This window comes from Proteus sp. G2609 (assembly GCF_963896135.1).
Lineage (GTDB): Bacteria > Pseudomonadota > Gammaproteobacteria > Enterobacterales > Enterobacteriaceae > Proteus > Proteus mirabilis.
The window spans coordinates 1-57,671 of record NZ_CAWQNB010000042.1; the positions used below are offsets into that span (position 1 = coordinate 1).

The following is a 57,671-nucleotide window of genomic DNA, read 5'->3' on the forward strand; positions in this document are numbered from 1 at the left end:
TTGAGGACTTAAAGGTCAGTAACATGTCTAAATCGGCAAAAGGTACGACAGAACGGCATGGACGGAACGTAAAAGCTAAATCTGGTTTAAACCGCTCAATACTGGAGCAGGGCTGGTATGAAATGCGCCGTCAGCTTGAGTACAAGCAGCTCTGGCGAGGAGGTCAGGTACTGGCAATACCTCCTGCCTACACCAGTCAGAAGTGCGCTTGCTGTGGTCATACAGCAAAGGAAAACCGCCAGTCACAAAGTCAATTCGAGTGCCTTGAATGTGGATATACAGCGAATGCTGATATCAACGGGGCACGTAACATTTTAGCGGCAGGACATGCCGTGCTTGCCTGTGGAGGGAGGGTGCAGTCAGACCGCCCGTCGAAGCAGGAACCCGCCGAGGTGATTCAGACATCAGTCTGAACGCAGTAGGGCTCCACGTCCTTTAGGGCGTGGAGGATGTCAAATGGCACAGCCAAATAGATAAGTTTGATTAGGGCGTTGGTAGTGGCCAACCACCTAATTTTTTCCAGCGGTTAACTAATTCACAAAACAGTAATGATGTACGATTGGTATCGTATAAAGCCCCATGAGCGAGTTTACTATCAAAGGGGATACCTGCAGTAATACAGGCTTTCGCTAAAATAGTTTGTCCTAGTACTAAACCACTTAAAGCCGCAGTATCAAAAGTAGCAAAAGGGTGGAAAGGGTTACGCTTTAAACCTGCTCGCTCAGCTGCCGCCATAACAAAGCTATGATCAAAATTAGCATTATGAGCCACAATGATCGCACGGTTACAGTTGGCGTCTTTCATTCCTTTACGTACCATTTTAAAAATGGCGTGTAACGCTTCATATTCGCTGACAGCACCACGAAGAGGATTTGTAGGATCAATTCCGGTAAATTCTAACGCCGCTGGCTCTAAATTTGCGCCCTCAAAGGGGTCGACATGAAAATGCAATGTATTATCAGGTTTTAACCAACCTTGCTCATCCATTTTTAAAGTGATAGCAGCAATTTCAAGTAAGCCATCTGTTTTGGCATTAAATCCACCCGTTTCAACATCAATAACGACTGGATAGTAACCTCGAAAGCGGTTACATAATTCATTAGGGTTTATTTTATCAGGCATTAAACTGTACTTATCCGATGAAAATAGCACATCAGAAATTAATAATAATCAGGAACCAGAAAAGCAATACACGCCTTTCTGGTTTTACTAATATTTAGTTACCCAGTGCTTGACTGGCACTTTTGTTTTCGATTAATTCAATTTTATATCCATCAGGATCTTCTACAAAGGCGATAATTGTTGTACCACCTTTAACAGGGCCTGCTTCACGGGTAACGTTACCCCCCGCTTGACGGATAGCTTCACAAGTTGCAGCTACATCATCAACCCCTAATGCGACATGGCCAAATGCAGTCCCCATTTCGTAGCTAGTCACACCCCAGTTATAGGTTAATTCAATAACAGCACCGCTACTTTCATCACCATAGCCAACAAAAGCCAACGAGTATTTATATTCCTCATTCTCACTGGTGCGTAGAAGTTGCATACCTAAAACTTTGGTATAAAAATCGATAGAGCGTTGTAAATCGCCTACACGGATCATGGTATGAAGTACTCGCATATAAACCTCTCGTGTTTGTTAAATATGACACCCGACAGTATAAACTGATGGTGTTGTACTATAACGCGTTACAGCCCTATAGTTCAATTTACGCTTTACTCATCAGTATTGTAGTAAATGGGCAGATAATATCTCTTTTTACTATACTCTATAGTAACAAATAATTGGGGAGAATAATCAATGCAAGAACAATTAGAATTCTTCGATATCCCAAGCCCTTGCATTGGTCGATGTGAATCTAATTTACAAGGGTATTGCATTGGTTGTTACCGTAGTCGTCAAGAACGCTTTAGTTGGTCAACGATGAGTCAACAAGAAAAACGAAATGTATTGAGACTTTGTCGACAACGATATTTAAGAGCTCAACAAAAAACAGTGTCTGAAACAGAAAAAGAGAATGAACAGCTGGATTTATTTTAAATTTATTATTTATTTTTAAATTTTAAAATAAAACTAACGTTTTAATATAATTTAATTAGTTTATTGATTGTATTTAGTTAGTTCATTTTATTTAATTTTTAAGGTAAATAATATTCATTGTAAATATTTGTTTTGTTAATGGTTTTTAATTCCGTGAATTGTAAGGTTTTTTTGTTTTCTCGGCTTTTCTTGTGAAATAATAATGATTATTATGTAAAAAAATATAGATTAGTTTTTATAACAAGGTTATTCTTTATAGAGATTCATTCGTGGCGATAAATATACATAATTGGATCTTAAAAATAATTTCCTATCTAATAAATAGGATTCTAATATTATAAAAATAAGATAAAGAGGTCGGCTCATCAATCAATAAATAATGTAATTTACAAAATAGTGTTTTTAATGAACATATCTAAACTTTGTAAAAGCTGAAAGAAAAGCGAATTTAAGGAGGGATAAGTGGAATCAACATTAGGAGCTGATTTAGCGCGTTTAGTTCGATTATGGCGTGCCTTAATTGATCACCGACTCAAGCCATTAAAATTGACCCAAACTCATTGGGTAACGTTGTATAATATTAGTCAACTGCCTCCAGAACAATCTCAAATCCAATTGGCTAAAGCAATTGGTATTGAACAACCATCATTAGTGAGAACTCTCGATCAGTTAGAAGAAAAAAAACTGATTTGTAGACATACTTGTTCAAGTGATCGCAGAGCAAAGCGTATAACGTTAACAAAAGAATCAGAACCTTTTATTTCAGAAGTTTATGCAGTTATTGAGAAGACACGTCAAGAAATATTAAGTGGTATAAAGAAGGAAGAAATAGACAACTTGATTTATCTTATTAAAAAGCTAGAGAAAAATATAATTAGATTACATGACTAATTAAATTGGGCTAATTTACAGCAATTTTATTTCTAATGGTTTTATTTGTAATAATTCTATTTATTATTTAATTTCAAAGGGTTTATTATAATTCTACTAGAGGGTAGATAAGATGATTTTATCTAGGAAGTCTATTATTGTTCTTATAATAAAAGCGTTATCAATTAATAATTGATGATAAAAGGCGAATGATTTTTATCATTAATTAAAGGTAGATAATGCAATGTTTGAATTAATTAATAAGTTATAAAACTGGTTATTATAAGTAAAATAATTTCTATTAATAAAACAGGCAACTAGAATGGTTGCCTGTTTTGCTTATCACACATCTCAAGTAAATAAACTTAGCGTGGAGAAACGGTGAGATTATTACCGTTACCAATCACAGCAACACGTTGACCTTGTCTATAGGCAGTATTGTCTGCTTTTTGTACGACAACTACGGTTTTACCGCTATCTAAACGTACTTCCAATTGCACACCCTTGGTTGTATTTAAAGCACCTTGTGCTTGTTGTCCAGCCATACCACCAGCAATAGCACCCGCTGCGGTTGCTAGGTTACGGCCTGTACCACCACCAATTGTATTACCTAATAAACCACCTAATACGGCACCACCGATAGCACCAAGAACATTTTCATCACTACCGGCTTGAATATTTACTGCACGTACTGAAACAATGGTGCCATAAGTTACGTTTTGTGCTTGTTTAGCTTGACTTGCTGTATAAGTATCACCTGATAAAGAGCTTGTATTTACACAACCAGCCAGCGTTGTCACAGCAAAAAGACCAACAAGTAAATGCTTAAACATAATTACTCCTAATGGAAATCTGATAATAATTTTTCAGATTATATCAATTTAATTTAATATCAGTTATAGCTTATTTTTTGCATATGTCGACACTGATTTTAATCGTATACCTCTTACTATATAGTAAAGAGCGCAAGTAAACACTGAAGAGATTTCCGAAAAAAAGAATATAACATTATATGTTAAAAAGTTGCATCATCTTGATTATAAGGAAAAGGGCATGAAAGCAGGGCGATACATTGGTGTGATGTCTGGTACAAGTTTAGATGGTGTTGATGTGGTGTTGGCCGCCATTAGTAATAAACTGGTTGCTCAACAAGCCAACCATTTTTTACCTTATCCTCAAACCTTGCGTCAACGCATTTTAGCCGTTTGCCAAGGCCAACCTGTGACGTTGCATGAGTTAGGCTTATTAGATGCGCAACTGGGTGAACTCTATGCAAAAGCTATTATGGAATTATTAGCGAAAGCGCGATTAAGTGCTGCTGATATCACGGCGATAGGATGTCATGGTCAAACAATTTGGCATGAGCCAGAAAGTGATATCCCGTTTACCATGCAAATTGGTGATAACAATAGAGTGGCTGCCTTGACAGGAATAACCACTGTCGGGGATTTTCGTCGTCGTGATATGGCATATGGTGGGCAAGGTGCACCATTGGTTCCTGCATTTCATCTTGCAGTATTAGGCCATCCTACAGAAAAACGCATTGTGTTAAATATTGGTGGTATTGCCAATATTTCGCTGCTATTACCTGGCGTTGCAGTGAAAGGATATGACACAGGCCCTGGCAATATGCTGTTAGACAGTTGGAACTGGGTTCATAATCAGACAGCCTATGATGATAATGGGCAATGGGCAGCAACTGGAAATGTGAATACTCAATTATTACAGGAAATGCTGGCAGATCCCTATTTTTCTCGTTCAGCGCCAAAAAGTACGGGACGAGAATATTTTAATACCCAATGGTTACATTATCATTTGGCTAAAGTACCCAATGTATTTCCAGAGGATGTACAGGCAACTTTAGTAGAGCTAACCGCTATCAGTATTGCACAGCAAGTACAACTCAATGGTGGATGTGAGCGTTTATTGGTGTGTGGTGGCGGGGCAAAAAACGGTCAAATTATGCATCGTCTTGCCAGCTTATTACCCGGTACAGAAGTCTCGTTAACGGACAAATATGGTCTTAGTGGCGATGATATGGAAGCATTAGCTTTTGCGTGGTTGGCCGCACGAACAATGGCAAATGAACCCGGCAATTTACCTTCTGTTACAGGGGCATCACGAGAAACAATTTTAGGGGCGATTTATCCTACAAATCCTCGATAAGCGTGATATGCTGAGCACAGTATCTCAAAAGAGAGAGTGAAAAATGACAGATCTGGATTTTATTGATGTTGCTGATCTTCGACGTGAATATATGAAAGGTGGATTACGCCGTCATGAATTAACCGAACAGCCATTAGTTTTATTTGAAAAATGGCTTAAGCAAGCTTGTGAAGCTCGCTTAAGTGATCCTACTGCAATGTGTGTGGCAACCGTTGATGAAAATGGACAACCTTATCAACGTATTGTGCTGTTAAAGCACTTTGATGAGAAAGGTTTAGTTTTTTATACCAACTTAGGTAGCCGTAAAGCGAGTCATTTAGAACATAACCAAAGAGTCAGTTTACTCTTCCCTTGGTATCCTTTAGAGCGACAAGTCTGTTTTTTAGGGAAAGCTGAGAAACTTTCAGCATTTGAAGTCGTAAAATATTTCCATAGTCGTCCTAAAGATAGCCAAATAGCGGCTTGGGCATCAAAACAATCTTCTCGCATTTCTGCCCGAGGGGTGCTTGAAAGTAAGTTTTTGGAGTTAAAACAAAAATTTCAACATGGAGAAGTACCTCTACCCAGTTTCTGGGGAGGATATCGTGTCACTTTTGACTCTGTTGAATTTTGGCAAGGTAGAGAAAATCGTCTACACGATCGCTTTATATACCAAAAATCACCAGAAGGATGGTCTATTGAACGTTTAGCACCTTAATTGGGCTAATAAATTTGTATCAAAAAGGCTTTTTCTACTGGTACTTAATGTAGTGGCGCTTTATGCTATACCACTTGTGTTTCACTTATATTTTAAATAGACAAAAAACAATAAACCGATGGAGTCATTGATGTCTAGCAAGAACCTAATCACACAATTGCAGGAGCGTGGGCTTATCGCTCAGGTCACGGATGAGGCAGCTTTAGTGGAGCGTTTGGAGCAAGGTCCTATCGCTCTCTATTGTGGCTTCGATCCTACCGCTGATAGCCTGCACTTGGGGCATTTGGTTCCTTTGCTGTGTTTAAAACGATTCCAACTAGCCGGGCATAAGCCTGTGGCGTTGGTGGGTGGTGCAACGGGTCTTATTGGTGATCCTAGTTTTAAAGCCACCGAGCGCAAACTGAATACCCAAGATACTGTTCACGAGTGGGTAGAAAAAATTCGTAAACAAGTGTCACCTTTCTTAGATTTCGACCGTGGTGAAAACAGTGCGGAATTAGCAAACAACTATGACTGGTTTGGTCAAATGGATGTGCTAACCTTCCTGCGTGATATCGGTAAACACTTCTCTGTGAACCAAATGATCAACAAAGAAGCGGTTAAACAGCGTTTAAACCGTGACGATGTGGGGATCTCTTTTACTGAATTCGCTTATAATCTGTTACAAGCTTATGACTTTGCGTCATTAAACAAAAACCTCGGTGTCGAGTTACAAATTGGTGGCTCAGATCAGTGGGGTAACATTACTTCGGGTATTGATCTAACTCGCCGTTTCAACCAAAAACAAGTATTTGGTATGACAGTACCTTTAATTACCAAATCTGATGGTACTAAATTTGGTAAAACAGAAGGTGGTGCTGTTTGGTTAGATCCGAAGAAAACGAGCCCATATAAATTCTACCAATTCTGGATCAATACCGCGGATGCGGATGTGTATCGCTTCTTAAAATTCTTCACTTTTATGAGCATTGAGGAGATTAATGCACTGGAAGAGGAAGATAAAAACAGCGGTCAAGCACCTCGCGCCCAACGTGTGTTAGCAGAACAAGTTACACGTTTAGTTCATGGTGAAGAAGGTTTAACTGCCGCTAAACGTATTACCGATAGCCTATTTTCAGGAGCTATTGCAGATTTAACGCAAGCTGATCTTGAACAATTAGCGCAAGATGGTATGCCAACTATTGAGTTAGAAAAAGGCAATGATTTACAACAAGCACTGGTCAATGCAGAATTAGTTCCTTCTCGTGGTCAAGCTCGTACAATGATTGGCTCTAACGCAGTATCTATTAATGGCGAAAAACAGGATAATCCTGAATACGTCTTTGAAGAAAAAGATTTCTTATTTGGTCATTATTCCATTTTACGTCGCGGTAAAAAACATTACTGCCTTGTTATCTGGAAATAATTGACAACAAAAGGGCAACAGTAGGTTGCCCTTTTTTGATAACAATAAATAAATGTGTATACCTCGCCTATGATAATAAAGCTTGGGTGTTGTGTGTATTCACAATAATCGGTTTATGTCATGAAAAATATACTCTCTATTCAATCTCATGTAGTTTTTGGTCACGCAGGTAATAGCGCTGCTGAATTTCCAATGCGCCGTATGGGGGTAAATGTTTGGCCTTTAAATACGGTTCAATTTTCCAACCACACACAATATCCAGAAAAATGGACGGGTTGTGTGATGTCGGCAGAGCATATCACTGAGATCGTTGATGGTATCGCTGCTATTGGTAAATTAGCACAGTGTGATGCGGTATTAAGTGGTTATCTTGGCTCGGCAGAGCAAGGCCGACGCATTGTTGATATTGTAAAAAAAGTCAAACAAGCTAATCCTAACGCATGGTACTTTTGTGATCCGGTTATGGGACATCCTGAAAAAGGTTGTATTGTGCCTCCAGAAGTTTCTGGCGTACTTTGTGAAGATGCCTTGCCCATCAGTGATATTATTGCACCCAACTTATTAGAACTTGAAACATTAGCTGGTGGAGCAACGCTGCATAATGTTGACCAATGTGTAAAAGCGGCCCGTCAATTATGCCAGCAAGGGCCTAAAATTGTATTAGTAAAACATTTATCACGAGCAGGCTTTCGTCATGATCGCTTTGAAATGTTACTGGTGACTGCAGATCACAGTTGGCACGTGAGCCGACCGCTGGTTGATTTTGGTGAACGTCAGCCTGTTGGTGTCGGGGATCTAACCAGTGGTTTAATGCTGGTGGATTTACTAAAAGGTGTTGAGCTAAAAACGGCATTAGAGCATGTTGCTGCTGCTGTTTATGAAGTGATGTTAAAAACTAAAGAGATGAATGAGTACGAGTTACAACTCGTCGCCGCTCAAGATCAAATGGTGCACCCAACCCATAACTTCTGTGCAACGCAGTTAGATTAATCATATTGTTAATATAAAGCGGAAGTCATTAATTTCCGCTTTTTATGTTTATTAATAAGACTTGCCTTTATAGCAACTTACTCTTTTATTAATCCTTCCGTGACTAGTGCACTATGCACATTAGGACGTTGTGCAATACGTGCTAGATAGTCTTGTAAATGGCTTAAGTCGGTTAAATCTAGCGCCACATGAGGTGCCCATTGACTTAACGTAAACAGATACGCATCCGCCACAGTAAAGTGATCACCACAAACACATTTTTGTTTGCTTAGTACATCATTAATATAAACAAATTTACTTTTTAGTTTGTTTTTTACCACAGGGAGATAACTTTCAGGCGTATCAGATGAAAATAGAGGGCCATAGCCTTTATGAACTTCACTGGCAAGAAAGTTTAGCCACTCAATTTGATGATAACGTTCTAATGCTTTTGGTGGGGCAATAAGATTTCTATCTGGCTTCAGATCGGCAAGATACTGCACAATAGCAACACCCTCCGTTAAAATATCACCATTATCTAATTGAAGAACCGGAACTTGCCCTTTAGGGTTGATGGCAAGAAAATCTTTCCCTGACTCTGTTTTTTTGGTGCGTAAATCAATGCGCTCAATAGAAAAGTCGAGACCCGTTTCACGTAGAACGATATGAGGAGAAAGCGAGCAACTACCCGGCGTGTAGTACAATTTCATCTTAAATAACTCCCTATCAATGAGTGGTGATACCCGTGAAGATAAGAAATACCCTCACTAATATTAGATAATAAGGCGTTATAAGAATTTAGCAAACGCAAATCTGGCAAATAAAATAGGCTTTTGTAAATCTGTGAACAGTACAACTTATTCGTGAAAAAAGAAAACCTCGAAGAATTTCGAGGTTTTCAGAAAGAATGTAATGAAATAAAGGGAAATTATTTCAACTCTAATTCATTCATTGCTGCAATGCTAAAACCACCGTCTACGTGAATGATTTCACCGGTGATCCCGCCAGATAAGTCAGAGCATAAGAAAGCTGCAGTATTACCCACATCTTCAGTAGTGACTGTGCGACGTAAAGGGGTGACAGATTCGCAATGGCTTAACATTTTACGGAAATCTTTGATACCAGATGCTGCTAAGGTACGAATTGGACCTGCAGAGATACCGTTAACACGAATACCTTCAGGACCCATAGCATTTGCCATATAACGTACGTTTGCTTCTAGAGAAGCTTTAGCTAACCCCATAACATTATAGTTAGGAATTGCACGCTCAGCACCGAGGTAAGTCAGCGTTAATAATGCAGAGTTTGGATTTAACATTGCACGGCTTGCTTTTGCCATTGCAACAAAGCTATATGCACTGATGTCATGGGCAATTTTAAAGCCTTCACGAGTGACAGCGTTAACATAGTCGCCATCTAATTGGTCAGCAGGTGCGAAACCGATAGAGTGAACAAAACCATCATATTTAGGCCAAACTTTTGCTAGCTCTGCATACATTGCGTCAATGCTTTCATCTTTTGACACATCACACTCTAATACGATGTTAGAATTTAATGAGGCTGCAAACTCTTCAACGCGAGGTTTGAGTTTTTCATTCTGATAAGTAAAAGCCAGTTCAGCGCCTTGATCGTGCATGGCTTTGGCAATACCATAAGCAATTGATAATTTGCTCGCAACACCAGTAATCAGAATGCGTTTGCCGGTCATAAAGCCCATAGCTGTATCCTTGTTTGTTCGTAAATTGCGATAATAACATCATGCAGAATTTTATTTATCTGTTAGGTTATCACGCTTATTGTTAATAAATCGTGGCTGATTCTACCACGACATTTGTAAATTTGTTTAATTTCCCTTGCACCTCCGAGGAGTTGAAGGAAAAGGGTGAAATAATAAACAATTAATATGATGTTAATGCTGTTTAATATTAAGGTAAATCTTGTCGCCAAGCTTCTGCCGTAAGTGCTTCCCCAAAATGACTAGCCACTAATCGACGTGTCACTTCATGTAAAGGTGATGCTAATACCTCAGCGGTGTTACCACGCTCGACCACTTCGCCATTATCCATCACCATGACTTTATCACTAATATGCTTAGTCATTCCTAAATTTTGTGTCACATAGATATAGGCAATTTCATGTGTCTCTTGTAGCTCTAACATCAAATTAATAATTTGTGAACGTAAAGACATATCTAAAGAGGCAATAGCTTCATCCGCTATAATCACCTGTGGCTGTAAAATAAGAGCACGAGCTAAGGCGATCCGCTGGCGTTGTCCTGAGGCAAACATATGTGGATAGTAATTAGCATGTTCTGGTAATAGTCCCACTTGCCGCAAAGTTTGATAAATGCGTTTTTCTCGCTCTATGCCACTAAGTTCGGTATTAAGTCGTAATGGTAAGTCTAATGTTTGCCCGATACGCTGACGTGGATTGAGTGAGTTTGTGGGATCTTGAAATATCATCCGAATGCGTTGACTACGATAAGAGTAATCGCCAAAACTTAATTGATGACCGTTTATAAAAATATCACCACCCGTTGGCTCTGTAACGCCGGATAACATTCTAGCTAATGTTGATTTACCTGAACCATTAGCGCCAATAATCGCCAGTGTTTGCTTCGGTTCAAGAGTGAAACTCACCGGTTTTACCGCTTTCAACTGCTGGCGATGGAATAATCCTGTACGGTAACGAAATGTTTTTGATAAGTTTTTGACTTCAAGTAATTTATCGAACATCTGTCGTCTCCACATTTAATGGGAAATGACAAGCCACCGCATGATTTTTAAATGCACGTAATCGAGGTGCTTCAATACATTGACGTTGTGCATAAGGACAACGAGGGCCTAAACGGCACCCAACAGGTAGGTGCTCTAAAGAGGGGATCGCACCGGGTAGCGTATTTAAACGGCTTTTATGAGGCAAAGAGTTAGTAAAATCAGGAATAGAGCGGATAAGAGCTTGTGTATAAGGATGATAGGGGGTAACCAATAGTTCTTCAGGTATGGCGGTTTCCACTGTCTGACCACAATACATGACCGTAATTTTACTGGCTAATTTACTCATCCACTGCAAATCATGGCTAATTAATAAAATAGTCATATTATTATTTTGATTTAAACGGGTGAGTAAACGAAATATTTGTGTTTGCGTTGCCGGCTCCATCGCATTAGTTGGTTCATCGGCAATCAGTAAACGGGGTTGGTTAGCAATGGCAATGGCTATCATCACTTTTTGGCATTCACCCTCGGTTAACTCATAAGGATAGCTACGCATGATATCTTTATGATCTTTAATACCAACCCGATGAAGTAACTCAATTGCACGGCGTTTTCGCCAATGAAAACGTTGCCACCAGTGGCCTTTAAATGTCCAACCAGGGATCGCTTGAATAAGCTGGTGTTCAATTTTGGTCGCCGGATCAAGACAAGATTGAGGCTCTTGGAAAATCATCGACACATTATGACCAATCACCCGACGACGTGCTCTTGGTGATAATTTAAGTAAATCAATATCATCGAACCGAAAGCGATCCGCAGTCACTTTAATATTATCTTTAGTCACGCCACAAATTGCCTTAGCGATCAAACTTTTTCCGGAGCCAGATTCACCGACTAAACCTCTCACTTCTCCCTCACTGAGGGTAATGGAAACGCGATCTACCGCTTTTACCGGGCCATCGGGTGTCATAAACTCAATAGTTAGGTTGCGTATGTCTAATAACGGCATTATTCCACCCCCTCATTAATGGCACGTTGTAAGCCATCCCCTAATAAATTGACAAGTAATACACTGATCATAATGGTGGCTCCGGGGATAAGGACTGTCCAAGGTGCAGCATAGATTAACTCTAGGGAATCGCCGAGCATCGCCCCCCATTCAGGTGAAGGTAATTGAGCGCCTAAATTCAGAAACCCTAATGCCGTGATATCTAATATTGCGATAGAAAAAGCCCGAGTTAATTCAGAAACCAATACTGGGGTAATATTCGGCAATACGGTATACCATAAAATAGAGATATTTGATGCACCATCAAGACGTGAGGCAATAACGTACTCTTTATTTAATTCATCATTTACCGCTGAATAGATCATTCTCACTAAGCGGGGGAGTAGTGCTAGCCAAATTGCTATCATGGCGTGCTCTAAACTTGCCCCTACAAAAGCGACCACAATAATGGCTAATAAGAGTGATGGAATGGATAACAGTGTATCTAAAATATGATTTAACACTGCGGATTTTAGGCCGTGGGTCATTCCTGCAAGGCAACCCATAATTAACCCCATAAGTGTCGCCGCAAAGGTGACAATAAAAGCGCCACCAAAGGTCATACTCGTACCAATTAAAATACGGCTAAAGACATCGCGCCCTAAATCATCAGTACCAAAAAAGAAGGTGACATTACCGTTTTGATACCAAGAAGGCGGTGTTAATTGATGACCGAAGAATTGTTGGTCGAGTGCATAAGGCGCAATATAAGGACCAACAATACTTAATATTAACAGGAAGATAACACCATAAAAGCCCACCATGGAGAGAATATCTTTAGAAAAACATTGCCAAATCACCGCAGCTGGTGATGGTGTTTTTTTCTCTTTATAAAACTGGCTATCTAAAGGCATATCCCACCTTGTGTTTCATTGGATTACTCATCGCACCGACAATATCTGATAACACATTGACGATGATAACCATTGAACCAACAACCATAACACCGGCTGAAATAGCCGAATAGTCTTGTTGGCGAATGGCCGTTACTAGCCAACGGCCTAATCCTGGCCAGTTAAAAACAATTTCGGTCACCATCGTTAGTGTTAACATGGTAGAAAACTGTAAGCCTAATTTGGGAATAATAGGGGGTAATGCATTATGTAGAATATGACGGCGAATAATAGTAAAGCGTGATAAGCCACGGGTTGCCGCTGCTTTCACATAATTCTCAACCATGATCTCTTCTGTACTATTACGCATCAACCTAATAACTTCCGTAGTAGGAGCAATAGCTAGTGTAGTCACGGGTAGAATTAAATGTTGCAAAACGTTTATGATCATCTGTTGACGATAAGGCGAATCCGATAGCCAAGCATCAACGACTGCGATCCCCGTTATAGGCTGTAAGTTATACAGTAAATCAATACGGCCTGAAACAGGTAGCCAACCTAGCTTTAATGAAAAGAAAAGTGTCAGTAATAATGCAAGACCAAAGACCGGAACTGAAAAGCCCAAAAGTGCGAGGTGGCTAATAAAAGTATCTGCAGGTTTATTGCGCCATACACCCGCGATGATCCCCGCAGGAATGCCGATAAGTAGGGCAAAGATAAATGCCAATGCACATAACTCCATAGTGGCAGGGAATGCTTCAATAAGTTGTGCTTTAATGGGTTCGCCATTAATTGAAGAAATTCCAAAATCAAAATGGAACATATTGTGGGTATAAAAAAAGTAGGCATCAAATAAAGAAGCACCACTTAACGGCCCATTGGGTGTGTAATAGCTGAGACTAAAACTCACCAGTGACAAGAAAAAGAGCGTCACAATTAATAACAGTAAGCGACGTATCGAGTAGATAATCATGGGTTTGTTGTAGCCTCTTGGTTGTGACTATCCTCATCAACTTCTGCTTCGCGATACACACCGGCAAAAGAAGCGTTACCAAATGTACTTAATACAAGTCCTTTAATATCATAACGATAAGCCTGCATACGTAAAGAATTAGCTAATGGTAAAACCGGTAGCTCTTGCGCTAAAATATCTTGTGCTTGGTGATAATAGTCTATACGAGAGGCCAGTTGTTGGCTATAAAGCGCCTGTTGTAGCACATTGTCAAATGCCGGTGAGCACCAATGACTTAAATTGGTTTGCGAACTAATAGCCGCACAACTAAATAATGGGCGGAAAAAACTATCGGGGTCGTTACTGTCCGTTGACCATCCTGATAAAGTCATATCATGAGTTCTATCCATCAAACTGGTTTCTTGATAGCGACCTTCTATAGGTCGAATATTCATTTGGATACCTACTTGGGCTAAATCAGCTTGAATTAATTCAGCCATTTTTAACGGGCTGGGATTATAAGATTGCGGAGCACTGGGAACCCAAAGGTTTAATTTAAGTCCTTCAAGTCCCAACTCTTTTAATATTTGCTTCGATTTTTCAGGATTATATTCGGTAATTTTAGCACGATTATCATAAGCCCAAGAGGCACGAGGTAAAACCGATGCGGCTGTTTCAGCCGTACCGTAATAAATAGATCCCATTAGTCGTTCATTATTAATCGCATAAGCGATGGCTTGACGCACTTTTAGATCGTTAAACGGTGGCTTATTAGTATTAAACGCAAGATAAGCAATATTCATTCCTGAACGTAATGTAAGGCGTAAACGAGGATCATCACGTAAGACCTTTAATTGGCTTGCCGCAGGATAGGCCAATACATCACACTCTCCCGTTAAGAGTTTAGATATACGTCCAGTACCGCCTGCACCCGTGTCTATAACCACTTGTTGCATTTTGGGCTGACCTTTCCAGTATTGCTCATTTCTCAGTAATCGAACAAATTGGCCTGGCTGAAATTCATCAAGATAAAAAGGCCCTGAGCCTACAGGTTTCCAATCAAGTTGCGATTGATTACCCGATTTTTCAAGGTTACTGGCATATTCTTCTGAAAGGATAGGCGCATAATGGGTTGCTAAATGCCATAAAAAAGAAGCATCAGGAGATTTTAGATTAAATTCAACAGTGTATTTGCCTAACTTTTTAATTGATTTGATATTATCAGCCAAACTTAAACTATCAAAATAGGGGTATTTACCACCATTAACTTGATTATAAGGATTATTGGCAGAAAACATGCGCTCAAAACTAAAGATAACATCGTCTGCGGTGAGTTTACGTGTAGGCGTAAACCAAGGTGTTGTCTGGAATGACACATTTTTACGCAAATAAAAGCGATAAGTTGCGCCATTATCGAGAGACTCCCAACGTGCGGCAATTTCAGGGATCAAACGATAGGTATAAGGGTCAACATCTAAAAGACGATCGTAAAGTTGCGCGGCTAGGGGATCAATAATTAATCCACTACTCGAAAGTTGAGGATTAAACGTATTTACACTGCCATCAACACAATAGACAAAGCCATTTTGATGAATGTTTGTAGGCTCTTGCGCGACAGATAGCTCTGTAGCTTTGGTAGCTATCTCTGCCATACAAGTCATACTTATTGAAGCCAGTAGCATAGTACTAATAAGTAAAATAGGGCGCATAATTATGTCTTTTAGATAAACGATTTGGCTATTGTAACTTAAAAAACTGGCTAGCCCAAAATTGTCAAAAAAAACAAATTGAGAAAAATTCTCAATAAAAAGCTTTACAAACGCTAATGATAAAGATTATCATCCGTATTGTCCTTTGGCGATAGAGGTTTTTCGCACAAGGGCACGACATTGCTCACATTGCTTCCAGTATTATTTTACTAGCCAGCTCGGGTGCTGGCTTTTTTTTTGTCTGTCTTTGCTCATCTTATTTACAAAACTAGACCGACAATTTTATGTGATGTTTTTTTATTAATCCGCGTAATTGATCATAGCTCAATGCTAATTTTTCTGCCGCCATCTTCTGGTTATAACGACTCTCTTTCAATGCTTGCTCTAGTAAGTTTTTTTCTGTGCTATGTTGCCATTGGCGTAAATCTAGCGGTAATGGTGGTAATGAAAAGATCATCTCCTTTTGAGGCTGAGGTTGCTCAGCTATGGTTGAAGACGAAAAGCGCGCAAAAGGGTCGATAATAATATTATCCAGTTCACGCTCACTGGTGCCATGGCGATAAACAGAACGTTCAACCACATTTTTTAGTTCGCGAATATTCCCCGGCCAACGGTAATCTAAAAGAATTTGGCGGGCATTGTCACTAAAACCGGGGAAAAAGGGCAACCCTAACTCTTGGCACATAGCAATCGCAAAGTTTTCAGCCAGTAGCATAATATCGGCTTTACGCTCTCTTAAAGGGGGCAGACGAATTACGTCAAAGGCCAATCTATCCAGTAAATCAGCACGAAATTTACCCTCGTCCGCCATTGCCGGTAGATCTGCGTTAGTGGCACAGATAAGGCGCACATCGACATGCAGCGATTGACTACCTCCCACTCGTTCTAAATGGCCATACTCAATAACGCGTAGCAACTTTTCTTGCACCAGCATCGGTGCAGTGGCTAGCTCATCAAGAAAAAGAGAGCCGCCATCGGCACGCTCAAAACGTCCTTGATGGCGGTTTTTCGCTCCGGTAAATGCCCCCGCTTCATGACCAAACAGCTCTGAATCAAGCAAATTATCGTTTAATGCCGAACAGTTAATGGAAATAAATGGTCCTTGCCACCAAGGTGATAAATAGTGTAATCGATGAGCGATAAGCTCTTTACCAGTACCACGTTCACCAATAATCAACACCGGTTTTTTGAGTTGAGCGAGGGCTGAGGTTTGTTCTAAAACATCGATAAAATGACTATCAACACCAATTATTGTCTCTAAATTCTCTTGCATTGGTTAAAATCACCATATTGAGGTATTTCTCACCAGTCTATCAGTAGTGTGAAAAATAGGCGAGGAAAAATAAAATGTTATTTATTAATGTGTTAAGTTGTTTTGAAAAGTTGGCACGCAAATTGTATTAACTATAGCAACTGGGCGTTATTGTTAATAACGCTATTTAATCAACACTCAAGGCTATTATTTATCATAGCTATTAAGGATAACATCATGGGTATATTTTCACGTTTTGCTGATATTATTAATGCCAACATCGCTTCTTTGCTGGATAAAGCAGAAGATCCTGAAAAAATGATCCGCTTAATGATCCAAGAAATGGAAGACATGTTAGTTGAGATCAGAACAACTTCTGCACGCACGCTAGCAGAGAAAAAAAGCTTAGAGCGCCGTATTGAGCAAGCAGAAAAACAAATTAAAGATTGGCAAGATAAAGCGGAACTCGCGCTGATTAAAGATAAAGAAGATTTAGCACGTGCGGCGTTAATTGAAAAACAACGTGTTGCTTCAATGTGCGATACCTTAAAACACGAACTAATTATCATTGATGAAACATTAGATCGCCTTAAAGGTGAAATCAGTGAATTAGAAAATAAACTGACAGAAACGCGTGCTAAACAGCAATCGTTAGTGGTTCGCCACCAAGCTGCAAACTCTTCACGTCAGGTTCGTCGTCAATTAGATAGCGGTAAAATGGATGCGGCAATGGCGCGCTTTGAACAATTTGAGCGTCGAATTGATCATATGGAAGGCGAAGCGCAAAGCTATGGATTAGGTAAAGAAAAATCATTAGAACAACAGTTTGCTGAGTTGAAAGCCGATGATGAAATTAGCGCGCAATTAGCGGCATTAAAAGCTAAAATCAATACTAATAAAGAGTAACAGCAAGCGTAATAACCATCTTATAAAGGATATGTAATGGGCTATATATTTCTGGGAATACCACTGACAATTTTTGTGTTATTTATTCTTCCTATTTGGTTATGGTTGCACTATAACAGCCAAAAAGGGGGAGGGAAGGTTCAGTTAACCCAACAAGAAATGCAGCGACTGAGCGCGCTGGTGGATAAAGCTCAGCAAATGCAGGAACGCATTAAGACATTAGAAGATATTCTTGATGCAGAACATCCTAACTGGAGGCAATCATAATGACGATGCAGAGCAAATCATTGTATCGCTTGCCACAAGAAGGCATGATCCGTGGCGTATGTGCTGGGCTTGCCCATTATTTTAATATTCCTGTGCTATTAGTCAGGGTTATTGCGGTGATTGCACTCTTTGCTGGTTTTTTTGGCTTAACCATTGTTGTTTATCTTGTTTTAAGTTTCTTTATGGAGCCTGCACCTGATAATTATAACCAACATCAGGAACAGCAAGAGGATTTAAAAGCTATTTTAAAAGAAGTGGATAGTCAATTAACAAAAGGTGAAAAACGTTTACAACAAATGGAACGTTATATTACTTCTTCGACTTATCAGCTCAATAAACGCTTTCAAGATTTATAATTTTCTTGCCACTTAATCTAATATGACGCTCCAATACTAGGAGCGTCTTTATTTGGATATAAACCATTTGCTTATTAAGGAGGAATGATGAATTCCACTTTGATACCGACAACCGTTAAAACAAATAAACTCACTAAATGGGCGAAAAAAGGGGTAACATTTGCTTTAACGTTATTAACTTTATTTGGGCCAGCCGCAATAACCGGCGGTATATTAAAACGTGTGAGTTATAAACCGTTACGTTGGTTGGTTCTATTGATAGCTGAGCCTATGATAAAAATGGGGCTAGATAAGTTATCGCGTCACGTGTCTTGGGAGAAACATGAAACGCTTACAAAATGAACTAACTGCACTGATTAATCGAGGCGTAGATAGGCATTTACGCCTCGCTGTTACAGGGTTAAGCCGCAGTGGTAAAACAGCCTTTATTACCTCTTTAGTCAATCAACTCACCAATGTACATAGTGGGGCGCGTTTACCTTTATTTTCTGCGGCACGCAACCAACAGTTATTAGGGGTTAAACGTATACCGCAACATAACTTAAGTATTCCACGCTTTACTTATGATGAAGCTATGGAGTCACTTTACCATACGCCTCCTAGCTGGCCTGTTCCCACTAAAGGTGTCAGTGAAATACGTTTGCAATTACGCTATCGCTCTCATGAGTCTTTAACGCGTTTTATAAAAGAGACTTCATCGCTCTATTTAGAAATTGTTGATTATCCCGGTGAATGGTTACTTGATTTACCTATGCTTGAGCAAGACTATTTTGAATGGTCTGAGCAGATGAATAGAATTAATCAACAACGAACGGCACCTGTGCAACAGTGGCAGTCGTTAATAAAAAAATGTGATCCCTTTGCCCCTGCTGATGAAACGCTGTTAGCCGAGATCGCCGCAGCTTATACTGAATACTTATTAGCCTGTAAAAAACAGGGACTACATTTTATTCAACCGGGACGCTTTGTTTTACCGGGGGAATTATCCGGCGCGCCTGTTTTACAATTTTTCCCTTGGGCTGACTTAACGCAATACGATAGTGCTAAATTAAAAAATGCTGATAAAAAAACCAATATTGGTATGTTAAAAAAGCGCTATGAATATTATGGTCAACATATTGTAAAAGGATTTTATCGCGACCATTTTCAAGGGTTTGACAGACAAATTGTCTTAGTCGATTGCCTACAACCCCTAAATCAAGGTGCGGATGTTTTTAATGATATGAGACAAGCGCTCACACAATTAATGCGCAGCTTTCATTATGGCAAACGAACCTTATTAAGACGTTTATTCTCCCCCTGTATTGATAAACTGCTATTTGCAGCCACTAAGGCTGACCATATCACGCCAGATCAGCATGAAAATTTAGTCTCTTTGTTACAGCAACTTATTCAAGATGCGAAACAGAATGCTATTTTTGAAGGAATAAGCATTGATTGTATGGGGCTTGCTTCTATTGCTGCCACAGAAAGTGGCATTGTCGATCATCATGGTGAAAAAATCCCAGCCGTAAAAGGCTACCGACTAACGGATAATCAGCCGCTCGTTTATTTTCCAGGAGAAGTTCCTAAGAGATTGCCTGAAAAGGCATTTTGGCAAAAGCAAGGATTTAGTTTTGAATCTTTCCGGCCTCAACAAATATCGAGAGACAGTGCCGTTCCCCATATTCGTATGGATAGTGCCTTGGAGTTTTTATTAGGGGATAAACTAAAATGAATGAGCCATTAAAATCACGTATTGATTTTAAACAATCAACCTTACAAAACGAAGAAATTAGCTTAAAAAAAGGGCTTGATTTCAATCAAGATGAACAATTTGTTCCCTACAATCCGCAATTAGAGGCACAGGAAAATGAAGGGCGTTTAGAAGGTGAGATCCAATCGGCCCTAAAGCCTAGAAAAAGTTTATGGAAACGCTTAATAACAGTGGCGAGTACTATTTTAGGTGTTAGTGTTATTGCTCAAGCGGGACAGTGGATCTATCAATCATGGATAAATTCTGATTGGATTGCTTTAGGCGCAGCCAGTGCGGGAGGATTAATTGTTATTGCGGGTATGGGATCGGTAATTACTGAGTGGCGTCGTATTTATCGTTTACGCCAACGGGCTGACGAGCGTGATAAAGCGAGAGAATTACTCTATAGTCATGCAATAGGGAATGGTCGCCCTTTTTGTGAAGATTTAGCCAAACAAGCAGGTATTAATTCACAACATCCTGCTTATATTCGTTGGCAAAGTACATTACATGATACGCATAACGATAGAGAAATTTTAGAATTATATAGCCAATTAGTACAACCGATTTTAGATAAGCAAGCACGGGCTGAAATTAGTCGTTCTGCAGCGGAATCAACCCTTATGATTGCAGTAAGTCCATTAGCAATGGTGGATATGGCGTTTATTGGTTGGAGAAATATTCGGTTAATTAATCGTATTGCACAAATATATGGTATTGAACTTGGTTACTATAGCCGACTAAAGCTATTTCGCTTGGTACTCGTCAATATTGCGTTTGCTGGGGCGACTGAATTAGTGAGAGAAGTGGGAATGGATTGGCTTTCACAAGATTTGGCTGCTCGGTTATCCACGCGTGCTGCTCAAGGTATTGGCGCTGGATTATTAACTGCCCGATTGGGAATTAAAGCAATGGAGTTATGCCGTCCATTACCCTGGATTGATAATAAGCCTAAATTGAGTGACTTTAGAAAAGAGCTTATCGGTCAATTAAAAAATACATTAGGTAATAAGAAGAAAGAGTGAGTTATCTATCAATATATTCTTGAATTCAAGATAAATTGAATAGCCTCAACAATAAGTATTATTGTTGAGGTTTTTTTATCGCTAAATTAATTGTTAGTGTATATAAAAGTGATATGTGTATGGGCAAGGAAATAATTTATTTCTATCAAAAAATATACATTTTATTGTTGTAAAGTTAGTTGGTATTACATTGGTAAAAAAATAGTTATAAGTAAAGATTAATAGCTTTAAGGTGCTTGGTTAACTCATTGTATTTGTTTGTTTTTATTTCTTTTTTAACATTTAGCTAACGTTTTTTCTTTTTTTGATAGTAAAGCTTATTTACTTTAGTATGATAAATAGCGTCAACATAATATAAATGTATAACTGCCATGATGTTTAATATTAAATTATTAGCTGGTTAGTATTTTATATAATAGTGTTTTTATATTAGTTTATATCTAAAGTACGAGGAAAGAAAAATGAAGATTGAAACAATAAAAAAACTTTCAAAACAAAGACGCAAGTTTTATATTGGTTCTTCTTTGAATATTACTCATATTAACCGTCAATTGGCCTTTTTAACGCCTATTTTGGATGATGCAATTGATAAAATAAAATATGCACAACAAAAGCAAGCTCTATTATCACCAATTAAAGAAACGGCACAGATCTTTGAGTATGTAAAAAACAATAATAAAAAGAAAGCAGCGATATATGCACTAGATTATCTCATTTTTTGTTTTTCTCATGGTTGTTGTACAATCAAAAAATTTATAAGAAGAGAACTTATGTTTTTATTGGAAAGGATCAAGCATTTTATCGCTTATGAGTTAAAAGAGATCATTCAACCTTCAACATTTTTCTGTTTTAATTTTTTAAAAGCGTTAAAAAAGCATTTATAATCAAAATATCACCTCTTTTGTGTAAAAATAAATGCTAATAGTGTCAACTTTTGCTGACAAAGCCCTTTATTTAATTGATATTAATGTATAATATCAGCAATTAGTTCAGGGGCACTCAGTATTAAGAAGGTTTAAAATGCGCTTAGAAGTTACCTGTAAAGATCGCATCGGGTTAACCCGCGAATTACTCGATCTGCTTGTATTAAAAAATATCGATTTGCGTGGAATTGAAATCTTTCCTATTGGTCTTATTTATCTAAATTTTTCGCAAATCGATTTTAATATATTTCAACCTTTAATGGCTGAAATCAGAAGAATTGAGGGGGTTATCGATGTTCGTACTGTGGCTTTTATGCCATCAGAGCAAGAGCATCGAGCTATGTGGACACTATTAGAATCAGTACCTGTCCCTGTCTTTTCTATTAATACCAAAGGTCAAATTAAGTTATTAAACCCAGCTACACGGCATCTGTTTGAATTAGATGAAAATGATAAAAATGAAAAATCTTTTAACCAACTGATACCTAACTTTAATATCCATCGCTGGTTAGAACAAAAAGATCCTCATGCTGAAATTATCTCCATCAAATTAAAAAAACAACATTTTGATATGGAGATTGTGCCAATAAAACTGACTGATGATAATCAGTTTAATCATTGTGTTGGTGCACTCATTTTATTGAAATATCGCGGAATAATTCATGAGCATCCGAAATTAATTGTTAATGATAATTCGGGGTTTGAACAAGTTATTGCTGTTAGCACCCCCATGAAACAATTAGTTGAACGCGCTAAGAAAATGGCAAAAATGGATGATCCTTTATTATTAGTGGGGGATACGGGGACGGGCAAAGATCTATTTGCTAAAGCTTGCCACTTATTAAGTCCTCGAGCCAGAGAGCCATTTTTAGGTCTTAACTGTGCCTCTATGCCTGATGATGTGGTTGAAAGTGAGTTATTTGGTTATGCGGCAGGTGCATATCCTAATGCTATCGAAGGTAAAAAAGGCTTTTTTGAACAAGCCAATCGAGGCACTGTTTTGCTGGATGAAATTGGCGAAATGTCGCCACAAATGCAAATTAAACTCCTGCGTTTTTTAAATGATGGTACTTTCCGTCGTGTTGGGGAAGAGCACGAAGTTAAAGTTGATGTTCGAATAATTTGTGCAACACAAAAAAACTTATGGGAATTAGTACAAAAAGGACTATTTAGGGAAGATCTCTATTATCGACTTAATGTATTGACATTAACTCTACCACCGTTGCGGGAAAGAAAAGCGGATATCATGCCGTTAGCACTGCATTTTATTAATCAATATTGTTTAGAGCAGAAAGCATCAAAACCTGTTATTTCCCCTGATTTATCTGCTTATTTAGTACAATATGGCTGGCCTGGTAATGTTCGTCAATTAAGAAACACAATTTATCAAGCCATGGCTCAGTTAGTAGGCAATACATTGCGACCTCAAGATATTGCCTTGCCTGAGCATACTGCGGATACTTTATTTGATGAAGATTTGCTTGAAGGCTCGCTAGATGAAATGACTAAGCGATTTGAAGCTTCTATTTTAAGGCGTTTATATCGTGATTATCCAAGTACACGTAAACTGGCTAAACGTTTAGGTATTTCTCATACCGCGATCGCAAATAAATTACGTGAATATGATTTAACAAGTAAAAAAGCAGATAAAACAGAGAAATAATACTATATTACAATGTGTTAATGGTTTTTATTTAAACAAACGGGCTATATTAGCCCGTTTGTTTTTTACATTACTCGGTATGAATAACGTTATTGTCAATTATTTTAGTACAGCTAATGCTGCGTCATAATTAGGTTCAGTGGTGATTTCATCAACTAATTGGGTGTAGATAACGTTGTTACTTTCATCAAGTACAATCACAGCACGGCTAGTTAATCCCGCTAAAGGACCTGACGTAATCGCGACACCGTAGTTTTCTTTAAATTCCGCACCACGCATTGTTGATAATGTGACAACATTATCTAAACCTTCAGCACCGCAAAAACGTGCTTGTGCAAAAGGTAAATCTGCTGAAATACACAGTACAACGGTATTATTTAATTCGTTGGCGACTTTATTAAATTGGCGAACACTCGCTGCACAAACACCAGTATCTACACTTGGGAAAATATTTAATACTTTACGTTTGCCGGCAAATTGCGCTAAAGAAACATCATTTAGATCTTTACCTACTAAAGAAAAATCGGCTGCTTTTTGGCCTACAGTGGGGAAGTTTCCAGCTAAAGTCACCGCATTACCTTGTAAAGTCACTTGATGTGCCATTGTTGTTCTCCTTTGTTACTTATTGAACTAACCATTATTAATACTAAATTATTAACGATAATATTCGTTAATGCGTAACCATGATTAAAATTTGTCTACATCTCTAAAATAAAAGAGTGAAAACGGTAAAATTGATAAAATTTTTGCAATCAGTGATTGTGCCTTTTTATCAGGCTTTTATAATTATTAAGTTAACTCGCTTATAGACTACAGGACGAAACAGACATGCGCAAAATATTCGTTATATCATGTGCACTTGTCGTTCAAGGATTGCTCATATCACAGGCTAATGCGGCAGTGGTGCCATCAGGAACGATACTCGACAAAAAACAGGAAGTAGTGCGACATTTAAAAGATGAACCCGCATCACTTGATCCCATTAATGCCGTAGGTTTAACGGAGGCTCAAGTTCAACGAGACTTATTTGAAGGATTAGTGATAGAAGATGAGCGAGGGCGTCCCATTCCTGGAGTGGCACAATCATGGCGAACAGAAGATAACCGGGTTTGGATTTTTACATTACGTGATAATGCTAAATGGTCAAATGGCGAAAAGGTAACCGCTTCTGACTTTGTTTATAGTTGGCAAAGATTAGTTGATCCAAAAAATCTTTCTCCTTTTGCTTGGTATGCAGCCCTAGCTTCTATTGAGAATGCCCAAAAAATTATTGATGGTAAATTAAAACCAACCGCGTTAGGTGTGGAAGCCATTGATGAAAAAACGTTAAAAGTTACCTTAGAACGACCTGTTCCTTATTTCCCTAGTTTAGCGACCAATTTTTCACTTTATCCTGTACCTAAACACACAATCGAAAAATACGGTTCAGAATGGATCAAAGTAGGTAATTTAGTCGGCAATGGGGCTTTTATACTAAAAGATCGCGTTGTGAATGAGAAAATTGTGTTAACGCCAAACCCTTACTATTGGGATCACCACAATACGGTGTTAACCAAAGTCACTTTTGTGCCTATTAATCATGAATCACAAGCGACTAAACGTTATTTAGCTGGGGATATTGATATTACAGAGTCTTTTCCTAAACACTTATATCACAAATTGATGAAAGATATTCCTGATCAAGTGTATATCCCTGAGCAGTTAGGTACTTATTATTATGCATTTAATACACAAGCAGGGCCTACCAAAGATATTCGGGTTCGCAAAGCATTAGCTATGGCGATTGATAGAAAAATTATTACAGACAAAGTCCTTGGTACTGGAGAAAAATCAGCGAATCGCTTTACTCCTGATGTGACGGCTAATTTTACACCTGAGCCAACGCTATATGATGAATACAGTCAGGATGAATTAGATAGCCAAGCCAAAATATTGTTATCAGCAGCCGGCTATGGTCCTCATAATCCTTTAACTCTCTCTCTGCTTTATAATAATTCAGAAAATCATCAAAAGATCGCCATTGCTGTCGCTTCTATGTGGAAGAAAAAGTTAGGCGTAAAGGTAAACTTACGCAATCAAGAGTGGAAAACTTATATTGATAGTCGTAATTCAGGTGATTTTGATGTGATAAGAGCATCATGGATAGGCGATTACAATGAACCCTCCACATTCTTATCTTTATTAGGCTCTAAGCATGCTGGAAATATCCCAAAATATCAGAGCCAGCAATATGATGAGATTTTAGTCCAAGCCAATATGACGACAGATGAAGAGGAAAGAAATCGTCTCTATAATCGTGCAGAACAGGTTATTGCGGAAGAGGCGCCTATTGCCCCTATCTATCAGTATACTAATGGTCGTCTAATCAAACCTTGGCTAAAAGGTTATCCCATTGGGAATCCTGAAGATGTCGCTTATAGCCATATGCTGTATGTTATAAAGCACTAAATAAGTGTTACAGGCAATAAGATAAGAAAGCCAAAATATTAGCAAAGAGTACGTAATGATTATTGCGTACTTTTTTTTAGGGGAAGAGAGATAGAGAAAAAAAATCCCTCTGTTATGCAACAGAAGGAGACTCAAAAGGAATAAACATTGCAAAATTATGTTAATATAATTTTGCATGAATGTTTTGACTAATCGTGCAGTTGATGCAAAGTATAAATTTATACTTTTTATTTATAGGTATAACTACTTAATATAGCTTTATAATTATAATTTCAGTGGTCAGTAAACGTATTTTAACAACAAATAAAATTGATAAGATTATTTTTAACTTATGTTATCGCATATTTATAAAACATTAAAAACGATAGCCTAAGGATAATTGGATACTATTTAGTCTAATATTATGTTTGTTTGACTCAGTATCTGAATGTAAATAGCCAAGATTAATGCCTACATTTTTTCTAAGGCTATAATCAATACCCGCTTGAAACATCACATTGGTGGTGTCGACGATAATGGTATCGGTTACCGCAACGCCTGAATAACTTTTATCAACTCGATATTTTAATTTTTTAGGCCCCATTTGGGCGTAGATAGCCAAAGAAGGTGTAATTCGATACGTTGGGCCTATTAACAATGCAGAAACCTTTGCATGTTCATCTTTTGTGCCTAGCTTAAGTGAGCTAGCGTCTATAAAATGGCTTTGATGTGTTGACTTGATATGCAGCAATGAAAGTAACATTCCCCAGTGAATATCGGATCCATAGTGATAACTTATTATTGCACCATTTGCTTTGTGGTTTTTTATTTTTCCATATATATAACCGCCATAAATTGCCTGATTATTCTCAAAAGCATGTAGTAATGGAGAGAAAGGTAAAATAAAGCTTATAAATAAAATAAGATTTTTTTTCATTATCGCGTATCTAATTTGTTGGAGATGGCGATATTTTTAGTGAGTTAATAACATATTTCAAGTTAATTTCTTTGGAATGATTCTTAAAAAAAACTAGCATTCTTATTGAGTTAAAAGAAATTATTTTGGTATTAATAGAAGGGTAATTACTATAATCTTAGATAATATAAGATATTTTATAAATAATCGTTATTATTATTGGATCTTATTTATAATTTATAGCTAAAGGAAAGCGTAATAATAGCGAAATAAACAATGGATCCGAAAATCCATTGTTTAGCTAGTGAGTTACTTACTTTTTATCTAAGATCTCAACCAGTGTATATTTGATGCTTGGTGCATCCGCAGGAGGATTAGGAATATCTGTAACTTTGACTTTTACTTTGTACTGCGTTCCCGCTTGGTAATCAAATCCTTCGATATTTTGATAGAAGAGAGACCATTCACCAGCAGGTAATTCTTTTACTTTCATGCATTTCATTGGCGCAACACCAACACAATCATAAAGCTGAGAGTCAATAAGCAGTGTTTTTGTCGAATCGTTCATAACTTGGGTGTTGGTTCCTGTCGCTGTATTGCATCCTGCTAAAAGTAAAAATAAAGGAATGGTGAGAAACTTTTTCATATTAATAGCCTTATTTCAGGGGCGACAAATTAATTTAATATTTACGTTTATTTTAAGCAAATTTCATTTTTATGACTAATATCTAGTGCCAATCGATAACCTAAATATAGGCATATATTGAAAAATCTATCATAACCTAATAATGAATGCTTATTTTAGTGTAAAAATCTTAAAGTAGAAAATATCTTACTCAATAATGTTGTTGTAGATGGGGGGACGTGATGGCGTTAATCTAGGCTAAATAGTAGCTTGATTTAACCTCTTGCAACATAATCAAATAAAGGCAATATTATTGATTGTTTACATGATTTTAGAAAAAAGCATAAAATTATATTTTAAATGATGGTATCAAGGAGGACGAATAATGAAAAGTGTCAATAACGCTATAATCGAAGATTCTGATGCTATCTATACGGCTCAGCTTAATGGGCATGGCGGAATTATGCCGATCACGGCTAATAGCATAGCAAGTAATGAAAGGCCTTTTTGGGTTCATCTCGATTATCGTAAACCCAAAAGTGATCAGTGGATTAATCAGACTGAGTTACTTCCTCCTATCGCAAAAGATGTGCTTTTAGCTGAAAATGTTCGACCTAAGGCACAGCGTATCGGGGAAGGGGTTATTATTAATTTGCAAACGATTAATAACAACCCCGATGATCGGCCGGATGAACTGATTGCATATCGTATTTATATTAATGGTCAAATGATTATTTCGAGCCGACATCGTCGCGTTAATTCCGTTGATTCGGTGATCCACTCTTTAGAAGTGGGTGATGGTCCAGAAAATAGTGGTAGTTGGTTGATCACTATGGCCGATGCAGTGACAGATGAAATAGGTGATTTTGTTGAAACACTTCATGACCAATTAATTGAGTTGGAAGATATGATCCTCGATCAGCAAATTCCGGCTCGAGGTGAATTGGCATTGCTACGTAAGCAACTGATTGTGTTACGTCGTTATATGGCGCCACAACGTGATGTATTCTCCCGACTTTCTATCGAAAAATTACCTTGGATGAGCGACAGTGATCGCATTAGTTTGGTTGAAATATCAGAACGTCTCTCGCGTCGATTAGAAGATTTAGATAGTAGTATTTCTCGTACAGCCGTTATTGCTGATGAAATTACTTCAATGATGGCAGATGCGATGAACAGACGAACATATACCATGTCATTGATGGCGATGCTATTTTTGCCTACGACCTTTTTGACAGGACTATTTGGGGTTAATTTAGGGGGGATCCCCGGTAATGAATTTCCTTATGGCTTTGCTATATTTTGCTTTTCACTGTTTTTCTTGATTGTGATTGTTGCTTGGTGGTTAAAGCGTAGTAGGTGGTTGTGAAATTTCAGCAAATTAATCGTAACTAAATGGATTTAAAAAAGAATTCTCTAACTCTGTTTGAGATATATCAATTTTTCAAATGCCAACATCTGGCATTATAACTCTCGCAGGTGAATACAACGTTGAGCGATGAACGTTGTGCTCCATAATTGTAGTTTTTCTCATATTGAGTTCTTAATACAGAATAATTGACCATTATTACACCGATGTTAAATAAACATCGGTTTTTTTTTGCTTATTATTCTCGTCATAAGCAAAGCATATTAAACCCCAGCGCAACGACGATGGTTTGCTAGGGATAATACTGGCTATGCTTATTTTACCTCAACAACATCCAATCTAGCTTGGCTAAAGTCAGGACGCTCATCTTCATCATCGGAAAGAATAGGGCTTGTTGGAATATCATCCTTATCAAATGCTAGATCACCGCCGTTAATAATCTCATCACCCTGTTTGATATTAGCAAAGTCAAATAATTGGGTATCACATAGATGCGAGGGAACAATATTTTGGGTTGCCCTAAACATGGTTTCAATGCGCCCAGGGTAACGTTTATCCCAATCTCTTAGCATCTCTTTGATCACTTGGCGTTGTAAGTTAGGTTGAGAGCCACAAAGATTACACGGAATAATAGGGAAATTTTTTGCTTGAGCAAAACGCTCAATGTCTTTTTCTCGGGCATAAGCCAATGGACGAATAACGATATGTTTTCCGTCATCACTCATTAATTTAGGTGGCATGCCCTTTAGCTTTCCACCATAAAACATGTTCAGAAACAGCGTTTCTAAAATATCATCACGATGGTGACCTAAAGCAATTTTTGTTGCCCCAACTTCGGTGGCTGTACGGTATAAAATACCACGACGTAAGCGAGAGCAAAGTGAACAGGTGGTTTTACCTTCTGGAATGATCTCTTTTACAATACCGTAAGTATTCTCTTCAACAATTTTATACTCTACACCCAGTTGCTCAAGATATTCAGGTAAAATATGCTCAGGGAAGCCCGGCTGTTTTTGATCTAAATTAACGGCAATTAAGGAAAATTGTATTGGCGCGCTTTTTTGCAAATTCATTAAGATAGATAGGAGAGTATAGCTATCTTTCCCGCCAGAAAGGCACACCATGATTTTATCGCCATCTTCAATCATATTAAAATCAGCGATAGCTTGCCCAACGTTACGGCGTAAGCGTTTTTGTAATTTGTTAAAATTATATTGCTCTTTTGGGATGCTCATTTTTTACGGTTCTATATCGTTGCTAAGGTTTTTTAACTTACTTTAAAGAGGTTTTCTGCTTTGTTTTCAATTTGTTGCATGACGTGCTTTATCGGAATAACATAATATCTATGCGTTTAAACGAATAAAGCTAAAAAGCAAAATTTAATCACCACTTATTGCAAGGAAATGATAAGCCGACAATGATAACAGAAGCATCGCGCATTTCGAAACTGCTAAGTAAAATAATCGCCACCCTGTGGGGCTGACTTACTGATCAAGATAGTAATGGGGGAAAAATAGCGATTACTATAAAGATAATCGCTATTGATAACAACAGCCCCTTATTTAAGTCACTAAAGGACGTCTATTTAAGAGGAGAGTGTGGCAAGTTTGGTGGCAAACCCCATAAAAAATAGCCCAACAATACCATTTCCCAGTTTAGCGATATTTTTACGTGAACCGAAGAAACGCGCCAATGCTACACCACCAAAAATAAGAAAAGAGAGATAAACAAAGCTAAATGCTTCAAGCATAGAAGCTAAGATCAAGTAGGATAAACCAGTATGTGCATAGTTAAAGTCGATAAATTGCACAAAAAAGGAGATATAAAACAAAATCGCTTTGGGGTTGGTTAAGCTTAATGTTAATGCCTTACGAAATACATGTTCTTGAATACAGTTTGTCTCAGTATGGCTTTGCTTTTTGGCAAAGAAGTTAGCATGAATAATTTTGATACCGAGATAGAGTAGATAAAAAGCACCTAAGAAACGGACAATAGTAAAAAGCACAGGAGAGGCTTTAATAACTGATGCCACACCGATAAATGCTAAGAAAATTAAGATAGCATCGCCAATAAAAACCCCTAATGCGGCTCGATAACCTGCACCAACTCCTCTTGATGCACTGGTTTTAAGCACATAAAGGGAATTAGGGCCGGGGACGATAATAATAAAGAACATACCCGCAAGATATGTCCAAATATTGAGCACTCCAAATTGTTCAAGCCACACAGTAACCCCCATACTTTTACTGTACATGATATAAACGTTGACCTGTTATTATATAAAGAGAAACAGAAAAATTTAAACGCCTATTTTTATACACTTTTAGCATAATTATTCGTAAATAATGATTTTTATACAGAAAGTAAGTTGTTTTTTAGTAGAAAATAGGGGGGAAGATCATCGTGATACAGAACAGAAGTGAATAGGGTCAATATTATCTTAAAAAGTAGAGTTTATCTTATTGAATTATCTATTTTTATCAAAAATAATAGCAACATATACACTTGCATATAAAACTAAGGAAATAGATCATGGCAACCACTTTTCTACCTATTGGTCTTTTTGGGCCATTAAACCCTATTGGTTTGGGCGGTATTATGTTTGAATTTTTCTATTATTTTTAATCATAATATAACCTCTATACTAGTAAATAGTACCTCATCACCATTCTATATTAATAGTAAGGGATATTTATGATAAAGGTTATTGCAGAAGATTTTATTAAATCAGGATCAATAGAAACGGTCTTACCACTTTACCAAGAATTGGTGAAAGCTAGCCAACAAGAAGCGCTTTGTATTAGCTATGATTTATTTGTTGATGAGAAAGATCCCGGTCACTTTATTTTTATTGAATCATGGCCAAATAAAGAAGCACTAGATATTCATTGTAATAGTGAACATTTTCGTCGCATCATTCCGATGATTAAACAATATACAAAAGCAGAGTCAAAAATCACTTTAGTCAATAGTGTATTTGATAAAAATATAGATTAATCATTTTATGTCTATATTTTAACGTATTAATAAATAATATATTAATTTGGGCCGCATTATTTATTGCGGCCTTGTTATATGTTGTGAATTATATTGAATAAAGCTCTAAAGGTAAGCCATCGGGATCTTGAAAAAAGGTAAAACGTTTTTGGCTACTAGGATCAATACGTATTGGCTCGCATTGAATATTGTTTTGTTGTAAATAAGCAACTGAAGCATCAAGATCGTCCACTGCAAATGCCACATGGCGTAGACCACGTGCTTCTGGGTAACTTAAACGTGCTGGCGCATCTGGGAAGCTAAATAATTCAATTTGGTAGACTGTACCTAACGCAAGCTCAGCTTTCCAAGATTGTATTTCTTCACGGTATTTTTCATTTAATAGGGTAAGCCCCAGTATTTGACAATAAAAATGTTTGCTGATGGTATAATCAGAACAAATAATCGCCACATGATGAATTTTATTTAATTTTAACATTGATAACTCAACTAATAAAAAAATAACATAAGATAAATTATGCTATAAAGATAGCATAAAATAATAGATTTAATAATATATATTTTATATAAGCGTATGATTTTTTATTTTTATATTTTGGTTAATTTAGAATAATCAAAAACAATAACAATTCTTAATATTTACTTAATGGTGGATAAAAATAATATAAGTTTACTCTAATTAAAGAGAGAGATTTTATTTTCATTTTATTAATAAGAATTTCTTTATAATAAATGTTTTTTATTGTATCTTTTTTATTGTTTAAAGATGCTTAACTTCATAAAAAATATATTTTTTTTAGTTTTTTTGTTATTTTATATAGAGAATAAAAATGAAATTTAATTTTTTGCTTTCAACTTCAATACTCGTTGTTTCTACTCTTTCTTTTAATGCTTATGCAACATTAGAAAATACAGTGTCGATAGGGTATGCTAAATCTAAATTGAAAGTCGATGAAGATTTAATAAATGATAACCTTAAAGGTATTAACTTAAAATATAATCATGAAGTAGCTAATGATTGGGGCGTTATCAGTTCGTTTTCATATGCAAAAAATAAAAATGATGGTTATGATCATTGGGGATATGCAGGTACTTCAAAGATTAGCTACTATTCGTTAACGGCAGGTCCAAGTTACCGCCTTAACAATTATGTCAGTGCATATGGACTAATAGGTTTTGGCTATTTTCATGAAGACTTTCACTACTATGATGAAAGAGAAAAAGAAAATAAGATATCAATGGCTTATGGATTAGGTGTACAAGTAAACCCAATCACTAACTTAGCTATTGATGTTTCTTATGAATACTCCAAACTATATGATATTGATTTTACTACTTGGGTAGTGGGTATCGGTTATCGTTTTTAATCAAAGGTGTCACACACGATAGTCAATATATTTTCTAAGGTCGCTTTTGCGACCTTTTTAGTCTTTATATAAGCTACTTTTAAACAAATTAAAATTGATAAGTTCGCCAGTGTAGTTAAACAGACAATTTGTGTGGTTATTAAGAAGTTAAGATTTCCAAATAATATGGTACATAGGTTGCAGGGGATCACGGCTAATTAATACACGACCAAAAATATCATCAATATCGGCGTTTTCATCCGGTGCAAGACCGATAATCACTTCACTAAACCGGGCTGATGAAACAGGTAAACCGACAATAAATTGCCAATCATTCCCTAATGTAACAACTTCAGCCGCACCTCGTTCTTCAAATTGTAAATTAAAAAGCAGCTGATCGGCTACATCAAGATTATCAGCGGCTTGCGCTAAAAAGAGATCATAGGCTTGTTCTAAAGCTTCTTCTTCACTGATTAAGGTTGGTTGGTTCATGGTCATGCCTATAAATTATGTCAATATTGTCGCGCTATTTATATCGATAGTTAGCTGTTTTCGCTAACTATTTTATTGTTGATATAATTACTGAGCTGATTGTATCACTCTTTCTAGAGAAGTGGGCTAAAGAAATAACAAAGGCGTTCTAACACCCGATTCATAAATGGACGTTTTTCCCATTCATCAAGAGTAAGTTGTGTTGAACGGGCAATATAATCATATTGTACGATGCTAAGATCACTAGCAAAACATTCATCATCAATCACAACAGTTATTTCAAAATTAAGCCATAAACTACGCATATCAAGGTTAACCGAGCCAACCATACTCAGTTGACCATCAACCATCACACTTTTTGTATGTAATAGGCCATCTTCAAATTGAAAAACTTTTACACCCGCCTCAAGTATTTCAGTAAAAAAGGCTCGGCTTGCCCAACGTACCAGGAAAGAGTCATTACTTCGTGGCACAATAATACTGACATCCACACCACGCATAGCGGCGGTTGAAATGGCATGAGCCAGATCGTCACTTGGCACGAAGTAGGGGGTTGTCATGACTAATTCTTTTCTGGCTGAATAGATGGCCGTAATTAATGATTGTTGAATGAGTTCTTCAGGAAAGCCGGGGCCTGAGGCAATCACCTGTGTAGTATGCCCATTTGCTTGTTCAAATGGCATAATATTGTTATCTGGCGGCGGTGGTAAGTGGCGTTCACCGGTTTCCATTTCCCAGTCGAAAGCATAAATAATACCCAGTGTCGTAGAAACAGGGCCTTCCATTCTGACCATAATATCAATCCACTGACCGACACCCGCATCTTGTTTAAAATAGCGTGGGTCGACCATATTCATACTGCCGGTATAGGAAATGTAGTTATCAATTAATACTATTTTACGATGCTGACGTAAGTCCATACGACGCAAGAAGAAACGGAACAGATTGACTTGTAATGACTCGACAAATTCAATGCCGGCGGCTCGCATTCTTGCAGGGCCATTGGTGCGAAAGAAACTACGGCTTCCTGCAGAATCCACCATAATGCGACATTTTACACCACGTTTAGCCGCTTGAATAAGGGCTTCAGTGACTTCCTCTACCAATCCTCCGGATTGCCAGATATAAAACACCATTTCAATATTATCGCGCGCATTATTAATATCACGCGTGATGGCATTTAATGAGTCTTCGCAAGTTGTTAGTAGCTGGATCTTATTACCTTTTACACCATTAATACCTTGGCGTTTAGCGGTTAACTGAAAAATGGGCTCCGCAACATCACTATAGTGTTTAGCGAAAATATGTTTACATTTTTTTAATTCTTCAAGCCAGGCAACTACGGAAGGCCACATCTGCCTAGCATGTTCGACACGGCGTTTACCAAGATGAAGTTCACCAAAGGCAAAATAGGCGATAACACCGACTAAAGGGAGGATATAAATAATCAGTAGCCATGTCATCGTTGAGGTGACAGGTCGTCGATGCATTAGGACACGAAATGTGACCCCTGCGATCAATAGCCAATAGAAGAAAAAAGTTAGCCAACTTAATACAGTATAAAATGTTGTCATAGTAAAGCTATTTTCCGTTGAAAAAGAATCGCATGAATAGGTCGGAGGCAATTTACTAACAATAGTTCATTATTTCTATTATTTGCCAAATGTTGTTATTAAATCAGGATTATTTTCTCTGTCAAATCTCTCTGGTAAGAGATAAACATCAAATAAGTCGCTAGATACTTATTTTGATACATTTTATTTTTGAGAGAAAGGTATAAAGCATAAATAAAAAATAAGGCAAATTATCAATCCCCCCTTGGATCATAAAATGAACGTCCTATAATACACCACTTATTTGAAAAAATAGGTATTGATTGCAATGAGACATAGCAGGAATGAAGTGGCACGTTGGCGAATGATGAGACAAGCGTTACGTCGCCGTCGCCGTTGGTTAGAGGGTCAATCACGCCGTAACTTACGTATTTACCAAATGCGTAAGCTTGATACTTCTAGAAAACATAGAGCGCTGTTGTTCGTGCAATACACCGAACTAAATTGATCTTTAGCTTTTTTAGTTGTTATAGCAATCATTTTGATAAACGTTATTGAATATGATTGCTATTTGCATTTAAACTAGAGGCATTATTTTTTGTTTAGGTGAAATAAGATCAGTTATGCGCTTTAAGCTTTGGGTATTTATATCACTGTGTTTGCATGCCTCGCTTGTTGCGGCTGCCATACTGTATGTTGTAGAAGATAAGCCAATTGCACCAGAACCTATCTCTATACAGATGCTAGCCTTTGCTGCAGATGAGCCAGTAGGAGAGCCTGAGCCTGTAGTTGAAGAGGTGACGCCTCCGGAGCCTGAGCCTGTTGTCGAGCCAGAACCTGAGCCAGAACCAGAACCGATCCCAGATGTAAAACCGGTGATTGAAAAACCGATAGAGAAGAAGCCCGAACCCAAACCAAAACCTAAGCCAAAACCGGTGGAAAAACCAAAGCCACCTGTCGAACGGCCACAGCAACAGCCATTGGCGCTGAACAAGGGAAATGAGATGAAAAATCTTAATCCCAACGCTACACCGAGTAATAAAGGTGAGGAAAAGCCTGTTGCGACAACTAGCCAAGGGGAAGGGAAAGTACCTAATGTGCTTCGCCAAGGGTTACCTATCTATCCTTCTCGTGCCAAGGCTGTGGGTATTGAGGGTTCAATAAAAGTACGCTTTGATATCGATGCCGATGGACGGGTAGATAATGTAGAAATTCTCTCTGCTAACCCAAAAAATGTCTTTGAGCGTGAAGTGAGAAAAGCAATGCGTCAATGGCGTTATGAGAAAATCCCTTATAAAGGTAAAGTGGTTATCATTGATTTTAATATAGATGGTGTTTCTGCAAGTTAATAAGAAGCCATTGATTGATAAAGCTTCACATCACTAAATGATAAAAAAGGCACTTTTGATAAGTGCCTTTTTTGTTGGTTTTATTGAGCTTAAAAAGGTTATTCCATGGTACTTGCTAAGGTAAAATTGGTTTTACCTTCAGGTAGGCGACGAGCGCTATTATTCTCATCGACTGCCACATAAGTAAATACGGCTTCAGTGGCACGATACCGTTGACCTACCGGCTCGGTTGCTACTTTTTTAACCCACACTTCAATATTAACAGTAATTGAAGAGTTACCGGTTTTTAAACAACGAGCATAACAGCAAACGACGTCGCCAACGGCAACAGGTTTTAGAAAGGTAATGCCTGTTACACTTACAGTAACAACGCGACCTAAGGCAATTTCTTTCGCTAAAATGGCACCACCAATGTCCATTTGAGACATTATCCAGCCACCGAAAATATCACCATTGGCGTTAGTATCAGCTGGCATGGCAAGCGTACGTAATACTAGCTCACCATTAGGCAAAGATTGTTGTTCAGTCATGGGGAAATACTATCTATCAATGTTAAAACTAAGGAGACTCCTTTGAGGCAGTCTCCCGATAAAATAGAGGTCATTATTCAGATTTAGATGTCACATCTTTATGTAATACTTTAGATGTTGATGTTGTTCCGTTATCTGATATTTCAGATGTATGACTTTCTGTTGATTCCTCTTTCGTCTCTTCTTCGGGTAACCGGTTGTTCCAGATATACACAACACTAATCACAGTAAAGATTAAGGTTAATATTGTTAACCCAAAGACTTTAAAGTTTACCCAAGTTTCTTGAGATAAAGAAAATGCGACATAAAGATTACCCAGCGCACAAGCTAAAAAGAACAGTACCCAAGCGATATTGAGTTTTTTCCAATTAGTCGCTGGCATCGCTAATTCTTTACCTAGCATTCTTTCCATTAATGTTTTCGGCGTAAAGAGTTGCATCGCAATAAGCACTAGCGCAAAAATGGCGTAGATTGCGGTGACTTTCCATTTAATAAAGACATCTGAATGGAAAGCGATAGTCAATGTACCAAATATCGTTACAACGATTGCGGTGATCAGTGGTGCTTTTTCGACTTTATGGAAAATAAGCCATGTTAAACCGACTGAGATCCATGTTGCTACAATTAATGCGCCAGAAGCATAGAAAATATCTTGCCATTTATAAAAGATAAAAAACACTAATAGTGGAGCGAAATCAAGTAATTGCTTAAGCCAGCCGTTTTTCATAACCGATAGAAACCTATTGTCGTTAAATTTATAAACTAGGTTATTCTAATGCAAAGCGACATGAAAAGGGTAAACAATTGCATATCTTTAATAAGATCAGGCTTATTTATCACAATATGGCGGTTTTATATTAGATTAACTCATTGAATATAAGGTTTAATTTAATCTTGTGTCATTTAAAGATAAAGTATTGATTATGGTAGGAGATTAAAACATCACTCTAGTATATGATTCATTGAGCCATTATCTCTTCACGCGACTTTTTGATGAATGCGCGAAAAAGTAATTCAGATAAGAGGAAATCAATGAACGGAAAAAGAATAATAAAATGGATGCCTGGATTAGGCTTATTGTTTAATTATCAGCGTGAATATCTTGGATATGATATTAAAGCAGGGCTTTCTGTTGCTGCGGTTGCATTGCCTGTTGCTATCGCTTATACCGAATTACTCGGTATCAATGCCATTGTGGGATTATACGCCTGTATCTTACCCATGATCATGTATGCTTTATTTGGCACTTCACGCCAATTAATTACTGGCCCTGATGCTGCAACTTGTGCCGTGATAGCCGCAGTTGTCATCCCTCTTTCTGCGGGGGATGAAAATACCCGTTGGCAACTGGCCATTATAATGACTGCAATGACCGGTTTTTGGTGCATTCTTGCGAGTCATTTTCGCTTTGGCGCATTTACGGACTTTCTCTCTAGACCTATATTACAAGGTCTATTAAATGGCGTTGCCATCACTATCATGGTGGGGCAATTGAGTAAAGTATTTGGTTTTACCACCTCCCCAGAATATTTAATTGAAAAATTACTTGAAGTACCTTTTCGATTAAAAGAAGCACATTGGCCAACACTGTTGATGTCGGCGCTAACCTTAGCATTACTATTAGGTATTCGTCATTTTAGACAACGTTGGCCCGCTCCGTTAATTGCTATGGTGGTGATGACCTATTTAAGTTGGCAATTTGATTTAGTCAATTATGGGATTGCTATTGTTGATAAAGAAGCAGACAACGGTGATCTCTTTTTACCCATCGTTTCAATGAGTGGCTTTCATCTTGGATCACTTCGTGAATTAATTGTTCCTTCCATTAACCTTGCGGTGATTAGTTTTGTTAGCTTTATGATGACGGCAAGAAGTTTTGCTAGCAAAAATGGCTATGATGTTGATGCCGACCAAGAATTAAAGGCATTAGGCATTGCTAATATCGCATCGGCACTTTCGCAGGGATTTGCAGTAAGTGCCGCCAGCAGCCGTACTGCGGTAAATGATTCTGTTGGCGGTAAAACACAATTGGTCTCTATTGTGGCAGCGTTAGTGATTTTAGTTGTGTTGCTTTTTATGACCGACTTTATTGCCTACATTCCGTTATCTTCTTTAGGCGTTGTGCTGATTGTTTCCTCTTGGTCATTGCTAAGTATTCGTCATATTTGGTCTTATCGTAAACGAAATCGACAAGCTTTTACCTTAGCAACGTTTACTTTATTAGCGGTGTTGTTAGCGGGATTGATCAACGGCATTGGTTTTGCTGTGTTACTTGGGTTATTGCAATTTTTACGTATTGTATTCCGCCCAAGTGATCAGTTATTAGGTGTTGATGAACAAGGAATGATCCACTCAATCAACCAAGGTAACGGCATTGAATCGATATCAGGATTGATGATGTATCGTTTTAATTCCCCCTTAACCTATTTCAATGTTGGCTATTTTAAAAAGCGGGTACTACAGCTAGTGGACAGCGCGCCACAACGTCCTGCATGGTTAGCGGTTGATGCTACCGTAAGTTTTACTTATGACGATGTGAGTGTTTTTGCTGTTATTGATGAGCTAATTAGAGAGCTTAGGATCAAAGGCGTTAAATTGGTATTGGCTGGGCGCAGAACAGAATTAAATCGTTGGATTGCACGTAACAAGATCACTATCAATGATGATGATTTAATTATTGCACCCGATCTCTATTTTGTTATTCGTTTATATCAAAGTCGACAACAAATAAAAGAAAAACACAAACAGCAACAACAAGTGCCGTTTGCTGAAGATAACCAAGCTACTTTCATCAGGGATACGGAAACGGGTGGATAGAATGTATAACATGGGGTTTAGTGGCTGGATAGGTGTGTAAGGTTAATTGATTGTTTTTAAATGATTATGTTAATAAAAATGCCGTGCTAATCTATTAATCACATTAGCACGGCATTGTTTGCTGCGAGGGGGTTACTTGGTGATATATTTATTTTCAGTCAGCATAAACAGACGGAATAGATAAATAATCATCCATGCAGACGTAATATTCTTTAAAAAATAATATAAAAATTTGTGGATCATGTTAGGCAATTCACCCGTAATATTGCTTAAGAAGCCAATCCCAAATTGTAATAAAATCCAAATTCCTAAGGCAGGGATCAGCGCCCCTGATTCACCAAAGCCCATTTTCCAGCCTAGACGTATTGCGCTACCAATAGATTGTTGGCGTACCAGTACGACTGGCGCTAGTGCAAATCCCACTAATAAAATGATACCAGGGATAATCAACATAAAGCCTGCACTAATTAAAATAGAGCAGAGCAAAATTAGCAGAAACATCTTCGGTAAACGGGGTAAGCTGGCATTAAACGTTTGGTTCAATGTCACGTTATGACCGGCAGAAAGTGCCATTGCCAACATTAAAATCACTAAAACCAGAATACTTTGCTGAAAAAGCTCAAAAACATAGACCAGTAAGACCTTTTGAAATACCCCAATAACACTGTTATTCATCGCTTCTAATTCAGCGGGTGAGACATCAGCGAATCTGGTTTTTTGAAAATTAATAATAAAGTCATTAATTATTTGTGATTCTTGTGCATTAGGGCCAACCAATAGATATATGACAGCTAAAATGAGGGCCAAAACTGCAGATAGCGTGATAATGCTACGTTGTTCATTTTTATAAAAGTTAAGACTATCACGGTAGATTGTGCGTGCCGGGGTAGGCATGAAACTGCTCCTATACAAATAGACTAAGTCAATGGGACATATTGTACCTTTTAAGACAACAAAAAGGGATCATTTCTGTTATTTCTATAGCTATTGTTATTGAAAGGTTTTTTTCATTCGTTTGGTGAATGAAAATTAAATAATCAAATCAGATGAAACATTAAATTAACAATTAAATAACGATGTTGTCAAATATCATCTTTTAATGAGGTTCTTTTATTTAATGATTCTTAAAAACAATAAATTTAATTATAAGAAAATATTGTATTAATGCTAAATTTGATGTGGATCAATTATAAATAATCAGCATCATAAATAATAAAGAGAGGAATAACACTTTCTGCAAAAATAATTCCAAAGTTGTGATCGGCATTAGATCATAATTACTTATTAATGGGTATATTTTAGCGGAGATTTTACTTATTACAGGAATGGGTTAAATAATGAAAAAACTTTCTGCGCTTATTCTAGCGGCTGCAACACTTGCACCGTCTATTTCTTTTGCTCATCAAGCGGGTGATTTTTTATTCCGTGCGGGTACTGCAACAGTTCGTCCTAATACAGGTTCAGATACTATATTAGGTGGGCATTTTGATGCTAATAACAACACTCAATTAGGTTTAACCTTTGGTTATATGGTAACTGATAATATTGGGGTTGAGTTATTAGCAGCAACACCTTTTGAGCATAAAGTTTCTTTAACTGGTGTGGGTGAAATTGCTAAAGTTAAACATTTACCGCCAACATTAATGGCACAGTATTACTTTGGTGGTGCTGAAGATAAATTACGCCCTTATTTAGGTGCAGGTCTAAACTTTACGACCTTCTTTGATGAAAAATTCAATAATAATCCAGCGGTAGGCCAACTTGGATTAAATGATCTTGATCTTAAAAACTCTTGGGGCTTTGCAGCACAAGCAGGTTTAGACTATAACCTAGATAAAAACTGGATGCTGAATGCTTCTGTTTGGTGGATGAATATCGAAACCGATGTCAAATTTAAAGATGGCGATGGAAACCACTATAAAGTGGATACTCGCTTAGACCCATTTGTGTTTATGTTCGGTGTTGGTTATCGTTTCTAATTATTCTTGCAATAACAGAATATGCTATTAAGTATCAGCGGGGCAGTGGCTCCGCTTTTTTTTATCTGTGTTAATCATAATTGCTTATCTACAGTGATCGTGTTTAGACTAAAAAATTTTATTACCTCTATTATGTGTATTAAGGCTTAGCTGATTATAACTAAAATAATAGAGGTATATTTTAATGGTGTATTAAAAATACATCTTTATATTTTTTATTAGTTAAAAAAATAATCACTATTCTCGATGAGCATTTAATTGGCTCGCATAAATGGGAATTTATAGATGTATTTTATTTACATGTTTTATTTGCGTATGATATTGCCTAATAATAATTAAAAAATAGCGCCTAAATTGGCCAAAAATATTATTACTGATATTGAATAGTACTATTAAGAAAATGATGGTCGCATCAAATTTAAGTGAAAGTCACCAGTGTGGTGAAAATAACATCGAAAAAAGATAAGTATAACTTTAGTTTTAACGGTTTTTTTTGGGGTGTTTTACCCGTAAAAAAGAAACGGCTAATTTTAGTAAAACAGAGAATTTGTCAAAAATTGATCTTCATACCAAAGAGTGTGGATTGCTTTAGATGAGACAAGAAAAAAACCACCGAAGTGGCTTTTTTCTTACTGACTTATAAAAAATAGCTTAACGGATAACCATTGAGTTAATGACACCTTTAACGCCAGTGACTTTACGTGCGGTTTCTATGGCGCGATTTGCATCAGCCTGTGAAGAGACAAAACCACTTAACTGAACTTTACCTTTAAATGTCTCAACGCTAATTTGTGTTGAGTTTAGGTTTTTCTCACCAATTAAAGCTGTTTTTACTTTAGTGGTGATCACCGAGTCATCAAAATATCCCCCAGTGCCTTCTGATGTTGCCGTTGGAGAGCATGCAGATAAAGTCATGGCCATAAGTAATGCCGCTAATACGGTAGAAATTTTTGCCCATAGTTTCATTATCAAACTCCTTATAATGACATTATTGATTGAGTACTACTGAATAGAAAACCTAAAGCTGTATACCCTATATAAAGTATGTGCAAGAAATGACAGATTGCCAACTGACTGAGCAAAAATAGTTTTATGCTTGTTCAGGCGAATCAAGCATTACTCGCGCTACGAATAGAGGCTGATGGGGAAGTGATGGTCGATTGTTAATGATTAAATTAGGAAAAATCTGCTTAGGAAAAAGTTTTCTCTAAGCAGACGGCGATAATAATTTTAGACTTAAACGATTATTGTTGCGGCTTTCATTTGTTGCACAAACTGCGTCAACATTTTTAACATCACATCAGGTTGATGTAGGTTATTTTCAATAATTTGTACAACGGCTGATCCTGAGATAGCGCCAAATGCACCATTACTAATGGCCTGTGAAACTTGTTGTGGCTCAGAAATACCAAAACCTTGTAATGCGGGTGGTGCATTATAAGCTTTAAGTTTACTGGTTAAATGAGTGAGTGACTGTTCTGCTCGTTTATCTGTCCCCGTAACACCGGCTCTTGATAATAGATAAGTATATCCCTCTGCGCTGGTGGCTAACTCTTGTAATAACTCATCATCTGCATTGGGCGGGCAAATAAAAATCGGGGCAATATTCGCGCTTAATGCCGCTTCTCGAAATTGTTTTGCTTCACGCAAGGGAACATCACCAATCAGTACTGAATCAACACCCGCTTGTTGGCATTTATGGTAAAAATTATCAACGCCATTGCTAAAAACAAGATTTGCATACACCAATAGTCCAATCGGAATAGTGGGGTGTTTTTGGCGGATCTGGCTTAATAACTCAAAACAGAGGGTTGGGGTGACATTAGCATTTAATGCCCGTAAGTTTGCCCCTTGAATAGTAGGGCCATCAGCCAGTGGATCAGAAAATGGAATGCCTATCTCTAACGCATCTGCACCCCCTTCAATTAATGCGTCAATAATTTTTAACGACAGTTCAGCATCGGGATCACCTAAAGTGACAAAGGGAACAAACGCGCCTTGTTGTTTTTGTGCTAATGCTTCAAAGCATAATTGATAACGGCTCATTAAATTTCTCCTCGTGCAGCTAAAATATCGTTAACAGTAAAAATATCTTTGTCACCTCGTCCGGATAAATTGACAATTAAGAGTTGTTCTTTATCTGGATTTTGGGCAATCAGTTTCAACGCATAGGCCAGAGCATGTGACGATTCTAATGCGGGGATGATCCCTTCACGGCGTGATAGCGTTTTAAAAGCCTCAATGGCTTCATCATCTGTTACAGAAACATAATCTGCACGGCCAATGCTGTTTAAATGCGCATGTTGAGGGCCTACGGATGGGAAATCTAATCCTGCAGAAATAGAATAGGACTCTTCAATTTGGCCTTCTTCGGTTTGCATAATCGGTGATTTCATACCGAAATAAATGCCTAACTTGCCATGTTTTAATGGTGCTCCGTGCTCTCCTGTTTCGATCCCTTTTCCTGCCGGCTCAACACCAATTAATTGTACTGAGGTTTCTGGTATAAATGAGGCGAATAAGCCAATGGCGTTAGAGCCACCGCCAATACAGGCGATAACGGCATCAGGGAGACGACCTTCACGGGCTAAAATTTGCGCCTTAGCTTCATCCCCAATCATGCGCTGGAATTCGCGAACAATAGTGGGATAAGGATGCGGGCCTGCTGCAGTGCCTAATAAGTAGTGAGCACGCTCGTAGCAGCCAGACCAGTCACGTAACGCTTCATTACACGCATCTTTTAATGTTGATGAACCACTATGCACCGGAATAACTTCGGCACCCATTAAACGCATACGAAATACATTGGGTGATTGACGTTCAACATCTTTTGCCCCCATATAAATACGGCACTTCATATTTAACAGAGCACAAGCTAACGCAGTGGCAACACCATGTTGCCCAGCGCCCGTTTCTGCAATAATCTCTGTTTTTCCCATCCGTTTTGCTAGCAGTGCTTGGCCTAATACTTGGTTTGTTTTATGAGCACCGCCATGCAATAAATCTTCACGTTTTAGATATAAACGGGTACGAGTACCTTGGGTCAAATTGCGACAGAGTGTCAGTGCCGTTGGTCTACCTGCATAATTTTTGAGTAGATCTTGAAACTCTTGCTGAAATGACGGATCGTTTTGTGCGTCAATAAAGGCTTGTTCAAGTTGATCTAATGCAGGGATCAATATTTCTGGTACATATTGACCACCAAACTCACCAAAGTAGGGATTAAGTTTTCTCATTGTGATGTTGTCCTTGTCAGAAATTTTGTGAAAATTTGCTTTGTTGTAATTGTGTAAAGACTTGCGATAGACGTTGTGGATCTTTGATACCTGCTGAAGATTCCACCCCTGAATTAAAATCAAGTCCTAAGCAACCGGTGTTTAGAGCGTCTAAACAGTTATCACTGTTTAGGCCACCTGCAAGTAATGCTTTATGGCGTAAAGTAGGCGGAATAGTTTGCCAATCAAAGGTGTTGCCTGTGCCACCCGTACCATTATCTAATACATATTTGTTAACTTGCGCAATGTGCTGAATATCATGGTGATAAGCCATATTAAGCGCTTGCCAAATTTCACATTGTGGAGCGATTTTTTCCCTTAGTTGGGCTATAAATTGTGCATCTTCAGCGCCATGTAACTGAACCGCAGATAAATTAAGTTGTTTAGCATAGTCACAAATCAGCTCAATAGATTGGTTTTGAAAAACGCCCACAAAAGCTAATGGCGCTTGTGTTACCAATAATTGCGCTTGTGACAGCGTCACTCTTCGTGGTGATTTCTCAGCAAAAATTAATCCTCCATAATAGGCACCCGCTTGATAGGCCGCTTTAACATCTTGTGTACGGGTTAAGCCGCACACTTTATGCTTTCCCAAAACAAGTGCTCTTACCGCTTGGGCAATATTCTCTTGTGACATCAAGGCACTGCCCACTAAAAAGCCATTAGCATATTGACTTAGTGTTTTAACTTGTTGATGGGTATGAATTCCAGATTCGCTGATAACAATAGCCTCTTGCGGTAAACCTTGGCTAAGTTGTTCGGTACGAGATAAATCAATAGAGAGATCACGTAAATTACGATTATTAATCCCGATCACTTTTGCTTTAAGCTCAATGGCTCGCTGACGCTCTTCTTCGGTGCTCACTTCTGTTAATACTCCCATGTTTAATTGGTAAGCAACGGCACTAAGCGCACGGTACTGTTCATCATTAAGAACAGAAAGCATTAATAAAATGGCATCAGCTTGGTAAAAACGAGCTAAATAAATTTGGTATTCATCGATAATAAAATCTTTACATAAAACAGGTTGATGAACGGCATCACTGACTTGACGTAAATAATCAAAACTGCCTTGAAAATATTTTTCATCAGTCAGTACCGAAATAGCGGCTGCATAGGGTTGATAAATTTTCGCAATGGCAACAGGATCAAAATCAGAGCGAATAATCCCTTTTGAAGGCGATGCTTTTTTACACTCTAAAATAAACACTGGGTGTGATTGTGTTAATGCTTGATAAAATGAGCGTGTCGATGGCGCAATCTTATCTATAAAGGTTGATAAAGGTTGCTGTGCTTTACGTGCAACTAAATATTCGGCTTTATCTTTAACAATGGCATTTAATACAGTCATTATTTTTATCCTCTTGCGGCTAGCGCATTAACTCGATTAATGGTTTTACCGCTATAGATTGCGTGCATAGCAACTTCGGTATTGGCTTTCAAATCTTCTTGTCCGTGTAAACGCATTAATAAGGCGACATTGGCAGCGACGGATTCAGTGTGTGCGCGTTTACCTTGTCCTTGCAGTAAATTAGCCAATAATTGGCGATTAACCTCAGGTGTACCGCCTTCAAGATCACTTATCGCACAAGGACGCAGACCAAAATCACTTGGGGTTAATTGATAACGAGTGATTTCCCCATTGTGTAACTCAGCCACTTGTGTGGGAGCATGTAATGACACTTCATCCATTCCACCACTATGGACCACTGCCGCACGTTTGTAGCCCAAGACATTTAAGGTATCTGCAATAGGCATTAATAATTCAGGACTATAAACACCAATTAATGCTAAAGGCGGACGCGCTGGATTAATTAATGGGCCTAACACATTAAAGAGCGTGCGTGTTCTTAGCTGTTGGCGCACAGGGGCGGCAAAGCGAAAACCACTGTGATAAAGCGGCGCAAATAAAAAGCATAGTCCAATTTCATCTAACAATTGGCGGGCATCGTTGGCACTTTTATCTAGCGGAATACCAAATGCCGCTAATAAATCTGATGATCCTGAGCGACTAGACACGCTACGATTACCATGTTTAGCCACTTTTAGACCAATTTCTGCCGCGACAAACGCACTGGCTGTTGAAATATTGATGCTATTGGCTCCATCGCCGCCAGTACCCACAATATCGCAAAACAGATAATCTGGGCGTGGAAAAGGAGAGGCATTATCCAATAGGGCACGAGCCGCTCCGGCAATCTCTTGAGGGTGCTCACCACGCATTTTCATACTAATCAATACCGCTGCTAACTGTGATTCTGTTAATTCACCACGAATAATCGCACTAAACAGTGTTTGGCTCTCTTCTAAGCTTAATTGTTGTCCTGCAAATAATTTATTGAAGATAGTATCCATATTATGCGTCTCCTCTTGGTGCTTGTGCCCATGTAATGGTTTGTTGTAAAAGTTGTGCGCCTTTAGTGGTTAAAATTGATTCTGGATGAAACTGAAAACCACAAGTTCGATGTTGGCGATGGCGCACGGCCATCACGGTGTTATCACACCACGCATTGACGATAAGTTGCTCAGGCACAATTTCGCCAGAGAGTGAATGATAACGAGCGACGGGCAGAGGATTTGGCAGATGTTCAAACATCGCCTGCCCATCATGGGTGGCGAGCGTAGCTTTACCGTGTAAAATTTCCCCACAAGAAGAGACTTTACCGCCATAAGCTTCAATAATGGCTTGATGCCCTAAACAGATACCAATAATAGGCAATTTACCTAACATGCGATTAAGTAGCTCAGGCATACAACCCGCTTGTGATGGTGTACCAGGGCCGGGAGACAACATAAGAATAGGGTTATCTAACAGGTTTAATTGTTTTTCGATAAAAGAAGCACTGACATCATTGCGATAGATGATCACTTGATGATGTTGACTGCGTAAAAGGTCGACTAAGTTATAAGTAAAAGAGTCGATATTATCGAGTAGTAAGAGCGTCGCCATTAGCAAGCCTCCTGCATGTGAGTTTCAGCATGCGCCTGTAAAATGGCATTGATAACCGCTTGTGATTTATTGCGAGTTTCTTCTGCCTCCATTTTGGGATCAGAATCGAGCACAATACCAGCGCCCACTTGAATAGTTGCAATATCTTTTTCTACATAAGCAGAACGAATAACTATGCAAGTATCAAAATCACCGTTACCAGTAAAGTAGCCAATTGCACCGCCATAACTGCCTCGTTTGGTTTTTTCATATTGTGCAATCAGTTGCATAGCACTGACTTTCGGTGCTCCTGAGAGTGTCCCCATATTCATACAGGCTTGATAGGCATGAAAAATATCTAAGTCATGACGTAATGTTCCTACCACTCTTGATACTAAGTGCATAACAAAAGCGTAGCGATCTACTTTGGTTAATTCGGCGACATAACGGCTTCCAGCTTGGCAGATTCGCGCTAAATCGTTGCGTGCTAAATCAACCAACATAAGGTGTTCTGATAACTCTTTGGTATCTGTGCGCATTTCAAGCTCAATACGGCTATCTAAATCAGCATTGATTGAGCCGTCGGCATTGCGACCTCTTGGGCGTGTACCTGCGATAGGATAAATTTCAATTTGGCGATCACTTGCTTGATATTTCAACGCACTTTCAGGTGACGCACCAAAAACGGTAAATAACGCATCTTGCATATAAAACAAATAGGGACTGGGGTTTTTTTGTTTCAAAACTTGATAGGCAGCCAGTGGTGAGGGGCAGTTAATTTGAAAACGGCGCGATGGAACAACTTGGAAAATATCGCCACGACGAATATAGGTTTTCATCGCTTCAACAATAGCACCATACTCTTCGTCATTCATATTGCTACTTACAACCGCTTGCTGAGGTGTTAATGGTTGACGTTGTGGTTGTTTTAAAGGTTGCTGTGCGAGTGCAACTAATTGTGCCTGACGGGTATCAAGACGCTGACACTCTTGTGGATTATCCGTAAAGGCAACGGAAATTAATTGGCTATGATGATGTTGATGGTCGATCACAATTAACTGTTCAGCTAAATAAAAACAGTAGTCAGGGCAAGAAAAAACCGCTTCTAAATCAGGTAAGGATTCAAATCCGTTCACTAAGTCATAGGCAAATAACCCTCCCACAAAAACAGCATTGGCTTCTTTTGCAGCGCTATTTGCTAGGAAAAAACGTAAAACATCAAATACGCTAGCCGCTTTTAACTTGCTCTCTTCATCTTGTGGGAAAGATGATGATGCAAAAGTAAATACACATTGTTCCGCTCGCTCTACGGAGAGTGTGCTTTTTTCTTTTAGTGCGTTTTTTAATAACGCTAAGATATATTGGCCGTTGAGACTTAACGCATCGACAGTCACTTGATTTTTGTTTGCACTAATACGTAATGCACTATCAACGATTAACAAACTTTTTAAATTGGCTTTGGTATCAATTTGTGCGGATTCTAACAATAAGGTGTGATGACGATGTTCACACAACGTATTGAAAAGTAACGCCGGCTCGCTGTGATAAGGCAATGCCGTTACCTTAGTTGTTAATGGGAATGCAAGTGAAGTATTCATTATTATCGCTCTATTTTCTTTTTTCTGGTGCTGATAAGCACAAAATTGGCACATAAAAAAACCCGCGGTAGGCGGGTTTTAGATATCACTGATGCTAAGCAGGAGATCAAACCGCCCATAAAAGAGTTTTGCGCCACCACAGAGCAATAAGACGTTGATTGATATTCATAAGATCTCCTTACAGCGGATGATAAGTTTATATTTAATAGACTAGCTCATGTTGTGTACTAGTAAACTGGATTATATTAGGTTCGTCAAGTACTTTATGGCATACTCTTAAAAATTCGTTGTATCACTGAGGATAAACAGGGAGAAGGAATGACTGAATTGCTATCTGATTTACGCGTGATTTATGATCTGCATAGCCATACTACTGCATCAGATGGCGAGCTCTCACCTGATGAATTAATCGATAGAGCCATTGAAAAACAAATTACGGTATTAGCGATAACCGATCACGATACTACTGCTGCTATCCAACCTGCCAAAAATTATATTGCAGAAAAAAGTTTACCTTTAACTTTGATATCAGGTGTCGAGATATCGACTTTGTGGGAGAATATAGAAATTCATATTGTTGGATTACAGATTGATATCGAACATCAAGCCATGACGACATGCCTAGCAAAACAGAGCCAATGCCGTGAAACTCGCGCTAAAATGATCGGCGAACGTTTAGCTAAAGCGGGTATTGCTGGGGCATGGGAAGGAGCAAGTGCCCTAGCGAAAGGCGGGCAAGTGACACGAGGACACTTTGCGCGTTTTTTGGTTAATGAAGGGCATGTGGCATCGGTCAATAAAGTATTTAAACGCTATTTAGCAAAAGGAAAAACAGGTTATGTACCGCCACAATGGTGCTCAATTGGTGACGCTGTCACGGCTATTCATCAAGCGGGTGGAGTTGCGGTATTGGCACATCCTGGTCGCTATGGTCTATCCTCTAAATGGTTAAAGCGATTAGTGCTTTATTTTAAACAACAAGGTGGTGATGCTATAGAAGTGGCACAATGCCAACAACCACCACAAGAGCGAGAACAACACGCAGCTTTAGCACAAGCTTATGATCTTAAAGCTTCGTTAGGTTCTGATTTTCATCGCCCTTGCTCGTGGATAGAGCTAGGACGTAATTTATGGTTACCCGCTAATGTTGAACCTGTATGGACATTATGGCAGGGATAACATCAAAAAGTCGTTGAGGGATATATGAGCCAACTTTTTTACATTCACCCTGATAATCCGCAGGCTCGTTTAATTGAACAAAGTGCGGATGTTTTACGTAAAGGCGGAGTGGTAATTTATCCAACAGATTCAGGCTATGCGATAGGTTGTTGTTTGGATAATAAAGATGCGATGACGCGTATTTGTCGAATTCGCCAACTCGATAAACATCATAATTTCACTCTAATGTGTCGAGATTTATCAGAAATTGCCACTTATGCCTATGTTGATAATGTTGTTTTCCGTTTAATTAAAAATAATACGCCTGGTAACTACACCTTTATTTTAAAAGCCACCAAAGATGTACCTAAGCGTTTAATGAATGATAAACGTAAAACAATTGGTTTACGTGTACCTTCTAATCCTATTGCGCTGGCATTATTAGAAAATATCGGTGAGCCATTAATGTCTACCAGCTTAATATTACCGGGTAATGATTTTGCAGAGTCAGATCCGGAAGAGATTAATGACTTATTGGGTAAACAGGTTGATTTAGTGATCCACGGCGGTTACTTGGGGCAAAAGCCAACCACGGTGATTGATTTAACAGAAGATAGCCCCGTTATTGTCCGTGAAGGAATGGGCGATATTACGCCTTTTCAATAACCTTTTAAATTTGGTAAATGCATCATAGGGGACTTATTATAGTGAGATAAAAGGTGAAGAGATTTATTGCTTGTGTTAAATTTACGCACTGCGATAAAGCCATTGGGCGCATCTTGTGGTTAGTGACATCAAGAAAGCTGTTTTTGAAGTAAACGGCATAGTAACGATGGAAGCCTTAGGCGCTATTTTATCGACACGATTTTATTTGTCATGCTCATTTTATTGTCACTTTGGCATGGCTTATCCCTGAATCAATAGACCTGTGTTTGTTAAACAGTTTAATAAACATGGGTTATTTTTTACCTGATTGATTTTAAAACTAATTTATTTTATGACGCCTGTGAAGGCGACACATGAGGTTGTTTCATGAGCGATAAATCGCAACGTACTGAAAAATTACAAAAAATTCTTGCTCGTTCTGGTCATGGTTCTCGACGTGAGATTGAAGGCTATCTTCAAGAAGGCCGTATCAGTATTGATGGCGTAAAGGCAAAATTAGGCGATCGTATTGATGCCAATTCTACAGCCAAAATCCGTTTAGATGGTCGTATATTAAGTATTCGCGAAGCACAAAAAGATGTTTGTCGAGTGTTAGCTTATTACAAGCCAGAAGGTGAGCTATGTACACGTAGTGATCCACAGGGCAGACCGACCGTATTCCAACGTCTTCCGCGTTTAAATAGTGCGCGTTGGATAGCCGTTGGTCGTCTTGATGTTAACACCAGTGGTTTATTACTCTTTACCACTGATGGTGAGTTAGCCAATCGCTTAATGCACCCAAGTCGTGAAGTTGAGCGTGAATATGCGGTACGTGTTTTTGGTGAAATTGATGATGCAAAAATTCGTCAATTGACTCGTGGGGTACAATTAGAAGATGGACCAGCGTCATTCCGTTCGGTTTCTTATCGCGGCGGTGAAGGCATTAACCAATGGTACAATGTATCGCTAACGGAAGGACGCAATCGAGAAGTCCGTCGTATGTGGGAAGCGGTAGGTGTGCAGGTTAGTCGCCTTATTCGTGTTCGTTATGGTGATATTGATTTGCCTAAAGGACTTCCACGTGGCGGATGGGTTGAGCTAGGCTTAAATCAAATTAACTATTTACGCCAGCTGGTGGAACTAAACGATGAGACAGTAACCAAAGTGGCTGTCGAAAAAGATCAGCGTCGAATTAAAGCAAATCAAATTCGTCGGGCGGTGAAACGTCATACCAAAATTTCTGCGCGTACTTCAACTTCACCGGCTAAGCGTGCCTCAAGCCGCCGCCAATCAGCGGGAAGTAAAAGCAAATAAACGAATAATTATTGATAAATTCAAATTAAATTTTCAGTTAGATACAGAAGTCTGCTAATTTTTAGCAGACTTCTTTTTTTGATAGCTTTATTTTTATAATAAATAAAACTATGATGCTTATATTAATACGATGATAAGCTGTTTCTATCATATTAATATTTTATTTGTATTTATTACGATAAGGTATACGCGATAATATGCATCGTTATATTTATTTTACAACAGTGTTGTGTATGAACTTTCTTAGTTTAGGCTGTGATGAGGCAACAACATCGACAACACAAACAGGCATTTTTTATATCAGTAACAATAACAATGTGCCGTTACAATTTAAAATTGATACTAATCATTTTTCGATTAATAAAGGTGAGGTAAAAAAAATAACATTAACCAATGGAGAGCATATATTAGAATCAAACTCAGGTGAAAAGAAAGTATTTATGGTTTACCCTGGAAATAATGGGGGGATTATTAATCCCTCTCAGGAAATATACTATAGCTTTACTTCCGTGTTTACTTCAGAAGAAAATAAAGAACACTTTTATTTAGATACGCGCTCTGTTTGGATCAATGGACAATTAATACATGGTGCCATTAATAGCACAGATGCTGTGTTTATCGACAACAATATCTTTCGTTGTGACATTCCATTAAATGAGCCTATTCCTCCTTATTTACCAGATTGGAAGAATTCTGGGGTAGGCAATGTATTGACTAAATGCTTCTCTCAAGAGGAGTTTCAAACGTTTTTAGCCAAATATCCTTATGGTATTCATTTCGATAATAATCACGATTTATTAACCAAACAAGCTAAGAAAGAACAGTTTAGTTGGATAAATGAAAAAGATACACGTACTGAGGATTTTAATCCTACACTGAGTGAAATAAATTTTAATAATAAAGAATTAGTACAAGAAGCTAATACTATTTATGAAATAGTTTACTCGTATTTAGCGTCTCGTGATCCTGATAAGAAACAAGAGCTTTATAATATTTATCATCTGCATATCATGTCTATGGCATGGATTTATAGCCAACAAATACAAAATGATATACTGGATGATAAAGAAGCCTACTTTCAATTAATAAAAGAGACCGGAAGAATATTTGGTGCAGGTATATTAGGTGAACCTGTATTGATATAAATATATTACGGCAATCTGAACACATAATACGAGTTTATTATACGCATTTATTCTACCAATCAATTCCTTTTTGTGCTTTGATACCACTGTCAAACGCATGCTTAATAGGGCGCATTTCCGTAACGGTGTCTGCTAATTCTATTAATTGTCTATGACAGCCTCGTCCTGTAATAATAACACTTTGATGATCAGGACGAGAAGTAATAGCCGCAACCACATCTTCAAGTGGTAGATAATGAAAACTGATCATATAAGTAAGTTCATCTAAGACAACTAAATCATAGTCAGGTGAATTGAGTAATTGCAGTGCATATTGCCAAGTATTTAAACAGGCTTGTGTATCGGCAGCTTTATCTTGAGTTTCCCATGTAAAACCGGTTTCCATAACATAGAAGGGAACGCCGGCTTGTTCTAAAAGATTACGTTCTCCATTTTCCCATGTCCCTTTAATAAATTGCACAACACCGACTTTTTTATGATGACCAACCGCACGTGTAGCGGTTCCCATGGCGGCAGTGGTTTTCCCTTTACCATTACCAGTAAAAATCATCAAAATGCCTTGTTCGCGTTGCGCCTGCGCAATTCGGGCATCAACTTTTTCTTTCAAACGTTGTTGGCGCTGTTGGTGTTGTGCATCACTCATAGGATAAACCTTATATTCTCAAGTTATTCAGCAGGTCCGGCTTTACGATCGGGTTGTGCATCTAAAGATTGACCACTCACTTCAATGCTGTCATCACTCATTAGATAGAGATATAACGGCATTAGATCTTTTGGCGTTTTAAGTTTTTGTGCATTTTCATCGGGGAAGGCACTTGCTCGCATACTGGTGCGTGTTCCACCCGGATTGATGCAGTTAATACGCAAGCTACTGTCTTTATATTCTTCATGTAACACTTGCATTAAGCCTTCTGTGGCAAATTTAGAGACAGAATAAGCCCCCCAACCATAACGGCCTTGGCGACCTACACTGGAGGTTGTCAAAATAAGGCTTGCATGAGGTGCCTTAAGCATTAGGGGGATTAAGGCTTTAGTCAACATAAAGGTTGCATTAACGTTGACTTGCATCACATCATGCCAAAGTGTACTTGGTTGGTTAATTATCGGCTCAACGACACCGAGTAGGCCGGCATTTTGTAATACACCGTCCAAATGAGGAAAACGTTTTACGATAGTATCAGCAAATTCCTGATAATCGTTCTCGCTCGCGGTGAGTAGATCTAAAGGGTAAAGCATCGGTTGTTGCCCGCCTGAAGTGATAATCTCATTTTGTACATCTTCAAGCTTAGATAAGGTACGTCCTAACAAGATTAATGTCGCACCATAGCGAGCATATGTGAGAGCAGCTTCTTTACCTATGCCATCACCAGCCCCCGTTACTAGAATTATTTTATCTCTTAATACGGTATGATCGGGTTGATATTGCAACATATTAATATCCTGTTTATTGAAAAATAAATAAAGTGTAACGTCTTATGTGCTTAAGAACCAGTTTAGCGACTCATTTTTAAAGTGATTAACGGCTAGTGATACAGATAATAACTGCCAGAATGGCGCCTTTGTTACTGGCATCAGCGTAAAATTTCGTTAAACTAGGTGCTATAATTTCACTGTGTTTTATTAACCTTAAAAGAGGCCTTTGTGGAGTATATTTTACAATATGGACTGTTTTTAGCTGAGATTGCGACAGTTGTTGTCGCTATTATTGCTATTGTTTCGTTTTTTGTGGTTATCGGTAGTAAAAAGCAACATCGAAAAGGCACATTAAAGGTGACTGATCTTGCTGAGTCTTACCACGATAAACAACGTGTTATGCAACAAGCCAAAATGGATGAGGCTGAATTAAAAGTGTGGCATAAAGCGTTTAAAAAACAACAAAAGAAAGAGCAAAAACTGAGTAAAAACAATGCTAAAGAAGGGCGCAAAGGCGTTGTTAAACCTTGTTTATATGTTATTGATTTTAAAGGTAGCATGGATGCCCATGAAGTTGGTGCATTACGTGAAGAGATAAGCGCTATCCTCTCTGTGGCACAAGCGGGTGATGAAGTACTGCTTCGTCTTGAAAGCCCCGGTGGTATGGTTCACGGTTATGGCCTAGCAGCAGCCCAGTTAACTCGTTTAAAAGATAAAGGGATCAAATTAACTGCAGTGGTCGATAAAGTCGCCGCCAGTGGGGGTTATATGATGGCCTGTGTCGCTGATAAAATTGTTGCGGCACCTTTTGCGATTATCGGCTCTATCGGTGTGGTCGCTCAAATACCCAATATTCATCGTTTATTAAAGAAAAATGACATTGATGTTGAGTTACATACTGCCGGTGAATATAAACGCACGTTAACCCTATTAGGGGAAAATACGGATGAAGGTCGTGAGAAATTTAAACAAGATCTCAATGAAACTCATCTGCTATTTAAGTCTTTCGTACATAAATATCGCCCTGAATTAGATATCGATAGTGTTGCAACCGGCGAGTATTGGTATGGAACGGATGCTGTAGATAAAGGGCTGATTGATGAAGTGGGGGTCAGCGATGATTGGCTCATCAGTCGTATTAATGATTTTGAAGTATTATCCGTTCAATATATCCTGAAGAAAAAAATGGTAGAACGAGTTACTGGTGGCGCAATGGAAAGCGTGGATAAATTAATGATGCGTTGGCTACAAAGGGGTAAAAACCCACTGTTATAAGCATTATCAAATAACGTGTTGCTATCAAATTAGCGATATTCAGCAGTTAGATGTAAGCTGAGTATCGCTATTTTTTTATTATTTATTCAGCGTTTTTCGAATAAAAAAAGCCAGTGAGGTACACACTGGCATAAAAATAATTGATAATTTTTAACAACAATCGGGCAATATTTCCTCTTTCTAGGAAGACTCAATATAGCGATAAAGAGAAAATAAATATAATTGATATTACATATTGAATTGATAGGCTCTGAAAATCTTCTCTATATCTTATATTGATAGTTAATAACCGATTTCTTGGCAATAAGTGCCAAAATAGTCAGCAAACATCATCACGCTAGATGGTATTTTTCAGATAACACATGTGCTAAATGTTTAAACATATTGAATGCAGCGGTACTTTTAGCCGTGGGTAAACCCTGTTCATCTAAAAAAAATTCGCCTTTAAATACCAGTACATTGCCTTTTTGTTCAACAGAATCTGCGTACATACCTTGTAAATAGTCTTCATGTTCACGTATGATTTTATTCGCTTTTTCAAGTAGCATCTCTGCGGAAATAGGTGTAGTTTGTGTCGACATCATTTATGCTCCTTAGAAAAATAATTTGTTGCGCCTCGCTTTTTATCAGGTAGAGTGTGGCATTTTTAAAAGCTTAGCTACTCTATATACATAGACATCGCTATGTTTTAGACCTGAATCAGTGATGAGGTGATTAAAATACCTCAAAAAAAGTAACGTGTTTTGCGTTTAAACAAAAGCTTTGAATAAAAACAGGTTGATATATTGCAAAACTAACGCAATATAAAAAGAGATTTCAAAAGTTTTCTGAGCTGAGGGTATTAAACAATACCGTCATGACAAAGTTTAATTAGGTAAAGGTAATTATGGGTAAAGCTCTTGTTATCGTGGAGTCCCCGGCTAAAGCCAAAACAATCAATAAATATCTTGGCAATGACTACGTAGTAAAATCTAGCGTGGGT

The 57,671-nt window shown here is 38.1% G+C and carries 59 protein-coding genes and 1 pseudogene (1 of these 60 running past the window's edge); 29 read left to right on the forward strand and 31 right to left on the reverse strand.

What is annotated here, in order from left to right; all coding sequences use genetic code 11:
* Positions 1–413 (forward strand): RNA-guided endonuclease InsQ/TnpB family protein (locus AACV01_RS16170; RefSeq protein ID WP_161682171.1); only part of this gene is annotated, 413 nt, incomplete at its 5' end.
* A gap of 70 nt (positions 414–483) precedes the next feature.
* On the opposite strand, the gene rnt is transcribed toward AACV01_RS16170, so the two are convergent.
* Both rnt and gloA read right to left on the reverse strand, forming a co-directional pair.
* The gene (rnt, locus tag AACV01_RS16175; protein ID WP_004243132.1) at positions 484–1,122 is read right to left on the reverse strand and encodes a ribonuclease T; all 639 of its coding nucleotides are present in this window, start codon (positions 1,120–1,122) and stop codon (positions 484–486) included.
* 94 nt (positions 1,123–1,216) lie between these two features.
* Positions 1,217–1,624 carry a lactoylglutathione lyase gene (gene gloA, locus AACV01_RS16180; RefSeq protein ID WP_012367981.1) on the reverse strand — a complete coding sequence of 136 codons (408 nt, stop codon included), beginning with the start codon at positions 1,622–1,624 and terminating at the stop codon, positions 1,217–1,219.
* A 180-nt stretch (positions 1,625–1,804) separates the two neighbouring features.
* Between gloA and AACV01_RS16185 the strand changes: the two genes are divergently transcribed.
* Both AACV01_RS16185 and slyA read left to right on the forward strand, forming a co-directional pair.
* Positions 1,805–2,044: a DUF1289 domain-containing protein gene (locus AACV01_RS16185; RefSeq protein ID WP_004243130.1), complete on the forward strand. Its 240-nt coding sequence runs from the start codon at positions 1,805–1,807 to the stop codon at positions 2,042–2,044.
* A 462-nt stretch (positions 2,045–2,506) separates the two neighbouring features.
* Positions 2,507–2,935, forward strand: coding sequence for a transcriptional regulator SlyA (gene slyA, locus AACV01_RS16190; protein ID WP_004243123.1), 429 nt, complete (start codon positions 2,507–2,509; stop codon positions 2,933–2,935).
* 344 nt (positions 2,936–3,279) lie between these two features.
* On the opposite strand, the gene AACV01_RS16195 is transcribed toward slyA, so the two are convergent.
* Positions 3,280–3,747, reverse strand: coding sequence for an outer membrane lipoprotein (locus AACV01_RS16195; protein WP_004243121.1), 468 nt, complete (start codon positions 3,745–3,747; stop codon positions 3,280–3,282).
* Between the two features lie 220 nt (positions 3,748–3,967).
* Here AACV01_RS16195 and anmK point away from each other — a divergent pair, with 220 nt between their 5' ends.
* From anmK to pdxY, 4 genes are all read left to right on the forward strand, one after another.
* The gene (gene anmK / locus AACV01_RS16200; protein WP_004243120.1) at positions 3,968–5,080 is read left to right on the forward strand and encodes an anhydro-N-acetylmuramic acid kinase; all 1,113 of its coding nucleotides are present in this window, start codon (positions 3,968–3,970) and stop codon (positions 5,078–5,080) included.
* 43 nt (positions 5,081–5,123) lie between these two features.
* Complete coding sequence (gene pdxH / locus AACV01_RS16205) at positions 5,124–5,777, forward strand: pyridoxamine 5'-phosphate oxidase (protein ID WP_004243118.1); 654 nt, start codon at positions 5,124–5,126, stop codon at positions 5,775–5,777.
* Between the two features lie 130 nt (positions 5,778–5,907).
* Positions 5,908–7,182, forward strand: a complete 1,275-nt coding sequence (tyrS, locus tag AACV01_RS16210; protein WP_004248155.1) for a tyrosine--tRNA ligase — start codon at positions 5,908–5,910, stop codon at positions 7,180–7,182.
* Between the two features lie 120 nt (positions 7,183–7,302).
* Complete coding sequence (gene pdxY, locus AACV01_RS16215) at positions 7,303–8,172, forward strand: pyridoxal kinase PdxY (RefSeq protein WP_004248153.1); 870 nt, start codon at positions 7,303–7,305, stop codon at positions 8,170–8,172.
* 77 nt (positions 8,173–8,249) lie between these two features.
* On the opposite strand, the gene gstA is transcribed toward pdxY, so the two are convergent.
* The 8 genes from gstA to pspF form a co-directional block, all read right to left on the reverse strand.
* Entirely contained in the window at positions 8,250–8,861 is a 612-nt protein-coding gene (gene gstA, locus AACV01_RS16220; protein ID WP_161682173.1) for a glutathione transferase GstA, read from the reverse strand.
* A gap of 218 nt (positions 8,862–9,079) precedes the next feature.
* The gene (gene fabI / locus AACV01_RS16225; RefSeq protein ID WP_004243111.1) at positions 9,080–9,868 is read right to left on the reverse strand and encodes an enoyl-ACP reductase FabI; all 789 of its coding nucleotides are present in this window, start codon (positions 9,866–9,868) and stop codon (positions 9,080–9,082) included.
* Between the two features lie 208 nt (positions 9,869–10,076).
* On the reverse strand, positions 10,077–10,886 hold the full coding sequence (sapF, locus tag AACV01_RS16230) for a putrescine export ABC transporter ATP-binding protein SapF (RefSeq protein WP_004243110.1): 810 nt from the start codon (positions 10,884–10,886) through the stop codon (positions 10,077–10,079).
* On the reverse strand, positions 10,876–11,877 hold the full coding sequence (gene sapD / locus AACV01_RS16235; RefSeq protein WP_004248150.1) for a putrescine export ABC transporter ATP-binding protein SapD: 1,002 nt from the start codon (positions 11,875–11,877) through the stop codon (positions 10,876–10,878). The genes sapF and sapD overlap by 11 nt, the downstream gene beginning before the upstream one ends.
* Positions 11,877–12,770 (reverse strand): putrescine export ABC transporter permease SapC, encoded by an 894-nt coding sequence (gene sapC, locus AACV01_RS16240; protein WP_004243108.1) that lies wholly within the window; start codon positions 12,768–12,770, stop codon positions 11,877–11,879. Before sapC ends, sapD begins: the two co-directional genes overlap by 1 nt.
* Positions 12,757–13,722: a putrescine export ABC transporter permease SapB gene (gene sapB / locus AACV01_RS16245; protein WP_017628082.1), complete on the reverse strand. Its 966-nt coding sequence runs from the start codon at positions 13,720–13,722 to the stop codon at positions 12,757–12,759. The genes sapC and sapB overlap by 14 nt, the downstream gene beginning before the upstream one ends.
* Positions 13,719–15,410 carry an ABC transporter substrate-binding protein SapA gene (gene sapA, locus AACV01_RS16250; protein ID WP_004243105.1) on the reverse strand — a complete coding sequence of 564 codons (1,692 nt, stop codon included), beginning with the start codon at positions 15,408–15,410 and terminating at the stop codon, positions 13,719–13,721. Before sapA ends, sapB begins: the two co-directional genes overlap by 4 nt.
* 268 nt (positions 15,411–15,678) lie before the next feature.
* Complete coding sequence (gene pspF, locus AACV01_RS16255; RefSeq protein ID WP_004248148.1) at positions 15,679–16,683, reverse strand: phage shock protein operon transcriptional activator; 1,005 nt, start codon at positions 16,681–16,683, stop codon at positions 15,679–15,681.
* Positions 16,684–16,899: 216 nt separating this feature from the next.
* Here pspF and pspA point away from each other — a divergent pair, with 216 nt between their 5' ends.
* The 8 genes from pspA (at position 16,900) to tyrR (ending at position 23,537) form a co-directional block, all read left to right on the forward strand.
* Positions 16,900–17,568, forward strand: a complete 669-nt coding sequence (pspA, locus tag AACV01_RS16260) for a phage shock protein PspA (protein WP_017628083.1) — start codon at positions 16,900–16,902, stop codon at positions 17,566–17,568.
* A 36-nt stretch (positions 17,569–17,604) separates the two neighbouring features.
* Positions 17,605–17,835 carry an envelope stress response membrane protein PspB gene (gene pspB, locus AACV01_RS16265; protein WP_004243100.1) on the forward strand — a complete coding sequence of 77 codons (231 nt, stop codon included), beginning with the start codon at positions 17,605–17,607 and terminating at the stop codon, positions 17,833–17,835.
* Entirely contained in the window at positions 17,835–18,191 is a 357-nt protein-coding gene (pspC, locus tag AACV01_RS16270) for an envelope stress response membrane protein PspC (protein WP_004243099.1), read from the forward strand. The genes pspB and pspC overlap by 1 nt, the downstream gene beginning before the upstream one ends.
* 87 nt (positions 18,192–18,278) lie before the next feature.
* Positions 18,279–18,533, forward strand: a complete 255-nt coding sequence (gene pspD / locus AACV01_RS16275) for a phage shock protein PspD (protein ID WP_232504910.1) — start codon at positions 18,279–18,281, stop codon at positions 18,531–18,533.
* On the forward strand, positions 18,514–19,908 hold the full coding sequence (locus tag AACV01_RS16280) for a YcjX family protein (RefSeq protein WP_049198985.1): 1,395 nt from the start codon (positions 18,514–18,516) through the stop codon (positions 19,906–19,908). The genes pspD and AACV01_RS16280 overlap by 20 nt, the downstream gene beginning before the upstream one ends.
* Complete coding sequence (locus tag AACV01_RS16285; RefSeq protein WP_004243095.1) at positions 19,905–20,951, forward strand: YcjF family protein; 1,047 nt, start codon at positions 19,905–19,907, stop codon at positions 20,949–20,951. The genes AACV01_RS16280 and AACV01_RS16285 overlap by 4 nt, the downstream gene beginning before the upstream one ends.
* Positions 20,952–21,412: 461 nt before the next feature.
* Complete coding sequence (locus AACV01_RS16290) at positions 21,413–21,835, forward strand: hypothetical protein (RefSeq protein ID WP_004243094.1); 423 nt, start codon at positions 21,413–21,415, stop codon at positions 21,833–21,835.
* Between the two features lie 136 nt (positions 21,836–21,971).
* Positions 21,972–23,537 (forward strand): transcriptional regulator TyrR, encoded by a 1,566-nt coding sequence (gene tyrR, locus AACV01_RS16295; protein ID WP_004243093.1) that lies wholly within the window; start codon positions 21,972–21,974, stop codon positions 23,535–23,537.
* 99 nt (positions 23,538–23,636) lie between these two features.
* On the opposite strand, the gene tpx is transcribed toward tyrR, so the two are convergent.
* Complete coding sequence (gene tpx, locus AACV01_RS16300) at positions 23,637–24,140, reverse strand: thiol peroxidase (protein ID WP_004243092.1); 504 nt, start codon at positions 24,138–24,140, stop codon at positions 23,637–23,639.
* A gap of 225 nt (positions 24,141–24,365) precedes the next feature.
* On the opposite strand from tpx, the gene AACV01_RS16305 reads away from it, so the two are divergent.
* Positions 24,366–25,985 (forward strand): peptide ABC transporter substrate-binding protein, encoded by a 1,620-nt coding sequence (locus tag AACV01_RS16305; protein ID WP_161682175.1) that lies wholly within the window; start codon positions 24,366–24,368, stop codon positions 25,983–25,985.
* 355 nt (positions 25,986–26,340) lie between these two features.
* On the opposite strand, the gene AACV01_RS16310 is transcribed toward AACV01_RS16305, so the two are convergent.
* Both AACV01_RS16310 and AACV01_RS16315 read right to left on the reverse strand, forming a co-directional pair.
* Positions 26,341–26,901 (reverse strand): outer membrane beta-barrel protein, encoded by a 561-nt coding sequence (locus tag AACV01_RS16310; RefSeq protein WP_161682177.1) that lies wholly within the window; start codon positions 26,899–26,901, stop codon positions 26,341–26,343.
* Positions 26,902–27,193: 292 nt separating this feature from the next.
* Entirely contained in the window at positions 27,194–27,526 is a 333-nt protein-coding gene (locus AACV01_RS16315; RefSeq protein WP_004248145.1) for a DUF4377 domain-containing protein, read from the reverse strand.
* A gap of 364 nt (positions 27,527–27,890) precedes the next feature.
* Here AACV01_RS16315 and zntB point away from each other — a divergent pair, with 364 nt between their 5' ends.
* A complete protein-coding gene (zntB, locus tag AACV01_RS16320; protein ID WP_004243087.1) occupies positions 27,891–28,874 on the forward strand; it encodes a zinc transporter ZntB in 984 nt (327 codons plus the stop codon).
* A 314-nt stretch (positions 28,875–29,188) separates the two neighbouring features.
* On the opposite strand, the gene ttcA is transcribed toward zntB, so the two are convergent.
* Together ttcA and leuE are read right to left on the reverse strand one after the other, a co-directional pair.
* Positions 29,189–30,109, reverse strand: coding sequence for a tRNA 2-thiocytidine(32) synthetase TtcA (ttcA, locus tag AACV01_RS16325; RefSeq protein ID WP_004243086.1), 921 nt, complete (start codon positions 30,107–30,109; stop codon positions 29,189–29,191).
* A 350-nt stretch (positions 30,110–30,459) separates the two neighbouring features.
* Positions 30,460–31,128 (reverse strand): leucine efflux protein LeuE, encoded by a 669-nt coding sequence (leuE, locus tag AACV01_RS16330; protein WP_004243084.1) that lies wholly within the window; start codon positions 31,126–31,128, stop codon positions 30,460–30,462.
* Between the two features lie 440 nt (positions 31,129–31,568).
* Here leuE and AACV01_RS16335 point away from each other — a divergent pair, with 440 nt between their 5' ends.
* Positions 31,569–31,871, forward strand: coding sequence for a putative quinol monooxygenase (locus AACV01_RS16335; RefSeq protein ID WP_004251042.1), 303 nt, complete (start codon positions 31,569–31,571; stop codon positions 31,869–31,871).
* Positions 31,872–31,959: 88 nt separating this feature from the next.
* Here the strand turns inward: AACV01_RS16335 and gloA2 are convergent, their stop codons facing one another.
* Complete coding sequence (gene gloA2 / locus AACV01_RS16340; protein ID WP_004251044.1) at positions 31,960–32,349, reverse strand: SMU1112c/YaeR family gloxylase I-like metalloprotein; 390 nt, start codon at positions 32,347–32,349, stop codon at positions 31,960–31,962.
* A gap of 352 nt (positions 32,350–32,701) precedes the next feature.
* Here gloA2 and AACV01_RS16345 point away from each other — a divergent pair, with 352 nt between their 5' ends.
* Positions 32,702–33,238, forward strand: coding sequence for an Ail/Lom family outer membrane beta-barrel protein (locus AACV01_RS16345; protein ID WP_004243080.1), 537 nt, complete (start codon positions 32,702–32,704; stop codon positions 33,236–33,238).
* Positions 33,239–33,385: 147 nt separating this feature from the next.
* On the opposite strand, the gene AACV01_RS16350 is transcribed toward AACV01_RS16345, so the two are convergent.
* Positions 33,386–33,715, reverse strand: coding sequence for an HI1450 family dsDNA-mimic protein (locus AACV01_RS16350; protein ID WP_012367973.1), 330 nt, complete (start codon positions 33,713–33,715; stop codon positions 33,386–33,388).
* A gap of 107 nt (positions 33,716–33,822) precedes the next feature.
* Positions 33,823–35,283 carry a cardiolipin synthase gene (gene cls, locus AACV01_RS16355; RefSeq protein WP_004248139.1) on the reverse strand — a complete coding sequence of 487 codons (1,461 nt, stop codon included), beginning with the start codon at positions 35,281–35,283 and terminating at the stop codon, positions 33,823–33,825.
* Positions 35,284–35,590: 307 nt separating this feature from the next.
* Here cls and AACV01_RS16360 point away from each other — a divergent pair, with 307 nt between their 5' ends.
* Together AACV01_RS16360 and tonB are read left to right on the forward strand one after the other, a co-directional pair.
* Positions 35,591–35,770, forward strand: coding sequence for a YciY family protein (locus AACV01_RS16360; RefSeq protein ID WP_004248137.1), 180 nt, complete (start codon positions 35,591–35,593; stop codon positions 35,768–35,770).
* 115 nt (positions 35,771–35,885) lie between these two features.
* Positions 35,886–36,611 (forward strand): TonB system transport protein TonB, encoded by a 726-nt coding sequence (gene tonB, locus AACV01_RS16365; RefSeq protein WP_004251049.1) that lies wholly within the window; start codon positions 35,886–35,888, stop codon positions 36,609–36,611.
* Positions 36,612–36,709: 98 nt separating this feature from the next.
* Here tonB and yciA read toward each other — a convergent pair whose 3' ends face one another.
* Both yciA and AACV01_RS16375 read right to left on the reverse strand, forming a co-directional pair.
* Positions 36,710–37,141: an acyl-CoA thioester hydrolase YciA gene (gene yciA / locus AACV01_RS16370; protein WP_004243075.1), complete on the reverse strand. Its 432-nt coding sequence runs from the start codon at positions 37,139–37,141 to the stop codon at positions 36,710–36,712.
* Between the two features lie 73 nt (positions 37,142–37,214).
* Positions 37,215–37,868 (reverse strand): septation protein A, encoded by a 654-nt coding sequence (locus AACV01_RS16375; protein ID WP_046334289.1) that lies wholly within the window; start codon positions 37,866–37,868, stop codon positions 37,215–37,217.
* Between the two features lie 305 nt (positions 37,869–38,173).
* On the opposite strand from AACV01_RS16375, the gene AACV01_RS16380 reads away from it, so the two are divergent.
* Positions 38,174–39,958: a SulP family inorganic anion transporter gene (locus AACV01_RS16380; protein WP_046334290.1), complete on the forward strand. Its 1,785-nt coding sequence runs from the start codon at positions 38,174–38,176 to the stop codon at positions 39,956–39,958.
* 132 nt (positions 39,959–40,090) lie between these two features.
* Here AACV01_RS16380 and AACV01_RS16385 read toward each other — a convergent pair whose 3' ends face one another.
* On the reverse strand, positions 40,091–40,852 hold the full coding sequence (locus AACV01_RS16385) for a YciC family protein (protein ID WP_004243072.1): 762 nt from the start codon (positions 40,850–40,852) through the stop codon (positions 40,091–40,093).
* Positions 40,853–41,295: 443 nt separating this feature from the next.
* Here AACV01_RS16385 and ompW point away from each other — a divergent pair, with 443 nt between their 5' ends.
* Complete coding sequence (ompW, locus tag AACV01_RS16390; protein ID WP_004243071.1) at positions 41,296–41,937, forward strand: outer membrane protein OmpW; 642 nt, start codon at positions 41,296–41,298, stop codon at positions 41,935–41,937.
* 651 nt (positions 41,938–42,588) lie between these two features.
* Here the strand turns inward: ompW and AACV01_RS16395 are convergent.
* From AACV01_RS16395 to AACV01_RS16420, 6 genes and pseudogenes are all read right to left on the reverse strand, one after another.
* A complete protein-coding gene (locus AACV01_RS16395; protein ID WP_004243069.1) occupies positions 42,589–42,903 on the reverse strand; it encodes a BON domain-containing protein in 315 nt (104 codons plus the stop codon).
* Positions 42,904–43,173: 270 nt separating this feature from the next.
* Positions 43,174–43,983, reverse strand: a complete 810-nt coding sequence (trpA, locus tag AACV01_RS16400) for a tryptophan synthase subunit alpha (RefSeq protein ID WP_046334291.1) — start codon at positions 43,981–43,983, stop codon at positions 43,174–43,176.
* Positions 43,983–45,173: a tryptophan synthase subunit beta gene (gene trpB, locus AACV01_RS16405; RefSeq protein ID WP_004243066.1), complete on the reverse strand. Its 1,191-nt coding sequence runs from the start codon at positions 45,171–45,173 to the stop codon at positions 43,983–43,985. The genes trpA and trpB overlap by 1 nt, the downstream gene beginning before the upstream one ends.
* A gap of 16 nt (positions 45,174–45,189) precedes the next feature.
* The gene (gene trpCF, locus AACV01_RS16410) at positions 45,190–46,563 is read right to left on the reverse strand and encodes a bifunctional indole-3-glycerol-phosphate synthase TrpC/phosphoribosylanthranilate isomerase TrpF (protein ID WP_161682178.1); all 1,374 of its coding nucleotides are present in this window, start codon (positions 46,561–46,563) and stop codon (positions 45,190–45,192) included.
* Positions 46,564–46,568: 5 nt separating this feature from the next.
* Positions 46,569–48,162, reverse strand: a pseudogene (trpD, locus tag AACV01_RS16415) (bifunctional anthranilate synthase glutamate amidotransferase component TrpG/anthranilate phosphoribosyltransferase TrpD).
* Entirely contained in the window at positions 48,162–49,739 is a 1,578-nt protein-coding gene (locus AACV01_RS16420; RefSeq protein WP_060555495.1) for an anthranilate synthase component 1, read from the reverse strand. Before AACV01_RS16420 ends, trpD begins: the two are co-directional and overlap by 1 nt.
* Positions 49,740–50,057: 318 nt before the next feature.
* On the opposite strand from AACV01_RS16420, the gene rnm reads away from it, so the two are divergent.
* The 4 genes from rnm (at position 50,058) to AACV01_RS16440 (ending at position 54,001) form a co-directional block, all read left to right on the forward strand.
* The gene (rnm, locus tag AACV01_RS16425) at positions 50,058–50,918 is read left to right on the forward strand and encodes an RNase RNM (protein WP_004243058.1); all 861 of its coding nucleotides are present in this window, start codon (positions 50,058–50,060) and stop codon (positions 50,916–50,918) included.
* A gap of 24 nt (positions 50,919–50,942) precedes the next feature.
* Positions 50,943–51,563 (forward strand): L-threonylcarbamoyladenylate synthase, encoded by a 621-nt coding sequence (locus AACV01_RS16430; protein WP_004243057.1) that lies wholly within the window; start codon positions 50,943–50,945, stop codon positions 51,561–51,563.
* A gap of 366 nt (positions 51,564–51,929) precedes the next feature.
* On the forward strand, positions 51,930–52,856 hold the full coding sequence (rluB, locus tag AACV01_RS16435; protein ID WP_004243055.1) for a 23S rRNA pseudouridine(2605) synthase RluB: 927 nt from the start codon (positions 51,930–51,932) through the stop codon (positions 52,854–52,856).
* Between the two features lie 233 nt (positions 52,857–53,089).
* On the forward strand, positions 53,090–54,001 hold the full coding sequence (locus AACV01_RS16440) for a hypothetical protein (RefSeq protein ID WP_223878685.1): 912 nt from the start codon (positions 53,090–53,092) through the stop codon (positions 53,999–54,001).
* 52 nt (positions 54,002–54,053) lie between these two features.
* Here the strand turns inward: AACV01_RS16440 and cobO are convergent, their stop codons facing one another.
* A complete protein-coding gene (gene cobO, locus AACV01_RS16445) occupies positions 54,054–54,644 on the reverse strand; it encodes a cob(I)yrinic acid a,c-diamide adenosyltransferase (protein WP_004243052.1) in 591 nt (196 codons plus the stop codon).
* A gap of 23 nt (positions 54,645–54,667) precedes the next feature.
* The gene (locus AACV01_RS16450) at positions 54,668–55,429 is read right to left on the reverse strand and encodes a YciK family oxidoreductase (RefSeq protein ID WP_026090429.1); all 762 of its coding nucleotides are present in this window, start codon (positions 55,427–55,429) and stop codon (positions 54,668–54,670) included.
* A gap of 213 nt (positions 55,430–55,642) precedes the next feature.
* Between AACV01_RS16450 and sohB the strand changes: the two genes are divergently transcribed.
* Entirely contained in the window at positions 55,643–56,689 is a 1,047-nt protein-coding gene (sohB, locus tag AACV01_RS16455; RefSeq protein WP_004243049.1) for a protease SohB, read from the forward strand.
* A gap of 332 nt (positions 56,690–57,021) precedes the next feature.
* On the opposite strand, the gene AACV01_RS16460 is transcribed toward sohB, so the two are convergent.
* The gene (locus AACV01_RS16460) at positions 57,022–57,270 is read right to left on the reverse strand and encodes a YciN family protein (protein ID WP_036896103.1); all 249 of its coding nucleotides are present in this window, start codon (positions 57,268–57,270) and stop codon (positions 57,022–57,024) included.
* 305 nt (positions 57,271–57,575) lie between these two features.
* On the opposite strand from AACV01_RS16460, the gene topA reads away from it, so the two are divergent.
* Positions 57,576–57,671, forward strand: partial view of a type I DNA topoisomerase gene (gene topA / locus AACV01_RS16465; RefSeq protein WP_004243046.1) — the start only. The gene runs 2,502 nt beyond the window's last position; 96 of the gene's 2,598 nt are visible here — the first part of the coding sequence; the start codon lies at positions 57,576–57,578; its stop codon lies beyond the right edge, outside the window.

Bases quoted from the DNA above. Each gene is read 5' to 3' on its own strand.
- tyrS (WP_004248155.1), top strand. From the start codon at position 5,908: ATGTCTAGCAAGAACCTAATCACACAATTGCAGGAGCGTGGGCTTATC.
- AACV01_RS16315 (WP_004248145.1), bottom strand. From the start codon at position 27,526: ATGAAAAAGTTTCTCACCATTCCTTTATTTTTACTTTTAGCAGGATGC.
- leuE (WP_004243084.1), bottom strand. From the start codon at position 31,128: ATGTACAGTAAAAGTATGGGGGTTACTGTGTGGCTTGAACAATTTGGA.
- gloA (WP_012367981.1), bottom strand. From the start codon at position 1,624: ATGCGAGTACTTCATACCATGATCCGTGTAGGCGATTTACAACGCTCT.
- sapB (WP_017628082.1), bottom strand. From the start codon at position 13,722: ATGATTATCTACTCGATACGTCGCTTACTGTTATTAATTGTGACGCTC.
- AACV01_RS16385 (WP_004243072.1), bottom strand. From the start codon at position 40,852: ATGCCTACCCCGGCACGCACAATCTACCGTGATAGTCTTAACTTTTAT.
- pspF (WP_004248148.1), bottom strand. From the start codon at position 16,683: ATGCAAGAGAATTTAGAGACAATAATTGGTGTTGATAGTCATTTTATC.
- AACV01_RS16305 (WP_161682175.1), top strand. From the start codon at position 24,366: ATGCGCAAAATATTCGTTATATCATGTGCACTTGTCGTTCAAGGATTG.
- anmK (WP_004243120.1), top strand. From the start codon at position 3,968: ATGAAAGCAGGGCGATACATTGGTGTGATGTCTGGTACAAGTTTAGAT.
- ompW (WP_004243071.1), top strand. From the start codon at position 41,296: ATGAAAAAACTTTCTGCGCTTATTCTAGCGGCTGCAACACTTGCACCG.
- gstA (WP_161682173.1), bottom strand. From the start codon at position 8,861: ATGAAATTGTACTACACGCCGGGTAGTTGCTCGCTTTCTCCTCATATC.
- AACV01_RS16195 (WP_004243121.1), bottom strand. From the start codon at position 3,747: ATGTTTAAGCATTTACTTGTTGGTCTTTTTGCTGTGACAACGCTGGCT.
- cls (WP_004248139.1), bottom strand. From the start codon at position 35,283: ATGACAACATTTTATACTGTATTAAGTTGGCTAACTTTTTTCTTCTAT.
- pspB (WP_004243100.1), top strand. From the start codon at position 17,605: ATGGGCTATATATTTCTGGGAATACCACTGACAATTTTTGTGTTATTT.
- zntB (WP_004243087.1), top strand. From the start codon at position 27,891: ATGAAAAGTGTCAATAACGCTATAATCGAAGATTCTGATGCTATCTAT.
- rnm (WP_004243058.1), top strand. From the start codon at position 50,058: ATGACTGAATTGCTATCTGATTTACGCGTGATTTATGATCTGCATAGC.
- sapD (WP_004248150.1), bottom strand. From the start codon at position 11,877: ATGCCGTTATTAGACATACGCAACCTAACTATTGAGTTTATGACACCC.
- pdxY (WP_004248153.1), top strand. From the start codon at position 7,303: ATGAAAAATATACTCTCTATTCAATCTCATGTAGTTTTTGGTCACGCA.
- pspD (WP_232504910.1), top strand. From the start codon at position 18,279: ATGAATTCCACTTTGATACCGACAACCGTTAAAACAAATAAACTCACT.
- tonB (WP_004251049.1), top strand. From the start codon at position 35,886: ATGCGCTTTAAGCTTTGGGTATTTATATCACTGTGTTTGCATGCCTCG.
- AACV01_RS16290 (WP_004243094.1), top strand. From the start codon at position 21,413: ATGAAGATTGAAACAATAAAAAAACTTTCAAAACAAAGACGCAAGTTT.
- AACV01_RS16285 (WP_004243095.1), top strand. From the start codon at position 19,905: ATGAATGAGCCATTAAAATCACGTATTGATTTTAAACAATCAACCTTA.
- trpB (WP_004243066.1), bottom strand. From the start codon at position 45,173: ATGAGAAAACTTAATCCCTACTTTGGTGAGTTTGGTGGTCAATATGTA.
- yciA (WP_004243075.1), bottom strand. From the start codon at position 37,141: ATGACTGAACAACAATCTTTGCCTAATGGTGAGCTAGTATTACGTACG.
- AACV01_RS16430 (WP_004243057.1), top strand. From the start codon at position 50,943: ATGAGCCAACTTTTTTACATTCACCCTGATAATCCGCAGGCTCGTTTA.
- cobO (WP_004243052.1), bottom strand. From the start codon at position 54,644: ATGAGTGATGCACAACACCAACAGCGCCAACAACGTTTGAAAGAAAAA.
- rluB (WP_004243055.1), top strand. From the start codon at position 51,930: ATGAGCGATAAATCGCAACGTACTGAAAAATTACAAAAAATTCTTGCT.
- rnt (WP_004243132.1), bottom strand. From the start codon at position 1,122: ATGCCTGATAAAATAAACCCTAATGAATTATGTAACCGCTTTCGAGGT.
- AACV01_RS16460 (WP_036896103.1), bottom strand. From the start codon at position 57,270: ATGTCGACACAAACTACACCTATTTCCGCAGAGATGCTACTTGAAAAA.
- trpCF (WP_161682178.1), bottom strand. From the start codon at position 46,563: ATGACTGTATTAAATGCCATTGTTAAAGATAAAGCCGAATATTTAGTT.
- AACV01_RS16420 (WP_060555495.1), bottom strand. From the start codon at position 49,739: ATGAATACTTCACTTGCATTCCCATTAACAACTAAGGTAACGGCATTG.
- AACV01_RS16380 (WP_046334290.1), top strand. From the start codon at position 38,174: ATGAACGGAAAAAGAATAATAAAATGGATGCCTGGATTAGGCTTATTG.
- sapC (WP_004243108.1), bottom strand. From the start codon at position 12,770: ATGCCTTTAGATAGCCAGTTTTATAAAGAGAAAAAAACACCATCACCA.
- pdxH (WP_004243118.1), top strand. From the start codon at position 5,124: ATGACAGATCTGGATTTTATTGATGTTGCTGATCTTCGACGTGAATAT.
- sapA (WP_004243105.1), bottom strand. From the start codon at position 15,410: ATGCGCCCTATTTTACTTATTAGTACTATGCTACTGGCTTCAATAAGT.
- AACV01_RS16395 (WP_004243069.1), bottom strand. From the start codon at position 42,903: ATGAAACTATGGGCAAAAATTTCTACCGTATTAGCGGCATTACTTATG.
- AACV01_RS16310 (WP_161682177.1), bottom strand. From the start codon at position 26,901: ATGAAAAAAAATCTTATTTTATTTATAAGCTTTATTTTACCTTTCTCT.
- ttcA (WP_004243086.1), bottom strand. From the start codon at position 30,109: ATGAGCATCCCAAAAGAGCAATATAATTTTAACAAATTACAAAAACGC.
- AACV01_RS16360 (WP_004248137.1), top strand. From the start codon at position 35,591: ATGAGACATAGCAGGAATGAAGTGGCACGTTGGCGAATGATGAGACAA.
- AACV01_RS16375 (WP_046334289.1), bottom strand. From the start codon at position 37,868: ATGAAAAACGGCTGGCTTAAGCAATTACTTGATTTCGCTCCACTATTA.
- pspC (WP_004243099.1), top strand. From the start codon at position 17,835: ATGACGATGCAGAGCAAATCATTGTATCGCTTGCCACAAGAAGGCATG.
- sapF (WP_004243110.1), bottom strand. From the start codon at position 10,886: ATGTTCGATAAATTACTTGAAGTCAAAAACTTATCAAAAACATTTCGT.
- fabI (WP_004243111.1), bottom strand. From the start codon at position 9,868: ATGGGCTTTATGACCGGCAAACGCATTCTGATTACTGGTGTTGCGAGC.
- AACV01_RS16185 (WP_004243130.1), top strand. From the start codon at position 1,805: ATGCAAGAACAATTAGAATTCTTCGATATCCCAAGCCCTTGCATTGGT.
- AACV01_RS16350 (WP_012367973.1), bottom strand. From the start codon at position 33,715: ATGACCATGAACCAACCAACCTTAATCAGTGAAGAAGAAGCTTTAGAA.
- AACV01_RS16440 (WP_223878685.1), top strand. From the start codon at position 53,090: ATGAACTTTCTTAGTTTAGGCTGTGATGAGGCAACAACATCGACAACA.
- tyrR (WP_004243093.1), top strand. From the start codon at position 21,972: ATGCGCTTAGAAGTTACCTGTAAAGATCGCATCGGGTTAACCCGCGAA.
- tpx (WP_004243092.1), bottom strand. From the start codon at position 24,140: ATGGCACATCAAGTGACTTTACAAGGTAATGCGGTGACTTTAGCTGGA.
- pspA (WP_017628083.1), top strand. From the start codon at position 16,900: ATGGGTATATTTTCACGTTTTGCTGATATTATTAATGCCAACATCGCT.
- AACV01_RS16345 (WP_004243080.1), top strand. From the start codon at position 32,702: ATGAAATTTAATTTTTTGCTTTCAACTTCAATACTCGTTGTTTCTACT.
- AACV01_RS16280 (WP_049198985.1), top strand. From the start codon at position 18,514: ATGAAACGCTTACAAAATGAACTAACTGCACTGATTAATCGAGGCGTA.
- trpA (WP_046334291.1), bottom strand. From the start codon at position 43,983: ATGAGCCGTTATCAATTATGCTTTGAAGCATTAGCACAAAAACAACAA.
- AACV01_RS16335 (WP_004251042.1), top strand. From the start codon at position 31,569: ATGATAAAGGTTATTGCAGAAGATTTTATTAAATCAGGATCAATAGAA.
- gloA2 (WP_004251044.1), bottom strand. From the start codon at position 32,349: ATGTTAAAATTAAATAAAATTCATCATGTGGCGATTATTTGTTCTGAT.